At 68.1% G+C, this 53,144-nt stretch carries 70 protein-coding genes and 1 tRNA gene (1 of these 71 running past the window's edge); 47 read left to right on the forward strand and 24 right to left on the reverse strand.

What is annotated here, in order from left to right:
* The first annotated feature begins 105 nt into the window (after positions 1-105).
* From ACFWW9_RS07845 to ACFWW9_RS07855, 3 genes are read left to right on the forward strand one after another with little or no spacing between them, the layout of a single operon-like run.
* Positions 106-1,920, forward strand: coding sequence for a dynamin family protein (locus tag ACFWW9_RS07845; protein ID WP_390372982.1), 1,815 nt, complete (start codon positions 106-108; stop codon positions 1,918-1,920).
* Positions 1,917-3,308, forward strand: a complete 1,392-nt coding sequence (locus tag ACFWW9_RS07850; RefSeq protein WP_390372985.1) for a GTPase domain-containing protein — start codon at positions 1,917-1,919, stop codon at positions 3,306-3,308. The genes ACFWW9_RS07845 and ACFWW9_RS07850 overlap by 4 nt, the downstream gene beginning before the upstream one ends.
* Positions 3,309-3,331: 23 nt before the next feature.
* On the forward strand, positions 3,332-3,847 hold the full coding sequence (locus ACFWW9_RS07855; RefSeq protein WP_390372988.1) for a GNAT family N-acetyltransferase: 516 nt from the start codon (positions 3,332-3,334) through the stop codon (positions 3,845-3,847).
* Here ACFWW9_RS07855 and ACFWW9_RS07860 read toward each other — a convergent pair.
* On the reverse strand, positions 3,832-4,656 hold the full coding sequence (locus ACFWW9_RS07860) for a LysR family transcriptional regulator (RefSeq protein ID WP_390372990.1): 825 nt from the start codon (positions 4,654-4,656) through the stop codon (positions 3,832-3,834). The genes ACFWW9_RS07855 and ACFWW9_RS07860 overlap by 16 nt on opposite strands.
* 74 nt (positions 4,657-4,730) lie before the next feature.
* Here ACFWW9_RS07860 and ACFWW9_RS07865 point away from each other — a divergent pair, with 74 nt between their 5' ends.
* Both ACFWW9_RS07865 and ACFWW9_RS07870 read left to right on the forward strand, forming a co-directional pair.
* Entirely contained in the window at positions 4,731-5,549 is an 819-nt protein-coding gene (locus ACFWW9_RS07865) for a PhzF family phenazine biosynthesis protein (protein WP_390372992.1), read from the forward strand.
* Between the two features lie 205 nt (positions 5,550-5,754).
* The gene (locus ACFWW9_RS07870; protein WP_390372994.1) at positions 5,755-6,744 is read left to right on the forward strand and encodes a LysR family transcriptional regulator; all 990 of its coding nucleotides are present in this window, start codon (positions 5,755-5,757) and stop codon (positions 6,742-6,744) included.
* Here the strand turns inward: ACFWW9_RS07870 and ACFWW9_RS07875 are convergent.
* Positions 6,731-7,162, reverse strand: a complete 432-nt coding sequence (locus ACFWW9_RS07875; protein ID WP_390372998.1) for a hypothetical protein — start codon at positions 7,160-7,162, stop codon at positions 6,731-6,733. The genes ACFWW9_RS07870 and ACFWW9_RS07875 overlap by 14 nt on opposite strands.
* 140 nt (positions 7,163-7,302) lie before the next feature.
* Here ACFWW9_RS07875 and ACFWW9_RS07880 point away from each other — a divergent pair, with 140 nt between their 5' ends.
* A complete protein-coding gene (locus tag ACFWW9_RS07880; protein ID WP_390373001.1) occupies positions 7,303-7,788 on the forward strand; it encodes a hypothetical protein in 486 nt (161 codons plus the stop codon).
* A gap of 45 nt (positions 7,789-7,833) precedes the next feature.
* Here ACFWW9_RS07880 and ACFWW9_RS07885 read toward each other — a convergent pair whose 3' ends face one another.
* From ACFWW9_RS07885 to ACFWW9_RS07905, 5 genes are read right to left on the reverse strand one after another with little or no spacing between them, the layout of a single operon-like run.
* Positions 7,834-8,238 carry a hypothetical protein gene (locus ACFWW9_RS07885; protein ID WP_390373004.1) on the reverse strand — a complete coding sequence of 135 codons (405 nt, stop codon included), beginning with the start codon at positions 8,236-8,238 and terminating at the stop codon, positions 7,834-7,836.
* Positions 8,235-8,846 (reverse strand): hypothetical protein, encoded by a 612-nt coding sequence (locus ACFWW9_RS07890; protein ID WP_390373007.1) that lies wholly within the window; start codon positions 8,844-8,846, stop codon positions 8,235-8,237. Before ACFWW9_RS07890 ends, ACFWW9_RS07885 begins: the two co-directional genes overlap by 4 nt.
* Positions 8,843-8,983 (reverse strand): hypothetical protein, encoded by a 141-nt coding sequence (locus tag ACFWW9_RS07895; RefSeq protein WP_390373010.1) that lies wholly within the window; start codon positions 8,981-8,983, stop codon positions 8,843-8,845. The genes ACFWW9_RS07890 and ACFWW9_RS07895 overlap by 4 nt, the downstream gene beginning before the upstream one ends.
* Entirely contained in the window at positions 8,980-9,195 is a 216-nt protein-coding gene (locus ACFWW9_RS07900) for a hypothetical protein (protein WP_390373013.1), read from the reverse strand. The genes ACFWW9_RS07895 and ACFWW9_RS07900 overlap by 4 nt, the downstream gene beginning before the upstream one ends.
* Positions 9,195-9,713, reverse strand: coding sequence for a hypothetical protein (locus ACFWW9_RS07905; protein WP_390373016.1), 519 nt, complete (start codon positions 9,711-9,713; stop codon positions 9,195-9,197). Before ACFWW9_RS07905 ends, ACFWW9_RS07900 begins: the two co-directional genes overlap by 1 nt.
* 618 nt (positions 9,714-10,331) lie before the next feature.
* Between ACFWW9_RS07905 and ACFWW9_RS07910 the strand changes: the two genes are divergently transcribed.
* The 20 genes from ACFWW9_RS07910 to ACFWW9_RS08005 all read left to right on the forward strand — a co-directional run bounded on the left by ACFWW9_RS07910 (position 10,332) and on the right by ACFWW9_RS08005 (position 20,531).
* A complete protein-coding gene (locus ACFWW9_RS07910; protein WP_390373018.1) occupies positions 10,332-10,502 on the forward strand; it encodes a hypothetical protein in 171 nt (56 codons plus the stop codon).
* A gap of 71 nt (positions 10,503-10,573) precedes the next feature.
* Positions 10,574-10,924, forward strand: a complete 351-nt coding sequence (locus ACFWW9_RS07915) for a hypothetical protein (RefSeq protein ID WP_390373021.1) — start codon at positions 10,574-10,576, stop codon at positions 10,922-10,924.
* Positions 10,925-11,030: 106 nt separating this feature from the next.
* Positions 11,031-11,450, forward strand: coding sequence for a hypothetical protein (locus tag ACFWW9_RS07920; protein WP_390373023.1), 420 nt, complete (start codon positions 11,031-11,033; stop codon positions 11,448-11,450).
* Complete coding sequence (locus tag ACFWW9_RS07925; RefSeq protein WP_390373026.1) at positions 11,447-12,256, forward strand: PD-(D/E)XK nuclease family protein; 810 nt, start codon at positions 11,447-11,449, stop codon at positions 12,254-12,256. Before ACFWW9_RS07920 ends, ACFWW9_RS07925 begins: the two co-directional genes overlap by 4 nt.
* A 15-nt stretch (positions 12,257-12,271) precedes the next feature.
* Positions 12,272-12,760, forward strand: coding sequence for a hypothetical protein (locus tag ACFWW9_RS07930; RefSeq protein WP_390373029.1), 489 nt, complete (start codon positions 12,272-12,274; stop codon positions 12,758-12,760).
* Positions 12,761-12,765: 5 nt separating this feature from the next.
* Complete coding sequence (locus ACFWW9_RS07935) at positions 12,766-13,569, forward strand: AAA family ATPase (protein ID WP_390373032.1); 804 nt, start codon at positions 12,766-12,768, stop codon at positions 13,567-13,569.
* Positions 13,566-13,712 carry a hypothetical protein gene (locus ACFWW9_RS07940; protein WP_390373035.1) on the forward strand — a complete coding sequence of 49 codons (147 nt, stop codon included), beginning with the start codon at positions 13,566-13,568 and terminating at the stop codon, positions 13,710-13,712. Before ACFWW9_RS07935 ends, ACFWW9_RS07940 begins: the two co-directional genes overlap by 4 nt.
* Positions 13,712-14,677, forward strand: coding sequence for a GH25 family lysozyme (locus ACFWW9_RS07945; RefSeq protein WP_390373037.1), 966 nt, complete (start codon positions 13,712-13,714; stop codon positions 14,675-14,677). The genes ACFWW9_RS07940 and ACFWW9_RS07945 overlap by 1 nt, the downstream gene beginning before the upstream one ends.
* A gap of 109 nt (positions 14,678-14,786) precedes the next feature.
* Entirely contained in the window at positions 14,787-15,125 is a 339-nt protein-coding gene (locus tag ACFWW9_RS07950) for an endonuclease VII domain-containing protein (protein WP_390373040.1), read from the forward strand.
* Positions 15,122-15,487: a CHC2 zinc finger domain-containing protein gene (locus ACFWW9_RS07955; RefSeq protein ID WP_390373042.1), complete on the forward strand. Its 366-nt coding sequence runs from the start codon at positions 15,122-15,124 to the stop codon at positions 15,485-15,487. Before ACFWW9_RS07950 ends, ACFWW9_RS07955 begins: the two co-directional genes overlap by 4 nt.
* A 28-nt stretch (positions 15,488-15,515) precedes the next feature.
* Complete coding sequence (locus ACFWW9_RS07960; RefSeq protein ID WP_390373045.1) at positions 15,516-16,025, forward strand: toprim domain-containing protein; 510 nt, start codon at positions 15,516-15,518, stop codon at positions 16,023-16,025.
* Positions 16,022-16,306, forward strand: coding sequence for a hypothetical protein (locus tag ACFWW9_RS07965; protein ID WP_390373047.1), 285 nt, complete (start codon positions 16,022-16,024; stop codon positions 16,304-16,306). Before ACFWW9_RS07960 ends, ACFWW9_RS07965 begins: the two co-directional genes overlap by 4 nt.
* Positions 16,303-16,506, forward strand: a complete 204-nt coding sequence (locus tag ACFWW9_RS07970; protein WP_390373049.1) for a hypothetical protein — start codon at positions 16,303-16,305, stop codon at positions 16,504-16,506. The genes ACFWW9_RS07965 and ACFWW9_RS07970 overlap by 4 nt, the downstream gene beginning before the upstream one ends.
* Positions 16,507-16,519: 13 nt before the next feature.
* The gene (locus ACFWW9_RS07975) at positions 16,520-16,891 is read left to right on the forward strand and encodes a hypothetical protein (protein ID WP_390373051.1); all 372 of its coding nucleotides are present in this window, start codon (positions 16,520-16,522) and stop codon (positions 16,889-16,891) included.
* Positions 16,879-17,190: a hypothetical protein gene (locus ACFWW9_RS07980; RefSeq protein ID WP_390373053.1), complete on the forward strand. Its 312-nt coding sequence runs from the start codon at positions 16,879-16,881 to the stop codon at positions 17,188-17,190. Before ACFWW9_RS07975 ends, ACFWW9_RS07980 begins: the two co-directional genes overlap by 13 nt.
* Positions 17,187-17,927, forward strand: a complete 741-nt coding sequence (locus tag ACFWW9_RS07985; protein WP_390373055.1) for a hypothetical protein — start codon at positions 17,187-17,189, stop codon at positions 17,925-17,927. Before ACFWW9_RS07980 ends, ACFWW9_RS07985 begins: the two co-directional genes overlap by 4 nt.
* 13 nt (positions 17,928-17,940) lie before the next feature.
* Positions 17,941-18,162, forward strand: a complete 222-nt coding sequence (locus tag ACFWW9_RS07990) for a hypothetical protein (RefSeq protein ID WP_390373057.1) — start codon at positions 17,941-17,943, stop codon at positions 18,160-18,162.
* A gap of 1 nt (position 18,163) precedes the next feature.
* Positions 18,164-18,487, forward strand: coding sequence for a hypothetical protein (locus ACFWW9_RS07995; RefSeq protein ID WP_390373059.1), 324 nt, complete (start codon positions 18,164-18,166; stop codon positions 18,485-18,487).
* A 1,025-nt stretch (positions 18,488-19,512) separates the two neighbouring features.
* Positions 19,513-20,361 (forward strand): helix-turn-helix domain-containing protein, encoded by an 849-nt coding sequence (locus ACFWW9_RS08000; protein ID WP_390373061.1) that lies wholly within the window; start codon positions 19,513-19,515, stop codon positions 20,359-20,361.
* Positions 20,358-20,531, forward strand: a complete 174-nt coding sequence (locus tag ACFWW9_RS08005) for a DUF397 domain-containing protein (RefSeq protein WP_390373064.1) — start codon at positions 20,358-20,360, stop codon at positions 20,529-20,531. The genes ACFWW9_RS08000 and ACFWW9_RS08005 overlap by 4 nt, the downstream gene beginning before the upstream one ends.
* A gap of 104 nt (positions 20,532-20,635) precedes the next feature.
* Here ACFWW9_RS08005 and ACFWW9_RS08010 read toward each other — a convergent pair whose 3' ends face one another.
* From ACFWW9_RS08010 to ACFWW9_RS08070, 13 genes are all read right to left on the reverse strand, one after another.
* Complete coding sequence (locus ACFWW9_RS08010; protein WP_390373066.1) at positions 20,636-20,977, reverse strand: hypothetical protein; 342 nt, start codon at positions 20,975-20,977, stop codon at positions 20,636-20,638.
* A gap of 60 nt (positions 20,978-21,037) precedes the next feature.
* Positions 21,038-21,208 (reverse strand): hypothetical protein, encoded by a 171-nt coding sequence (locus ACFWW9_RS08015; RefSeq protein WP_390373069.1) that lies wholly within the window; start codon positions 21,206-21,208, stop codon positions 21,038-21,040.
* Positions 21,196-21,465, reverse strand: coding sequence for a hypothetical protein (locus tag ACFWW9_RS08020; protein ID WP_390373071.1), 270 nt, complete (start codon positions 21,463-21,465; stop codon positions 21,196-21,198). Before ACFWW9_RS08020 ends, ACFWW9_RS08015 begins: the two co-directional genes overlap by 13 nt.
* An 88-nt stretch (positions 21,466-21,553) precedes the next feature.
* A complete protein-coding gene (locus ACFWW9_RS08025; RefSeq protein WP_390373074.1) occupies positions 21,554-21,769 on the reverse strand; it encodes a hypothetical protein in 216 nt (71 codons plus the stop codon).
* The gene (locus tag ACFWW9_RS08030; protein ID WP_390373077.1) at positions 21,766-22,545 is read right to left on the reverse strand and encodes a hypothetical protein; all 780 of its coding nucleotides are present in this window, start codon (positions 22,543-22,545) and stop codon (positions 21,766-21,768) included. Before ACFWW9_RS08030 ends, ACFWW9_RS08025 begins: the two co-directional genes overlap by 4 nt.
* The gene (locus ACFWW9_RS08035) at positions 22,542-23,285 is read right to left on the reverse strand and encodes a hypothetical protein (RefSeq protein WP_390373080.1); all 744 of its coding nucleotides are present in this window, start codon (positions 23,283-23,285) and stop codon (positions 22,542-22,544) included. The genes ACFWW9_RS08030 and ACFWW9_RS08035 overlap by 4 nt, the downstream gene beginning before the upstream one ends.
* Positions 23,286-23,469: 184 nt before the next feature.
* A complete protein-coding gene (locus ACFWW9_RS08040) occupies positions 23,470-23,715 on the reverse strand; it encodes a hypothetical protein (RefSeq protein ID WP_390373083.1) in 246 nt (81 codons plus the stop codon).
* A complete protein-coding gene (locus ACFWW9_RS08045) occupies positions 23,715-24,020 on the reverse strand; it encodes a hypothetical protein (RefSeq protein ID WP_390373085.1) in 306 nt (101 codons plus the stop codon). Before ACFWW9_RS08045 ends, ACFWW9_RS08040 begins: the two co-directional genes overlap by 1 nt.
* Before the next feature lie 73 nt (positions 24,021-24,093).
* On the reverse strand, positions 24,094-24,378 hold the full coding sequence (locus ACFWW9_RS08050; RefSeq protein WP_390373088.1) for a hypothetical protein: 285 nt from the start codon (positions 24,376-24,378) through the stop codon (positions 24,094-24,096).
* Between the two features lie 5 nt (positions 24,379-24,383).
* Positions 24,384-24,587, reverse strand: a complete 204-nt coding sequence (locus ACFWW9_RS08055; RefSeq protein ID WP_390373091.1) for a hypothetical protein — start codon at positions 24,585-24,587, stop codon at positions 24,384-24,386.
* Between the two features lie 83 nt (positions 24,588-24,670).
* Entirely contained in the window at positions 24,671-25,312 is a 642-nt protein-coding gene (locus ACFWW9_RS08060; protein WP_390373094.1) for a hypothetical protein, read from the reverse strand.
* Positions 25,313-25,408: 96 nt separating this feature from the next.
* Positions 25,409-25,954, reverse strand: a complete 546-nt coding sequence (locus ACFWW9_RS08065; RefSeq protein ID WP_390373097.1) for a hypothetical protein — start codon at positions 25,952-25,954, stop codon at positions 25,409-25,411.
* Between the two features lie 96 nt (positions 25,955-26,050).
* A complete protein-coding gene (locus ACFWW9_RS08070) occupies positions 26,051-26,248 on the reverse strand; it encodes a hypothetical protein (RefSeq protein WP_390373100.1) in 198 nt (65 codons plus the stop codon).
* Between the two features lie 1,056 nt (positions 26,249-27,304).
* On the opposite strand from ACFWW9_RS08070, the gene ACFWW9_RS08075 reads away from it, so the two are divergent.
* The 19 genes from ACFWW9_RS08075 (at position 27,305) to ACFWW9_RS08165 (ending at position 48,719) form a co-directional block, all read left to right on the forward strand.
* Positions 27,305-27,508, forward strand: a complete 204-nt coding sequence (locus ACFWW9_RS08075) for a hypothetical protein (protein WP_390373103.1) — start codon at positions 27,305-27,307, stop codon at positions 27,506-27,508.
* Between the two features lie 454 nt (positions 27,509-27,962).
* Positions 27,963-29,825, forward strand: coding sequence for a hypothetical protein (locus ACFWW9_RS08080; protein WP_390373106.1), 1,863 nt, complete (start codon positions 27,963-27,965; stop codon positions 29,823-29,825).
* The gene (locus tag ACFWW9_RS08085; RefSeq protein WP_390373109.1) at positions 29,815-31,635 is read left to right on the forward strand and encodes a hypothetical protein; all 1,821 of its coding nucleotides are present in this window, start codon (positions 29,815-29,817) and stop codon (positions 31,633-31,635) included. The genes ACFWW9_RS08080 and ACFWW9_RS08085 overlap by 11 nt, the downstream gene beginning before the upstream one ends.
* Before the next feature lie 3 nt (positions 31,636-31,638).
* On the forward strand, positions 31,639-31,821 hold the full coding sequence (locus tag ACFWW9_RS08090) for a hypothetical protein (protein WP_390373111.1): 183 nt from the start codon (positions 31,639-31,641) through the stop codon (positions 31,819-31,821).
* Positions 31,818-32,246, forward strand: a complete 429-nt coding sequence (locus ACFWW9_RS08095; protein ID WP_390373114.1) for a hypothetical protein — start codon at positions 31,818-31,820, stop codon at positions 32,244-32,246. Before ACFWW9_RS08090 ends, ACFWW9_RS08095 begins: the two co-directional genes overlap by 4 nt.
* 3 nt (positions 32,247-32,249) lie before the next feature.
* Entirely contained in the window at positions 32,250-38,117 is a 5,868-nt protein-coding gene (locus ACFWW9_RS08100) for a hypothetical protein (protein WP_390373117.1), read from the forward strand.
* Entirely contained in the window at positions 38,117-39,733 is a 1,617-nt protein-coding gene (locus tag ACFWW9_RS08105) for a hypothetical protein (protein ID WP_390373120.1), read from the forward strand. The genes ACFWW9_RS08100 and ACFWW9_RS08105 overlap by 1 nt, the downstream gene beginning before the upstream one ends.
* Entirely contained in the window at positions 39,730-40,635 is a 906-nt protein-coding gene (locus ACFWW9_RS08110) for a hypothetical protein (protein WP_390373123.1), read from the forward strand. The genes ACFWW9_RS08105 and ACFWW9_RS08110 overlap by 4 nt, the downstream gene beginning before the upstream one ends.
* Positions 40,636-40,639: 4 nt before the next feature.
* Entirely contained in the window at positions 40,640-41,470 is an 831-nt protein-coding gene (locus tag ACFWW9_RS08115; protein WP_390373125.1) for a hypothetical protein, read from the forward strand.
* 51 nt (positions 41,471-41,521) lie between these two features.
* Positions 41,522-41,595: transfer RNA gene (locus ACFWW9_RS08120), tRNA-Trp, on the forward strand.
* Positions 41,596-41,710: 115 nt separating this feature from the next.
* A complete protein-coding gene (locus ACFWW9_RS08125; protein ID WP_390373128.1) occupies positions 41,711-42,199 on the forward strand; it encodes a hypothetical protein in 489 nt (162 codons plus the stop codon).
* A 38-nt stretch (positions 42,200-42,237) separates the two neighbouring features.
* Positions 42,238-43,188 carry a N4-gp56 family major capsid protein gene (locus tag ACFWW9_RS08130; protein WP_390373131.1) on the forward strand — a complete coding sequence of 317 codons (951 nt, stop codon included), beginning with the start codon at positions 42,238-42,240 and terminating at the stop codon, positions 43,186-43,188.
* A gap of 71 nt (positions 43,189-43,259) precedes the next feature.
* Entirely contained in the window at positions 43,260-43,514 is a 255-nt protein-coding gene (locus ACFWW9_RS08135) for a hypothetical protein (protein ID WP_390373134.1), read from the forward strand.
* Positions 43,511-43,732: a hypothetical protein gene (locus tag ACFWW9_RS08140; protein ID WP_390373137.1), complete on the forward strand. Its 222-nt coding sequence runs from the start codon at positions 43,511-43,513 to the stop codon at positions 43,730-43,732. Before ACFWW9_RS08135 ends, ACFWW9_RS08140 begins: the two co-directional genes overlap by 4 nt.
* A 14-nt stretch (positions 43,733-43,746) precedes the next feature.
* Complete coding sequence (locus ACFWW9_RS08145; protein ID WP_390373139.1) at positions 43,747-44,637, forward strand: hypothetical protein; 891 nt, start codon at positions 43,747-43,749, stop codon at positions 44,635-44,637.
* A gap of 7 nt (positions 44,638-44,644) precedes the next feature.
* Entirely contained in the window at positions 44,645-46,315 is a 1,671-nt protein-coding gene (locus tag ACFWW9_RS08150; protein WP_390373142.1) for a hypothetical protein, read from the forward strand.
* Positions 46,315-48,204: a hypothetical protein gene (locus tag ACFWW9_RS08155; protein WP_390373145.1), complete on the forward strand. Its 1,890-nt coding sequence runs from the start codon at positions 46,315-46,317 to the stop codon at positions 48,202-48,204. The genes ACFWW9_RS08150 and ACFWW9_RS08155 overlap by 1 nt, the downstream gene beginning before the upstream one ends.
* A 3-nt stretch (positions 48,205-48,207) precedes the next feature.
* Positions 48,208-48,480: a hypothetical protein gene (locus ACFWW9_RS08160; protein WP_390373148.1), complete on the forward strand. Its 273-nt coding sequence runs from the start codon at positions 48,208-48,210 to the stop codon at positions 48,478-48,480.
* A gap of 11 nt (positions 48,481-48,491) precedes the next feature.
* Positions 48,492-48,719: a hypothetical protein gene (locus ACFWW9_RS08165; protein WP_390373151.1), complete on the forward strand. Its 228-nt coding sequence runs from the start codon at positions 48,492-48,494 to the stop codon at positions 48,717-48,719.
* A 59-nt stretch (positions 48,720-48,778) separates the two neighbouring features.
* On the opposite strand, the gene ACFWW9_RS08170 is transcribed toward ACFWW9_RS08165, so the two are convergent.
* From ACFWW9_RS08170 to ACFWW9_RS08180, 3 genes are read right to left on the reverse strand one after another with little or no spacing between them, the layout of a single operon-like run.
* A complete protein-coding gene (locus ACFWW9_RS08170; RefSeq protein ID WP_390373153.1) occupies positions 48,779-48,994 on the reverse strand; it encodes a hypothetical protein in 216 nt (71 codons plus the stop codon).
* Positions 48,984-50,021 carry a tyrosine-type recombinase/integrase gene (locus ACFWW9_RS08175; RefSeq protein WP_390373156.1) on the reverse strand — a complete coding sequence of 346 codons (1,038 nt, stop codon included), beginning with the start codon at positions 50,019-50,021 and terminating at the stop codon, positions 48,984-48,986. Before ACFWW9_RS08175 ends, ACFWW9_RS08170 begins: the two co-directional genes overlap by 11 nt.
* 51 nt (positions 50,022-50,072) lie before the next feature.
* A complete protein-coding gene (locus ACFWW9_RS08180) occupies positions 50,073-50,504 on the reverse strand; it encodes an NmrA family NAD(P)-binding protein (RefSeq protein ID WP_390373159.1) in 432 nt (143 codons plus the stop codon).
* An 84-nt stretch (positions 50,505-50,588) separates the two neighbouring features.
* Between ACFWW9_RS08180 and ACFWW9_RS08185 the strand changes: the two genes are divergently transcribed.
* The gene (locus tag ACFWW9_RS08185) at positions 50,589-50,963 is read left to right on the forward strand and encodes a winged helix-turn-helix transcriptional regulator (RefSeq protein ID WP_390373162.1); all 375 of its coding nucleotides are present in this window, start codon (positions 50,589-50,591) and stop codon (positions 50,961-50,963) included.
* A 10-nt stretch (positions 50,964-50,973) separates the two neighbouring features.
* On the opposite strand, the gene ACFWW9_RS08190 is transcribed toward ACFWW9_RS08185, so the two are convergent.
* On the reverse strand, positions 50,974-52,035 hold the full coding sequence (locus ACFWW9_RS08190) for a glycoside hydrolase family 88 protein (RefSeq protein WP_390373164.1): 1,062 nt from the start codon (positions 52,033-52,035) through the stop codon (positions 50,974-50,976).
* Between the two features lie 143 nt (positions 52,036-52,178).
* Between ACFWW9_RS08190 and ACFWW9_RS08195 the strand changes: the two genes are divergently transcribed.
* On the forward strand, positions 52,179-53,144 hold the 5' portion of the coding sequence (locus tag ACFWW9_RS08195) for a gamma-glutamylcyclotransferase (protein ID WP_390373167.1). Its footprint extends 87 nt past the window's final position; only the first 966 of its 1,053 coding nucleotides appear in the window; its start codon is at positions 52,179-52,181; its stop codon lies off the right edge, out of view.

The following is a 53,144-nucleotide window of genomic DNA, read 5'->3' on the forward strand; positions in this document are numbered from 1 at the left end:
GTTTTTCTCTTCGGGAGCGCGGGGGGGTGGCGGGCGCTCCCACCCCCCCCCCCCCACCCTCTCCCTTTCACCCAGGAGGGTGAACACGGCACACTCTGTCGGGTGATGGCCGCCCCCTGGCTCGACGTGCTCGACGAAACGATCGGGGCTTGCACGACGCACAACCGCCCCGACCTGGCGGAACGGTTGCGCGAGAAGCGGGCCCGACAACTGGATCCGAAGCTCAGAGTCCTGGTGATCGGCGAGGCGAAGCAGGGCAAGAGCCAACTGGTCAACGCCCTGGTGAACGCCCCCGTCTGCGCGGTGGGCGACGACATCACGACCACCGTCCCCACCTTCGTGCAGCACGCCGAGACACCGTCGGCGGCGCTCGTGCGCAGCTCGGCGGCCCGGCGCGCGGTCCACGAGAACCCGACCGAGCGCGTGCCCGTGGCGATCGACCAGGTCGCCAAGGAGGTCAGCTCCGGCAACTCCGGCGAGGTCGTCCGGGCCGAGGTCGGCATCCCGCGCGCGCTGCTCACGTCCGGGCTCGTGCTGATCGACACCCCCGGCGTCGGCGACCTGCGGTCCGCGCACACCGCGAGCACGTTCGCCGCCCTGATGCAGGCCGACGCCGTGCTGCTGGTGTCCGACGCGACCAGCGAGCTGACCGCCACCGAGCTGGACCTGCTCAAGCAGGTCATGACGAACTGCCCCAACGTGACCGTGGTGCTCACCAAGACCGACATCTGCCCGCAGTGGCGGCGGGTGCTGGAGACCAACCAGGCGCAGCTCGCCCGCGCGGGCGTGAGCGCGAAGGTGTTCGCGGTGTCGTCCGCGCTGCGGCTGCGGGCCGCGCAGACCGGCGACCAGGTCCTCAACGCCGAGTCCGGCTTCCCCGACCTGCTCGCGTGCGTGCAGCGCGACATCGTGTCCGCCGCCGACCAGCTCGCCCGCCGGGTGGTGGCCGTGTCGTCGGCGTCGGCGATCCAGCAGCTCGTCGCGCCGCTGCGGCAGGAGCTGACCGTGCAGAACACCAAGCGCACCGAGGACACCATCGGGGCCCTGCACGAGGCCCAGCGGCGGGTGGACGAGCTGCGGCGGCGCTCGGCGCGCTGGCAGACCGTGCTGGCCGACGAGATGGCGGACCTGGTGTCCGACATCGAGTTCGACCTGCGCGACCGGACCCGCAAGATCCTCCGCGAGGTCGACAAGACGTTCGACGAGGCCGACCCGGCCAAGGGCTGGGACTCGTTCGAGCAGTGGCTGGAGGACAACCTCACCGAGGCGGGCGCGAAGAACTTCGCCTGGCTGCTCGACCGGTCGGAGTGGGTCGCGGAGAAGGTCGCCAAGAGCTTCCCCGTCTACCGCGAGGACCTGCTGCCCGGCTCGATCTTCCCGGAGGACGTGCTGGAGCGGATCACCGCGATCGAGCGGCCGAACATCGAGAAGTTCACCATCAGCCAGAAGCTGTTCACCGGTCTGCGCGGCTCCTACGGCGGCGTGCTGATGTTCGGCCTCGTCACCAGCCTCGCCGGGATGCCGCTGATCAACGTGGTGTCGCTCGGCGCGGGCGCGCTGTTCGGCGGCAAGAGCATCAAGGACGAGGGCGACGCCCGGCTCAAGCGCCGCCAGGCCGCCGCGAAGAACGCCGCCCAGCGGCACGTGGACGACTTCTTCATCAAGTTCAGCAAGGACTGCCGGGACGCCGCGCGGCACGTGCAGCGCAGCCTGCGCAACCACTTCAGCACGCTGGCCGAGGAGTTGCAGGAGACGCTGCTGGAGTCGGCGCGCAGCGCGCGGCGGGCCGTGCAGGACGACGCGAGCAAGCGCGAGCGCCGGGCCGTCGAGGTGCGGCAGGACCTGGACAAGCTGGTGGAGCTGTACAAGCGGGTCCAGGTGCTCGGCGGGTCCCAGGTGGCGCTGGGGATCTCGGCGTGACCCTCCACGCCAAGGTCGTCGCGCTGCTCACCGAGGCCCTGATCGTCTACCGGGACAGCCCGCGCGCCACGGGGTGGCTGCGCAACCAGCTGGCCCGGATGGAGGAGCCGGTGCGGATCGCCGTCGCGGGGTCGCCGCGGATCGGCAAGTCCACCGTGGTCAACGCGCTCATCGGCGAGGAGTTCACGCCCGCGACCGGCTTCACCTGGTACCGCGACGGCGTGCGGGCGCGGGCGACCGCGTTCACGCCCAGCGGCCCGCAGGAGGTGCCGGTGGTGACGCGCGACGGCAAGGCGCACGTCGAGATCGGCATGTGGGACCAGGTCGACCGGCTGATCGTGGACTGGCCGACCCGGTCGCTGCGCGACGCGACGATCATCGACACGCCCGCCACCGCCACCAGCGACCAGGTGTACCGCGAGGCGGACGCGGTGCTGTACCTGATGCGGCACCTCCAGGACGTGGACCTCAAGTACCTCCAGGCCGCGCACGACAACCCGATCTCCCGGTCGTCGCCGATCAACACCGTGGTGGTGCTGGCGAAGGCCGACGAGATCGGCGCGGGCCGGATCGACGCGCTGTCGTCGACCAAGCAGATCGCCCGCCGCTACCGGCGCGAGGCGCGGGTGGGGCCGCTGTGCCAGAACGTGGTGGCGGTCGCGGGCCTGATCGCGGTGGCGGCCCGCACGATGCGGCCGGAGGAGTTCACCGCGCTCGCCGCGCTGGCGGCGTTGCCGCGCGCCGAACTGGAGGACCACCTGCTGTCGGCGGACCGGTTCGTCGGCGGCGACTTCCCGGTCGCGCTGGACCCGTCGGTGCGGCAGGCGCTGCTGGAGCGGTACGGCATCTTCGGCGTGCGGCTGAGCGCCACGCTGGTCCGGCAGGGCTTCGACACGCAGGTCAAGCTGGTCACGCAGCTGGTGCAGCGCAGCGGGCTCGGCGAGCTGCGCGACTCGATCAGCCAGTACTTCACCGAGCGCCGCGAGGTGCTCAAGGCCCGGTCCGCGCTGCTGGCGCTGGACGTGGTGCTGCGCGCGGAGCCGAAACCCGCCGCCCGCAAGATCGTGATGGACCTGGAGCGGATCGTCGCGAGCGCGCACGACGTGCGCGAGCTGCGGCTGCTGGCCGCGTTGCAGGGCGGCCGCACGCGGCTGCCCGGCGCGCTGGAGCCCGAGGCGTCGCGGATCGTCGGCGGGCTCGGCACGGCCGTGCAGGCGCGGCTGGGGCTGGAGGAGGAGGTCGACGAGACCGAGCAGCGCTACCTGATCGCCGACCTGCTGGCGAAGTGGCGCGAGCAGGCCGCCAACCCGGTGCTCGACCAGGACCAGCGGCGGGCCGCGACCGTGGTCGTGCGCTCGTGCGAGGGCATGCTGGCGGGCCTGGGCTGACCTTCCGGGGGATCATGTCCGGCATGGACACCCCTCTCACGACGGCGCGGTTGTCGCTGGTCCGCTGGCGCGAGGAGCACCTGGTCGAACTGCTGGTGCTGGCGAGCGACGAGCGGGTCGTCCGGCACATCGTCGACGGGAAGCCGTGGAACCGGGAGTACGCCACCGACCGGCACCGCTCGGTGCTCGCCCACTGGCGGCGCTACGGGTACGGCTGGCGGGCGGCGCTCGACGGCGGGACCGGGGAGTTCCTCGGGATCGCGTCGATGACGCACCGGACCATCGAGTCGATCGAGATCGGCTACTGGGTGGCGCCCGCGGCGTGGGGGCGCGGGCTCGCGACCGAGATGGCGGGCGCGGTGCGGCGGGAGTCGTTCGAGCAGCACGGGGTGCGCCGGGTCGTGGCGCAGTTCCAGGACGGCAACGACGCCTCGGGCCGGGTGATGGCGAAGATCGGGCTGGTGCACGACCACAGCGAGGTCGACCCGACCCAGGCCGGGCGGCTCGTGCACGTCTACGTCGGCTACCCCGACGCCTGACGCAGGGCCTCGCGGACGACGCGCACCGCGGCGCTCTCCGTGCGGCGGGGGTCGGTGACCAGGAACAGGGTCGACGCCGGGAGTTCGGCGACGCTGCGCAGCGCGCCCGCGGCCAACTGGTCGGCCACCGAGATCCGGGGCAGCACGGACAGCCCGAGGCCCGCCACCACGCAGGAGCGGGCGGCCTCGATGCTGCCGAACCGGGTCGGGTGGACGTCGGGCAGGTCGCGGGCGAAGCGGTCCGTGTACGAGCAGCCCTCCTCGAGGAGGAAGTACCGGCCGGTGTCCGGGTGGCCCGGCGCGGCGACGAGGTCGATGCGCTCGGTGCCCACGGGGACCGCGGTGAGGGTGGTCGCGGGCGGGTCGTCCTCCAGCACGAGTGCGAGGTCGACCACGCCGTCGTGGACGGCGTCGAGGGCTTGGCGGGTGCCGACCGGCGTGAGGTGCACCGTCACGCCAGGTCGGCGGTCGGCCAGGTCGGCGATGATCGTGGGCAGGCGGTAGGCGCACATGGACTCCGGCGCGCCGAGGCGGACGTCGCCGGAGACCTCCAGCACGCCCTTGGCGGTGTCAAGCAGCCGCTGCTCGGCCGCCAGGACGTCCAGGGCCGCGGCCAGCGCCCGCTCCCCCGCCTCCGTCAGCTTCGCCCCGGTCGGGAGCCGGTCGAACAGCCGCGCGCCGAGCTGGCGTTCGAGGGTCTTGACGTGGGTGGTGACGGTCGACTGCACCAGGTGCAGCTCGGCCGCCGTCGCGGTGAAGCTGCCCGTCCTGGCCAGCACCAGCAGGGTCCGGAGGAGCCGGGTCTCCATGCATCGACGGTAGCGATGGGGCGCATCGGTTGTCATCGTTGGACTCGATCCCCGCTGGTGGAGATGCTGGTCCCATGACGGAGATCCTGAGGTACACGGCGTTCAGCGTCGATCCCGACGGCGGCAACCGGGCCGGGGTCGTGCTGGACGCGAGCGGGTTGGACGACGCCGCGATGCTCGCCATCGCGGCCGAGGTCGGGTATTCGGAGACGGCCTTCGTGCTGCCCGGCGCGGAGCCGAGGACGTTCACGGCGCGCTACTTCAGCCCGCTGGTGGAGGTGCCGTTCTGCGGCCACGCGACCATCGCCACGGCGGTCGCGCTCGGCGAGCGGATCGGCGCGGGACCGCTGGTGTTCGACACGCCCGCGGGCCGGATCGAGCTGACCACCGGCGCGGGCACCGCGAGCCTCACCAGCGTGCCGACCTCCTCCCAGCCCGCCTCCCCCGACCTGGTGGACCGCGCGCTGCGGGCGTTGCGCTGGGACGCCTCGGACCTGGCGTGGCCGGTGCACGTGGCCCGCGGCGGCGCGGGGCACCTCGTGGTCGGGGTCGGCAGCCGGGAGCGGCTGGCGAAGCTGGACTACGACTTCGACGCGCTCGCGGACGTGCTGCGGTCGGCAGGGCTGATCACCGCGCACCTGTTCCACCAGCGGGCCGAGGACGTGTTCGACGTGCGCGAGCCGTTCCCGGTGGGCGGAGTAGTGGAGGACGCCGCCACGGGGGCCGCCGCGGCCGCGTTCGGCGGCTACCTGCGGGAACTGGGGCTGGTGACCGCGCCGCGGGCGCTGGTGCTGCACCAGGGCGTGGACATGGGACGGCCGAGCGAACTCCTCGTCGACGTCCGGCCGGACGACCCGCGGGTGGTCGTCACCGGGGCCGCCGTCCCCCTCTGAGTCCGCGGGCCGGCCGGTGCCGGTCCGCACTCGGCACCGACCGGCCCCCGGTCGGGGGTGGGCCCGGCAGCGCAGGCGTAGCGCCGCACACCCCCGTGGCTCGGTGGCGCAGGGGGGTCACCCCGCGTCCACCTCTTCGGTCTACCCCGAACTATGACCCGTTCGACGGGTGGCGGCTCATAGCAAAGGGGGATACAAGAGCGTTATGCCCGACTTGGAGTTACGCCACCTGCGAGCGGTCTGCGCGATCGCCGAAGAAGGCAGTGTCACGAAGGCCGCGACCCGGCTCGGACTGACCCAACCCGCGATGAGCGCGCAACTGCGGACCGTGGAGCGCATCATCGGCGGCCAGTTGTTCGAGCGCACGTCCGGCGGCAGCGTGCCGACGGACCTCGGACGGCAGGTGGTCGGCACCGCGCGGCTGGTGCTGGACGAGGTGGGCCAGCTGCTCAGCTCCGCGCGCGAACGCACCCGCGACCCGGCGCGCGGACCGTTGATCGTCGGCGGGGTGCCGCTGCTGTTCTTCGGGACGTTCGTGGAGGAGCTGCGCAAGGTCATACCGTGCTCGGAGGTGCGCTCGGAGATCACGTCCGGGTCCTCGGAGCTGCTGGAGCTGCTGGCCGCGGGCCAGGTGCAGCTCGCGGTATTCGACCGGTTCGAGGGGATGGAGCAGCGGGAGCTGCGCGGGATCGAGGTGCGCACGCTCGTGACCGAGCCGCAGTTCGTGGCGCTGCCGGACTGGGACCCGTTGGGGGAGCAGGAGGAGGTCGACCTCGCGCAGCTCGCCGACCGCGACTGGGTGGCGCCGCCCGCCGAGCAGATCGGCCAGCGCGTGCAGATCTTCCAGGCCTGCGCGGACGCCGGGTTCACGCCCCGGCTGGCGCACCACGTCAACGAGGCGGGCACGGCCCGCACGCTGGTGGCGGGCGGGGCGGTGTCGTTCGCGGCGGCCCCGTCGCGCAGCGGCGACGGCATCGTGATCCGGCCGCTGCGGGGCGCTCCGCTGAAGACCGACCTGCTGGTGGCGACCCGGCGGGAGGGCCCGGCCGCTGGGCGCGCGCACGACGTGTTCGCGTGCGCGGCCCGCGCCTACCGGTCGATCCTGCCGCGCAACCCCGGTTACGCGCGCTGGTGGGAGGAGCACCCCGAGGCGCACGCGGACCTGGACGCGGCGCTGGTGGTCAGCTCGCGCTGACGGCGTCCGCGACGGGCGTCGCCGGGCGGCCGATCAGCTTCTCCAGGTCCGGCCGGACCTCGGCGAGCACGCCCGTGCGGATGCCCGCGTGGATGTCGGCGAAGATCTCCGCGACGAACGCCGGGAACCCCGCGGCGGTCAGCCCGGCGACGTACTCCTCGTCGCTGACGTTCCGGTACGCCAGGGGTTTCCCGGTCTTCCGGCTCGCGAGGTCGGCCAGCTCGGCGAACGTCCACGCGCTCGGCCCGGTCAGCTCGTAGGCGGTGTTCTCGTGGCCGTCGGTGGTCAGCACGACGGCGGCGGCGAGCGCCAGGTCGTCGCGGGACGCGGAGGCGTTGCGGCCGTCGCCCGCGGAGCCGACCAGCACGCCGCGCTCGAGCGCGCCGGGCAGCTGGAGCGTGTAGTTCTCGTGGTACATCGTTGCTCTACCCAACCTGGGGCGATGTGACCACAACTTAGCTCCCCTCACCCCTGATCTGCAAACACAACGCCTGTTCGATTGCTGTTCGACCCAACATCGTGTGTACCATGGGTCCACACCACGACGAGGGAGAGAGCATGGAAGGCCAGGCAACCGGTGCCCGGCGCGGCCGGGCAGGCGGGCGCCAGAGCGTGTTACCCAGCGGCGAAGACATTGAGGCCATGCTGGCGACCGGCATGACCCAGGCTCGCATCGCCGAGATGTGTGGCACCACCTCGCAGGCGGTCTCGGCGAAGTTGCAGCGACATCGCAAGGGCACGAAAACTGACGCAGGCTGGAAACGGTACTGGCCCGAGAACTGGTTTCTTCAGCGGTCAGGCGGCAACGGGATTCGCGCCGACCACGCATCCACCTACGTCTACAAGCGACTGCTTGAGTACACCCAGCGTCGTCAAGGCGTCGAGCTGGACGCCAACGCCACACAGAAGCTCGACCAGTTCCTCGACAAGCTTCGTAGCCTCGACATGAAGTTGTACTACGACTACACCGACCCGAACGGCTTCCGTCTGCGTGCCGCACGTGCTGGCGACGACGAGAACGTGATTTGGGTAGCCGGGCCCTGAATACAGCAAAGCCCCCGCGGGGCCGCGGGGGCTTTGAAGTGCCGGTCAGTCGACCAGCGCAAGTTCTGGCGCAAGCTCGGGTACCGAAACAAAGAAGCGCAACGGCATCTCCAGGCCTACCGCCAGTGCCTCTGCTCGGAACATGCCTACCCACTTCTGGAGAGTGGCGGGGTCCATCCGCTCGGTTGCGGGATGACTCTTGATCGGGTCACCAGAGCGCAGCAAGAGACGAACTACTTCGATTTTCTCCAGCCGAGCTGGCCTCCTCCCAGCATCGCGTCCCCGCAGAATGCGCTCTACCACCACCCAGTCATAGCGGGTGGACGACAAGCGTGGTTGTCCCCGCTTTTTGATGGTGGCGCATGGATCGCACCGTCCCATCCGCACGCGCGGCTTCTCGCGGCAATCAAGGCATACGCCATCCAGGGTCCACCTGGCCTTGGTGGTCATCCGCAGCACACCGGGCAGTCGATACGGCATTCGCCGGTCGTCCGGTTGCCGGTCGCGCAGCTCATGCAGCCCATCGCATTGCAGTTCCAGCAGTCAGGGGATGCGACCTTTTCCAGGTGGCCACGGGACCGCCGCACAGCACGCAGGTCAGTGAACTGCGACCCGCACATCATCCAGCCTGCTTCACCTGCACCTTGCACGGAAGGTCGCCAGAACTCCACGCCGTTGTCCACCTCGCGGTAGATCACGCCGTCGAACGCTGCACGCCACGCTTGCGACATCTCCCTGCCGGACCCGTCCGGATTGGCCGTTTCCCGCTTCCCCAGCATTTCCAGGAAGCGACGAGTCTTCTTCCTCCCCCACCTCTCTTCGAGCCCGCGGTACAGCAGGTCGTAGGCCCGGTTGCGGTCCTCCAGTGCCGCGGTCAGCAGGGGCACGATCCGCTGCTGCACCCGCAGATCCCAGGCACCCTGCGCCAGCAGCTCGGCGCGTCGGCGCGCGATGCGCTCCCACGTCTCCGACTTGCGGATGAACTGAGCGGCAATGGCGGTCGTCTTGCGGTACGCCACGCGGCACTCTTCGTGTCCGTCGCCCTTGAAGGGGATCACCTGAACTTCACCTCCCATCGGATGTCGTTGGCGCTGGTGCGCCGCCGCGTGAGTTCCAGGCCGAGCTGGGCGCACCGGTACTTCCTGAGCGCCCGAGCCGCCTCCTGCGTGAGGTAGTGCATCGTCGAGACCGTCACCTGGACCCAGCCTCCTTCTCCGCTGCCTGCCCCTTCGCGCGAATGCCCTGGCACACCTCGCGGGAGCGGTCCGCGGACATCTCCACAGCGGCTACCTCGCCGGTCAGCTGGCGGATCGAGAGCTTGACCGTGCCGTCCAGCGTCACGGACACCTGCACAGTGCCGTCGTCGCACGCGAACGTGCGCGGCGCGTACCGGGTAAGGCGGTCCATCAGCGGTTCACCTCGGGGTGCTCGTTCGTGACGTCGACCAGCTGGCAACCGGGGTTCTCGGAGCGGATCTGCGCCAGCGTCCAGTTGATCGCGGCGTCACCGTCGCCGCGCGCTTCCGCCTGCGCCTCAGCCCAGGTCGTCTGGTAGGTGAACAGGTCCGGCTTCGCCTCGAACCAGCGCCATTCGGTGCGGAAACCACTGATGTCCTTGAGCACCCGCCGCGGGCGGCCGTCGCCGAAGCGGGCGATCAGCACGTCGCGCAGCTGGCGAAGCGCTGCGTCGTCGAACAGCCCGCTGCCGACGCCTTCGTGGTCACCCTCGTCCATCTCCAGTTCGAGTAGCACGCGCCCGCTGGTGGTCGCGTCCTCGCGGACGGCCAGCACACTGGTTCCCGCCACCGAGCGGATCACCACCAGGTCGACCACGTCGTGCTCCATCTCCTGCACGCTCAGCCCCTCGGGCAGCTGGCCGGGTGGCGTGAAGCTCGTCCCGCGGACTGCATACGTCGTTCGCTTCACGACACCTCCAAAGTTGGGTTCATCAACATCATCAACCCAACTTAGATGACCTACGCCAATCGGGTCAAGCCACCACGCAGCGTGTCCGCCACGCGTACCGAACTGGCCTCGCGCGCTCGCGCGCAGTGAGTGCACTACTTCCTCGGCTCCTGAGAGGAGTGCGCACCCTGGCTCCTGATACATGGATTCGCAGACTTCTTTAATCTACTACCCAGTAGGTTAACCACTACCACAGCTAATCGTCTGTTATAGGGGGCCTTCAGCCCTTAACTAAACAGCGGTTAGTAAGCATGGACAAGTATCAGGTTGCCGTCTCGCTGCGCTCGAAGCGTAGCGACAGGGTGCAGTCACTGCGCGCATGAGTCGACCTCACTTGACGCACTCGCAGCGGCATGTCAGGCTGCGGCTTGCCGCAATCCTGCGGCGATCGACTGACGTCACCACAGGTCAAGCGATTAAACGATGGCCAAACTGAGACTTACGTCACATACTCCAAGTGACGACGAATCTCACGTACAGTGACGCTGAGTAGTCCGATCGGGTGACGAAGTAACGCCCCCTGAAACGGCGTCGATCGATTAGATAGGCGAATATCGCGCAACACGCAATGGGGGTTCTATGTGCGAGCAACGTGATGCCAACACGTTCCAGTTGACGTTCACCCTGTCGGGCGACGTCCTGGATGTCGCACTTCCCGCAGGGGCGGGAGAGCGCGAGCTGGCCGTGTTGGACCAGCTCGTTCCGACCATCAAGACCGTGATCAGGAAGGCGAGAGGTGTCCCCGCGTAGCGGGGCTCCACGTGTGCTAAGTTGGGGCGAACATGTTGCTTTATCCAACATCAACACGAGAGGGGGAGGGCATGATCACCCTGCACCTGCGCGCCGGGTCACCCGTCGCGAAGCTCGTTGACGAAACAGCCGAGCGCGCAGAGCTGTACGCCGAGGGGGACCCGTGGTCCGTGGTGACCAAGAAGCTGGTTGCCCTCAGCAAGGAGATCCCGCCGCTCGCGGCGATGGTCTTGCAGGCCGGGCGCGGCGCACCGAAGGTGGCCGTCGAACGCTGGGCGGCGCGGCACAGCGCCATGCTGGTCTGCCTGCCGGAAGCCGCGGACTACGTGCACGGCCGGGTCGCGCGGGCGCTGGACAGCGGCGCGGACTTGGTGCTGCTGGACGCCGGACTGATGAACCTGGACCTGGTGGCGGGCCGATGAACCACCTGACGACCGCGCAGTTTCAGACGCTGCTGCTGGTGCTGGGCTGCGCCGTGCTGACCGGCTTCGCGCTCTGGTTGGCGCTGCGGGAACCCCGGAGGCCTGCGTGAACCACACCTGCCGCGGGTGCTCGACCATCTGGACGGGCTCGGTCATGTGCCACTGCTCGGCGCGGGACTGCCACCGCACGTTCAGCAGCCCCAAGACGTTCGACCGGCACCGCCGGGGCGGTCAGTGCCAGGACCCCGCCACGCTCACGCAGGGCAAGGATGGGAAACCGGCAATGCGCCAGAACGACCGGGGTGTGTGGGTCGGGGCGAACGAGAAGCCCTTGGACCTCCTCATGGAGGAAGACCTGTCCGGCTGCGCGTACTGGCTGTTCGTCAACGGCAAGGGCCCACGGGCCAGCTGCTCGAACGGCTGCTGGCAAGAACCCGCGTGCATCACCGACGAGCCGATCGACGGCTGGCCCAGTCAGCGCAAGTTGTCCACCCCGGTGAACGAGGGCGGCCCCTCCACCGGTTGAGTACCATCACTAGGCGCTGGTCGCACAGCGCGTACGAGGACTACGCCTCGTGTGGCGAGAAGTACCGCCTGAAGCGCGTAGAGAAGGTGCCGGACCAGCCGGGCGTGGCACGGGTCGGCGGCAAGGCCTTTCACTCCTGGACCGAACCCTTCGATCTCGCCGAGCACCAGTCCGAACGGGACGCCCTCATCGGCCAGTGGCCGGACTTCCTCGAAGCAGCCATCGCCGAGGAAGAGGAGAAGTACGGCGTCGCCCGCGACAAGTTCACCACCTCGGGCCGGGCCACCAAGGAGAAGCCGAACAAGGAGGACATCCCGTACTGGCGGGACGTTCTCGGACCCGAGCTGATCGAGAAGTACGCGAAGTGGGCGGGCAGCAATGACTGGGTCATCGCCCAAGACCTCCCACAGGACGCCAACGGCAACACTGTGGGCGTCGAGTACGAGGTGACGTACCGGGTCGGCCAAGTCCAGGAGAAGGGCTATCTGGACCGGGTGTACTACGACATCAACGGCAACCTTGGTGTGGTCGACATCAAGACGTGGTCGCGCAAGCGGGTCACGATCCAGCTGCCCGGCTACCTGGTGGCGCTCCAGAAGCGTGGCGTCAACGCCACGTGGGGCTCCTACTACCACGCCCGCCAGGGCAAAGCCGATCTCCCAGTCTTCTACGGCTGGGACGAACACAAGCTGGCCTTCGCCTACGAGCAGGCCGCCGTCATGGAAGCCCAGGGCTTCTACCTCCCTCGTGTGTCCGACGACTGCAACTGGTGCAGCGTCAAGGCGCACTGCCGCTTTGCCCTCTGAGGAAAAGGAAGTGAAGTGCTGAAGTTCAGCGCCCGTATCCCCACCGTGGAGTACGGGTACTTCGAGGTCGAGTCCGACAACTACGACGAGTTCGTGCAGGGCGTGGTGCAGGCCACGGACGCCGTCGGCCAGCTCGCCGGACCGCCTCCCGCTCCCCCGCAGCAGTACCAGCAGCAGCCCGGTCAGCTGCCGCAGGTGAACGGCCAGGCCGCCCCGCAGTGGGCGGCCCCCGACCAGCAGGCGCAGCAGCAGTTCATCCCGCCGGGCCAGCAGCAGACCCCACAGGGCTGGCCGCAGGTTCCCCCGCCCGGCCACCAGGCCCCACAGCAGCAGGGCTGGCAGCCGTCCGCGCCGCAGCAGGGAGCCCCGTCGGGTGCGCCGATGTGCGCGCACGGCGAGCGGAAGCACGTCACCGGCACCGGGGCCAAGGGGCCGTGGGCTGCCTGGTTCTGCCCGCTCCCGAAGAACGCGAACGGCAAGTGCGAACCCGAGTGGATCAAGTGAGCTGAGTGCTCTCAGCCACACAGGTAGTCCGCAAGCGGACTGACGCAGGCCAAGCCCTGCCGACCGTGTGGGACAGCTTCGCCAAGAAGAAGATCGTCTTCCGCCGAGGACAACTCCACCTGACCGCCGCCGCGCCCGGCACCGGGAAGTCGGTGCTGGCGCTGGCGCTGGCCGTGCACATGCAGGTGCCCACCCTGTACGTCTCGCTGGACGGGGACGAGCTGACCGTGGGAACCCGGCTGGTGCAGATGGCCACCGCGTGCGACACGGCAACCGCCGAGCAAGCCGTGCTCGGCAAGACCGATCTTGCGCTCCAGGCGGCCAGGGCTGTGCCGTGGCTGACGTTCACCTACCCGTCTGCTGCGTCCACAGAGGACATCGCACAGCACGTGTGGGCGTACGCCGAAGCCCACGGCGACTGGCCGCACCTGGTGGTGGTGGACAACCTGTCCGACGTGGCAGACGAAGACTCGGCGGCCGAACTGTCCCGAGCAATGGACGACCTGACCATCCTCGGTCGGCAGACCGGCGCGGCGGTGCACGTGCTGCACCACGTGGGCGGCGACTACGAGGACGGGGACCGCGTGGTCCCCCTCTCGGGCCTCCGCTACAAGGTCGGCAAGAAACCGAGCCTGGCACTCACGATCAGCCGCGGCGGGCAGGAAGGCCAGGCGTTCGTGTCGGTCGTGAAAAACCGGTTCGGCCCGGTCGACCCGAGCGGGCTCGCTGTCCGCGCCGAGCTGCGCATGGACTTCTCGACCATGCAGGTAACCAATCCCACCTGGGCCCCCGAATGGAGGCATTCATGAAGACCGGCTTCGACGAGACCGAGGGCGATACCGCCGCACTCGGCAACCTGCTCTACGAGGCGGGCATGTCCCCCGAGCGCGCCGAGCGCGTGGCTCGGTTCCTCGTCACCACCACGGACCGCGAGTTCGGAGAAGAGGACTGATGCCCGGCGTCAAGATCATGGACATCTCGAACCACCAGTCGACGATGGACGTCGAGCGGGTGGTGCGGGAGAACGGCATCGGTGCCGTGTTCATCCTGACCAACGACGGCACGTTCGTGAACGCGTTCTTCCACGCCCAGGCGGACGCGGCCGAGCGGGCCGGGGCGATCGTCGTCCCGTACTTCTACCTGCGGCCCAACTGGGCGCAGACGGTGGACGTCCACATCGGGGTGGTGGGCGACCGCTACGACTCGTCCATTGTGGACGTGGAAGAGGGCTCGGGCGGCTGGGCTGAGACTTGGGCCGCGCACAACAGGCTGTGGGACGCGGGCAGGTACACACCGCTCGTGTACTTCCCGAACTTCTACTGGCAGAAGGTGGGTTCACCCGACCTGACGCCGTTGAAGGTCAAGGTCCGCGGGCACTGGAAGTCCTGGTACGCCGATCGTGACTGGCGGGAGTTCCAGGACGCGCTGGACCGGGTGCCCGGCTACGTCTGGGACGACAACCGCGGCGGCATCCTCGTCGAGATCGTCCAGTTCACGGGCACGGGCCGTGTGTCCGGCTACGGCGCGCACGTGGACCTCAACTTCTACCGCGGATCGATCGAAGAACTGGCTGCCCTGCTGGGCAAGGAAGAGGACGACATGAAGCTGACCGACCGCATCACGAACGCCTGGGACGGCACGCCGACGCTGGAGGAGGTGTTCCGCTACATCGACCTGCGCTCGGCGGAAGCGGCCGAGCACTCGGCGAACGCGGCGACCGACGCGGCCGAGGCGCTGGCCATCGTGAAGGACATCAAGGAAGCGGTGGGCAAGCTGGTCACCGCCCCCGGCGGTGGCGTCTCCCCGGCCCCCGGCGGGCTGACGAAGGCCGAGCTGATCGAGGTGCTGAACACCGTCGGCATCAAGCCGCCCACCTCCTGGGCGAAGCTCACCGTCAACCCGAGTGTCCAGCTCTGACCTGAAGGGGCAGGGGCTGGGCGTCTGCAAGGACTGCATCCGTGACGGTGTGGCCACGCGACGCCCAGCCCCGCATCCAGGGCCGAGGTGCGCCACCCACAACCGTGCCGTGAAGCTGCTGCGCCGCTCGGCGGCGAAGGAGCGGCGCGTGGTGGCCACCTACGGCCTTGCCCCTGGCGACTGGGAGAAGCTGTTCGTTGCGCAGGGCGGCAAGTGCTGGATCTGCCGCCGGTACAAGGCGAAGGCCGTCGATCACGATCACTCGTGCTGCTCGGGCAAGACCTCGTGCGGGCGCTGTGTCCGCGGACTGCTGTGCGGCACCTGCAACGGGATCCTGGGCAGGTGGCGTGACGCGGTGGAGGTGCTGCTGCGCGCGGTCGAGTACCTGCGTGACCCACCTGCCCGCCGGATACTCGGCCTACCCCCACTGGAGAACGGCGCGCTATGACACGACAGGGGAAGCGGGGACAGCGGGAAACGCCGGTCTTCGACATCGTCCCCATCCTGGAGGAGTTCGGTGCGGAGATCCCTCACCGCGGCTCGGGCACGTGGCTGAAGATGAAGTGTCCGTTCCACGAGGACTCGGCACCGAGCGCCACCGTCTCCTTCCAGGCCAACCGGTTTCACTGCTGGGTCGGGTGCACCGATCGGGCCGAAGACGCGATCGGACTGTTGATGCTCTATGGGGACCAGTCAGACTTTCAGTCTGCCCTCGCCGAAGCGGAAAGAATCACTGGCACAAGCGGCATCCCGGTACGCGGCGAGCGTAAGCGCAGCAGCGGAGTATTTGGACGGTCGTGGAATTTCTGAGGCGGTCGCCCGCGCATGCGGGTTGGGCGTGGTGCTCGACCCGTTGCCAGGCCACGAGCGTCAGCAAGGGTGGCTGTGCATCCCGTACCTGTCGCCCGGCGGGGTGCTCGACTTGAAGTTCCGGTGCATGGCCGACCACGACCATCAGGCTGAAGGGCACCCGAAGTACATCGGTGAGACCGGCAGCACGGCGAAGCTGTTCGGGGTGGACGCGTTCAGCGAGGACTCCCCGCGGCTCGGCATCACCGAAGGCGAGCTTGACCGGCATGTGGCTACTCACGTGGTCGGGCTGCCGAGCATCGGCATCTCCGGGGCCAACAAGTGGTGCTCGTGGTGGTCGCACTGCTTCGAGGGCTACGAAGAAGTCATCGTTCTGCAAGACGGTGACGAAGCAGGCGAGAAGCTGTCCAAAACGGCGGTAGCCAATCTCTACAATTGCAACGTCCGCATCGTTCCAATGTGGACAGGCGAAGATGTCAGTTCCTCTGTGCTCACAAGGGGTGTAGAGGCAGTGCGTGAGAGGATCGGTCTCGCATGAGCGAGTTCCAGCACTACGGCGTGCACGCGATCATTCGTCCTGACGGCGATCTGTTCGTCAACGCCACCGCCGTGGGCCTCGGCGAAGCCGAAGGCCGGGAGCTGATGGCCTTCCTCATGACCGAGTACGGGGAGCGCGACGCGCTGGCCGCGGTCGCCGAGCAGGACCAGGCGGACGCCGACGCGCTCAACGACGACGCGTACGAGGAGGGGGAAGCCCTCGTCATCGAGCCGGAACCCGAAGTTGGGGAGAACTCCGTTGCCACTGCCGTTAAGTCGTGACCGTGGCGAACAACAGCTACCCGCTGGCGGGGACCGTGGCGCACTACTCCACGGGGCAGAGCGCCAGCCAGGCCATCCGCCGGGCAACCGTGGTGATGGAGCAGCTTCAGGCCGAGGGCAAGCACATCGTCGGCGGCTACCTGTACACGTCGAGCCTGGAGGACGAGCCGCACGGCTTCGTCTTCGTGGTCCAGGACTGAAGGGGCAGAGGGAATGCAGACTGACCTGTCCACCAGAAGCGGCAGGATCGTGTCCGACTCCAACCCGCTGCCTGCGAGCAGCGGTACGGACGTGGTCACCGCTCTGGCCGCGGTCGCGGTTACGTCGACCAGCATCACCATCGACCTGGGCACTGCCCGGTCCAACCACACCATGCAGACCGTGGTGACCGGCGGTCCGACCGTGTCCGCCACGCTCCAGGGTTCCTTGGACGGCACGAACTGGGTCACCCTGGCCACCACCACCTCCGCCACCGGGGACATGCAGCACGCGGTGGACAAGCCGGTCCGGTACCTGCGGGTCGTGCTCGGAACGTTCACCGGGGGCACGGCCCCGACGTTCACCGCGCGGGTGTGCTCGCAGTGACCGACGAGTACGAGTACCGCCCGGTCAAACGGGCCAGGGTGGACGGTGCGGAGTGGAAGCAGGTCCACACCTACCGTGGCGGTGGCCGGGCGTACCGCACGATCGGCGGGGCACGCGGTGTGCTCCGCCGGGAGATGCGGGAAGACGGCTACCGGATCGAGCAGGCGAAGCGGATGCTGGACCGCCCCGGCATCCCTGCGGACGACTCGCGGCGCGAGTACTGGACGAAGCTGGCCGACCTCGGCTTCGAGTACAAGATCCAGCGCCGTCCGTTCGGACAGTGGGAGGACGTGCCGTGAAGTCGATCGTGATCCTGCCGGATGTGCAGGTCCCGTTCGAGGACGTCGAGCTGATGAAGAAGTTCGTCGGGTTCCTCGCCGAGTACAAGCCGGACAAGGTCGCCAGCGTCGGCGACTTCGTGGACTGCACGGCTCTCGGTCGCTGGGTGTCCGGCTCGGTCGGCGAGTACAGCGGCGGGTTGCAGGACGAGTTCGACCGGGCCTCGGCGTGGCTGACCAAGATCCGGGCTGCGATCGGCGATGCAGAGTTCATCATGCAACGCAGCAACCACGCCGACCGCCTGTCGAAGTGGCTGCGCACCAAGGGTGCTGCCGTGCACGGGCTGCGGGACCTCACCATCGAGCGGCAGCTGAACCTGGACGAGCACGGCGTGCGGTACTGCTACGGCGATACCGCGGTTGCGCCGGGCTGGCTGATCAAGCACGGCGACGAAGGCGGCCAGTCCCAGATCGGCGGGCAGACGGCCGCGCTGCTGGCCACCCGGCACGGGAAGTCCGTGGTGTGCGGACACACCCACCGGGGCGGCATCGTCCCTGTGCGCCAGGGCTGGATCTCCACCACGTACGGGATGGAGGTCGGGTGCTTCATGGACCCGGCCAAGGCCTCGTACCTCACGGCCCCCTCGGGATGGACGAACGGGTTCGGCCTGCTCCACATCGGCAAGGACAACAAGACCTTCGCCGAGTACGTGCACGTTCATCACCGCGGCTTCGTTGTCGACGGCACACGGTACTGAAGGGACAGCGGGAATGGCCAAGGAAGGGGCGGGTGCGCAGCCCGTCGAAGCGAAGAAGTACCGCATGCGGACCGAGGTGTCCGGCTTGATGCCCGTCACCGACGGGGTGGTGCCCGCCGTCGACCTCCAGGACTTCGTGAAGGACGCCATCAAGGCCGGGGCCGCCACGATCTCGTTCAACCACGACGAGGCCGACCGCCTGGTGGGCATCGCGTTCTCCGTGGAGGTGGTCTGAGGTGGCGGACATCCTGACGGTGCAGGACCCGTTTGATCGGGTGGTGGAGGAGATCATCGGTCTCAACCGCCGGAAGCGGGCGGACTACACCGGCAACCAGGACCCGTGGGAGAACTTCAAGGACTCCTCCCGCCAGGTGGGCCAGGCCCCCGGCCTGTCGGTGGAGGTGCTGATCGGGACGAAGCAGTCCCGCTTGCGCCAGCTGCTCCAGCCGGGGCGGGAGCCGAACTACGAGTCCATTCGGGACACATTCCTGGATCGGGCGGTGTACGCGATCATCGCCTTGGCCATGTACGACGAAGGTCTATACCAGCTCGACGCCTGACCCTGCACAGCGGGAAGCCCCCGGCGCACACCCACGCCCGCCGGGGGCTTCCGTGTCCCTGCTCTTACGGCGGGACACCGGGCGGTTACTCAAGCCGCCCTCGTTTGTGTGCGGAGCAGAACCCTCTGGGTGTGAACGGGACCAGAGGGCCCTGCTCCGCGGTTCCCGCTGCCGTGCCTCAGCGTGGGAACCCGCAGAGCCCCTTGCAGGGGGCTCAAGATCCGTTGTGTACCGGGCACTTTGGGTCAGGGGTGCGCAAGGGTTCGAGGTCCCCGCCGAACGTGCGCCCCCTGGTGCAGGTGCAGACCGGTGGCTTGCGCGGCGGCTCGGTGGCGTTCACTTCTTCCCCTCGTGGACAGGGCAGTTCAGGTTCGGCGACCGTCTGGACGGGAGGTCACCCCACACTGGCTTGTACCGGCAGATGCAGCCCTCCGGCTTCTCGACCGGGGCTGTCGCCATCGGGTTCCAATAGCTGAGCGGGTTCATCGGTCGCCGAACGTGCCGCTGGTGGGCGGCACGGCGTCTTCGATGTACTGCCCGCACTTCGTGCAGAACGGCATGATTGGACTGGTCAGCAGCTCACGGCGGACGACGGTCCCGCAGAGCGTACGTAGGGGCGCTCCCGTGTCGCTGTCGATGAGCGCGGGGTCGAATGCGTGGGTGGTCGTCTGGCTGTCGTGCCTCCAGGCGATCCCGCCGACAGGCAGGCGGGGTCCACTCGGGTTACCTTCCGCGCCCCCGATGACTGATCGAGGATCACCCGCCGTCGATCCGCCGCCGTCGGGCTGCTGTGCTTCCCCACCCTCGTCGGCCTGGTCTCGCGGCCGACGAGGAAACCCACCATGAAGACCGACACCACGCACACCGTGCCAACGATCCCGATCACTGCCCATACGCCCCACATGACGCTCTCCGTCCGTTGCCATGGGGATACCGTAAGGGAGTCATGACAGGTTTACCAGCACCCGGACGGGTGTTTTACAGGAGTCATTACCCCTCGGACCAGGAAGTCTACGATCATGCCCATGCCTGCCGTCGTCACCCCTGCGAAGCGTGCCCTCGGGACACTGCTTGTCGAGCTGCGGCAGCGGGCGGGACTCTTCGGAGTCGACGTCGCACGCACTCTCAGCTACACGCCGACCACGATCAGCAGGTACGAGACCGGCAAGGCGGTGCCGTCGGATCTCGATCTGGAGACGATGCTCAACCTGTTCGCCGCCACCGCGGGCGACCGAGCCAGGGTGCTGGAAGCCGCGGCGAAGGCACGCGGCGGGACCAAGCGCATCCGCTCCGCTGGCGTCGTGCCTCACATGCGCAGCTTCCTGCGCGCCGAGGCTGACGCTGACACGGTGCGCACGCTCAGCACCTCCGCCGTCCCAGGCCTGGCGCAGACCGAGGCGTACGCGACGCTGATTCACAGCGCGCCGCACCGCATCGGAGACCCGACGGTGCCCGCCAGCGAAGCGGTGGCCTCCCGCATGAAGCGGCAGCGCCGCTTGTTCGCCGACTCCAACCCGCTGCAACTGCACGCGATCTTGGATGAAGCCGTGATCCGCCGAGTGGTGGCCCTCGGAGACGTGGGCGAGGGGCAGCTGGCCCACCTGGTCGACCTCGCGGCACGGCCGAACGTGGAGATCCAGGTCATGCCGTTTCGAGCTGGGATCTACGGCACGATGGCAGGGCCGATGACGCGATTCGGGTACCCCGGCAAGGGCGACGGCCCGGCGGTCTACCTGGAGCATCCAGGAGGTGGCGTGTGGGTGCGAGGTGAAGACGACGTACGACAGTACGATCTGCTGTTTGACGAGGCCGTACGCCGCGCACTCTCACCTGACGACACTCTGGCACTGATCAACACAGCGAGGCGAACATGAGCAACTGGCGCAAGAGCAGCTACAGCGCGAACCAGAACGACTGCGTGGAGGTCCGCGGCACGCTCGACGCCGTGCGGGACAGCAAGAACCCTGCCGGTCCGGCGTTGCGGGTCAGCCGCGCCAAGCTCGGGGCGTTCCTGACTGCGGTCAAGGACGACCGGCTCAAGTAGACGGACACGAAACAGCCCCCGGTGCGGGTAGGTTCCGGGGGCTGTTCCATGCAGGCGCTGAAGCGGGCGAGGACCGCAGCGCCGAGGTCTACCGGCGGGGCAGGCTACCGCCCAGCCTCGCCATCAGGCCGACCGCCGACCAGGTCAGCGACCAGAGCGGGCGCAGCACCGATGCCGATGTGTCCCGCTTCGGCGGGGTCGGCCGTGTCGGACGTGCTTCCGTGGGAGTTTTCACCGACGGCTTCCTCCTGCATCTCGCGTAGTCGACGGGCCAGGTGTCGAAACACCCGGCCGATGGTGAGCGCGTCGAGATCGTGCGACTGGGCGGGTTGCTCCTTCGCCAGCTTCTCCCAGGCGCTCGCGGCTGCTGCCGCTTCCCGCGCGAGCTGGCCGCACGCGTGAGCTTGGGCCAGGGCCCATTTCCTGGCCGACGTCTCCTCATCCATGCGAGCAGGGTAGACCGAACACCTCGCCCTTGGGGAGTCATCACACCCATTCGGTTCGGGTCATGTCCCCGCTGCTGCGTAGCTCGTGGCGATCCGGACGTCGTTCGCTGCCTGCGTCAGGAGGCTGACCACGGGCAGGGTGAGTGTGCTCCCGCTACGGTCGAGCACCCCGTGGATGAGCACCTGCACCCGGTCCAGGTCGGCCTGGTCCTGCTCGCTCAGCACGAGCAAGCCTTGATCGTCTCGACCCAGATCCGGGCGGCGTCCGCCCAGTAGTAGAACTCCTCCCAGCTGTGGTCGAAGGCCTCCACGTCCGGCGAGGCCGCCAAGTCGTCGAGCACGCAGCTCAACCCGTCGTCCTCCGGCTCGTACCAGTCGGCCGCCTTGATCCGCTTCACGATCTCGTCCCGCCGCTGCTCGAACGGCGCGTTCTCGTCGTGGAACACGTCGCCCAGCTCCAGCGTGCCCAGCCACACGTTGACCGGCATCCCGCACCTGCCCTTTCCTGCTGTCCCATGCTTGTCGTGCGCTGGCCCGGCTCGAACGGGCAAGAGGCCTACCTCCAGCGCTCCCGATCTACTCGCAGTAACCCGCCACCTGGGCACCGATGCGCCCGGCGGTCAGGATGCAGACCTGGTCACCGTGGCCCCAGTCGAAGGCCTGCGTGGTGACGCTCGCACCCAACCGCATCGCCTCCGGCAGGGAGAGGGTGCGGGTCGCCGCCTCCAGCTGCTCGGGCGTGATGGTCTCGGCCAGCTTGCGGACCGGGTCCGCGGTGATGGTGTCGCTCACTTCGTCATCTCACTTTCGTCAGGCATCTTGAATCGCAGGTCAATCCCGTTAGCTGCCGCGTATTCCTCCAACCAGTCGGCGGTATTCGGGTCCCCCGGCTGCGCTTCGGGCGCAGCACGAGCCCACCTGTGGTGGTCGTTGAGGTGGATGATCACCTGCGCCAGCGGCACACCGACGTGCTGGCACGGCACGCAGTGGAAGGCGTAGCCGTGAAGTCGGTCGCATGGCGGGCACGCTGGGCACGTGGCCTTGGCGGAGGTCAACGCGGGCACGGCCCTACTCAGCACTGCACGGGTGTCCCTCCAGTCCTTGCCCTTACCCTTACTCAGCAATGGGGGCTGCGACTGCTGCACGTACAGGCTTTCGATCAGGCCGGGGTTGACGTGGGCAACGCCAGCGATGTCCCCCACCGTTTCGCCGAAGTCGAACCCGAGCGTGGCTTTCGGGATGGGCTCGGCCAGGTCCCCGAACGTGGTCCGGAACGCGCTGTGCAGCAACAGCGTCGCCTCGCCCAGCGGGATGTGAGCGGGCACCATCACGTGCACCTGCCTGCCCCGCATCCTGATCAGCAGATCGAACAGGTCGGACTGCGCGATGTAGTGCCGCACCACGCTCAGCTGCTCGTACACCGGGGAGCTGAGGTCTTGCAGCGGATCGGCCAGCGGCACGTACGCGTACATGTGCGGCAACACGCCCTCGAACACCCTGCTGGGTTCGGTCACGGGTGCGCACAACACGTGCTGGAACAGCCTGTCGAGCGCCCGATGCGCGATCATGACAGCGCCGCCCGCCCGGCGACCACGCAAGCAGCGATGTCCAGCGCCCGCCCCCACGGGATGCCCTCGTCCTGTTCCTTCTGCGCGGTGTTGAGGAACAGCACAGCAGCAGCATCGGAGTCCACCAGGGCAGGGACCACGTCCTTCGCGTTCTCGTGCTCGTACCCGTCGAACGCGTCGAGCGGTACGCCGTGGCGGTGCAGCACGTGAGCCACCAAGCACGACGGTGCGTCGTCCACCACGTAGAAGCAGGACAGCACAGGCCGGTCCTCGCAGTCGAAGTCTCCGTTCGGCTGCTTCACGTACACGTAGTCCGCCCCGTGCTCGGCCACCACCTCGCGCGCCAGCTGCTGCGCCCGCTCGTAGGACAGCGGCTCGACGGCGCTCACGCCGGAACCCCCTGCGCCCAGCGGAATCCCCTGCGCACAGCGGGCCTTGATGATGCGACGCCACTCGTCGGTGAGGCGGTCGTACTCGTACACGTCGCCCCGGTAGATCGAGCACTCGAACCCGTGGGCCTGCGCAGTGGGGGAACCGGTACGCGGGGCAGCACCCGGCCCGACTAGGTCCGTCCGCACCTCGTAGTAGTCCGCGCCCTCGAACAGCTGGCCGAACAGGTCGTCGTCGTCCGACCCCTGCTCCAGCCTGTCCGTGTCGATCCGCTTGTGCCAGCCCGGCACCTTCACGTCGAGCAGCGCAGCCCCCTTGGCCACGCGCACGGCCAACGACAGCTCACCCATCCAACTCCACCCGCTCCCGCTGTCCCACTGGTTCTCAGAGCGCACGTCGTGCGCTCTGCCTTGCGTCCCTGTCAGATCAGGCCGAGCTTCAAGGCCACGCCGAACACGACGTACACCGCCACCGCAGCGGTGACCGCCACTGCCAGCACCACCCCGGCGTACCAGCCGGGCACGTCCGGCCCGGTCACAGCCCGACGCCCCACCCGTTGACGTGACCCGGCCACGGGTTACAGATCCTGTTGCCGTGCAACGTGCAGTCCCAGTCCGGGTCGTCCTCTGCTGGGGTCGGGCGTGCCCCGTTGCGGGGCGGGTCGACCAGCCGGACAGCCGAGTCCACAGTGGACGTCGACTCCACGCCGCCGTCCCCCTCACACCCGGACAGCAGCCCGGTGCCGAGCACGGCAACGGCGATGATCAGCAGCTTGCGCATCACTTCCCCAATCCCAAGAGCTTGATCACGTGGCGGTAGGTCCGCGCCATACCCCGCTGCACCGCGCCGTTCTGCGGGTGCGCCAGGGCAGCGGCGATACCGTCCGCCTGCTCCGCTGCCTCGTTCAGCCGGGCCCGAAGCGGCTGCGCCCACACGTCCGGCAGGTTGCCGCCCTCACGCAACACCCTGTCCAGCTCGGCGAACCGCTGCGCCATCCCTTCGGCGATCTCCGGTGCCTTGTCCGAGTCCCGCTCCATCAGCCACTGCCTGCTCAACCGCAGCAGTTCAACCAACGTCTTGTCCACGTCGCACCTCCGAGTCATGTGGATTGGGCGTCGGTTCGTTGCAGCGCAACGAACCCCACCCGAACCGAACGGCTCAGCTCTGCTGCTCCCCGAACGTCAGCGTCGTGGCCCGACCGCCGGGCGCGTGGAACATGTCCGCCACCGCCAGCCGAGAGCGGTGCCCCATCCCCGTGCCACCCCGCTTGCCGATCTCCTTCCGGATGACCCGCCGCGACCGGTCACGCAGCCGGGTCAACTCCTCGGCCAGCTTCTCCGGGGTGTAGCCCCCTTCCGGGAGTCGCACCGTCGCGTGCCACACCCCGGCGTCGTCGGTCCACGCCTCGAACGTCTCGCCCTTGACTGCCTTGCCCTGCGCCATGCCGATCAGCCCTCGGCCACGAGGTTGGCGAAGAACTCCTGTGCGGACTCCTCATCCGGGAACTCGAACAGGTCGGCGGGCAGGTCGCTGTTCGCGTCCGTCACCACCACGTACATGTCGTGGCTCGTCTCCCGCTCGTGGATCGAGACGACCCGCCCGTCGTCCAACTTGGCCGAGTCGACGCGCCGCAGCAACGTGCTCTCACCCATGACGTACTCCTCACCCGTCCGAACCGTTCGGACAGAGCGCGCGTCCGTCCACTACAGACGGACGCCACCCTGAACCGAAGGGGTCAGACGTCCCAGCCGAACACGGTCCGCGCGGCGTAGCTCACGGCTTCCTCGTGACGGGTGTTGACCACCGACGTGGCCGTCTCGCACACCCACTCGTTACCGCTGTACGCGTAGTAGGCCTCGCGGAACTCGGTTTCAACGTCGCCACCGCCAGCCGGGGTAGCGTCTTCCCAGTCCTCGTACGTGGAGTCGAGCAACTGCAACTCACCACGCACCTCGTACTTCAACCACTCCTCCCACGCTGCGTCAGCAAGTTCGTCCACGTACTTGCTCTGCTGCGCCTCCGACAGGAGCGGGTAGTCCTCAAGCCTGGACAGCTCTGCCGCCAGCACGCGCAGCTTGTCCAGCGCGTCCGAGTTGTCCAGCGCCGCCGCGAACGGGGACACACCCCGGTCGTTCAAGATCAGGAGCGACCGCTCACCGTGCCCACGCTCCGAGGTGTAGAACACCTCGCCGTGCCGCGCGATCAGCTCCCGGTAGTTCGCCGCGTCCGAGTCGGTGCCGTGGTAGTCCCCGTATGACACCAGCTGCAACGCCTTGTGCGACCCGTGGTCGTCGGTGGCGTACGTCCGCACTCGCACGAACGGCAACCCCTTGATCGTGTTCAGGCACTCGTCTGCCGTAGCAGTCTTGAACTCCACTGCGATACCTCACCCTTGCGTTGTGCTGCTCACCCAGTGATTCGTCAGTTCACGGACAGGCACGGCTACGCCGTGCCCTACCGTCAGCGGGACGAATCAGGCGTGGTCCGTCACCCACTTCTGAACGGAGCTGATCAGGTGGTGCGGCACGGCGTCTTCCGTGCGGAACAGGACAAGCCAGTCATCCACCACTCGGAACGTCACGACACGGGCAGGGTTCTCCACGTGGTGCGCGGTACCCGTTCCCTTCGCACCGAAGTACGTCACGCGCCAGCGTGACCAGGTCGTGAACGTGCGGTAGCCGGACCCGTACGTGACGCGGTTCAGCACCGACACCCATTCGCGTTCGGTGAATCCGGTCGCGTTGTGCGCCGTCACCGCTTCGGTCTTCCCCGTGTAGTGCCCATGCGACCCGTGCACCTGGGTGCCGTCTGCCAGCGACAGCCACGTCTGTCCGCCGAACCGGGGAGACTCGCTAGGCGACGTCAACCCCTTGATGTCCAGCCACTCCGCCACTTCGGACAGGTGGGTAAACACCTCGGTACCCTCCGAGCTGTCCAACACCTCCGGTTCGTCCCGACCCTCCGGCCAATCGCCGTAGACCGTGGTGTACGTGTCAAGCACGTACTTCTTTACCGTCATTTGGATACACCTCACCCGTGCATTGAATTGCAATTACTAATCAGTCATTTGGTGAATAGGTGCGGAATTCATCCGCACCCAAACATCACGCGACGATTAGAGTTGGGAAGCCGGTTCCCAACCGAACTCACGCGCCCACTTGCCCGCCGAATCCGAAGCGAACTGCCGCACACCCCCGGTGTACATTCGCTCCACTGCCCGCAGTACCGCGAGTTCGGATGCGCTTTCCTGTAGCGCGTGGTCCCAGTCGACCCGCTTCAGCCACTGACGCATTTCCTTGATCAGCTCACCCACGTTGCACCTCTCACCCGTTCGGCTATTCCTGGCGCAGGCACGGACAAGCCGTGCCCCACCAGCAACAGACCGATCAGTAGCCGTCCTCGCACAGACCGCAGAGGTATTCGCCACCCGACGCACTACCCACCCGGTTGCCGTGGCGACAGCGACCCGGCTCCGGGTCCAGGTCCACGGCTGGCCACACCTCCGTCAGGTCCGACAGCTCCAGTGCGTGGCTAACCACGTGGCACCACCAACTCGAACGTTCCTTCGATGTGGGCGTTGCAGGACTCCACGAACCGCTGCGCCTCACCCACGTTTTCCGTGTGGATCGAGAACGTCGCACGCTCCCCATCCGGCCACACCCGCCTGACCCGGTGGTGCTCCACCCTGCCTCCCTCGCTCGCTGGCTCAACCTGACAGCGACAACATTGCTCTCCCCAACATTGAAGTTCAATACTCCAAACGAGTGAACGTTGGGGTGAACCATGTTGTCCCCCGACTGGAGAGGAACCGCGCTCGCGCGACTACCCGATGAGCGAGCAAGAGGCAACAGGTTGGGTGACTACCTATCCGTCCGGCTAAGCGGACGCAGCTCCGCTTGACACGGGCCGAACATCCTGTCATCCCATGTATGAGTCCATATGTACTACTGGACATGGGGTAGGTAGGGGTGATGGGGGTTGGGGGTGGGGGGAGGATGATCGTTGACAAGCTATAAAAGAACAGGTCAGCACGATTCAGAGCCGCGCGCGGGCCCGGCCGGGCAGGGGCGGGGCAGACCCCGGTGATTGTTATGTAGAGAGTGATATATATGTAACTCTGCGTACACAAATGTCCAGCACCCCCGGTGGATGAGGGGTCCCTGAGGTGGTGGGTAGATGGGGTGGGGGGTCCCGCTATGGGGTGGGGGGTTTTCGTGGGGTGGGTGGTGTGAGGTACCCCCGGCTTGGAGCAGCCTGCCCACGGCACGGTGGGGAACCCGGAGTCGCCTGTCACGGCGACGTTGTCCAACTCGCTCGACCCAACGTTCCGCAGCCTCGAACCGAGCACCGCGAGTAGACTGAATGGGTGATGCCTAAGTTGAACCCGGCCGACGGCCGCCCGCCCGCCCAGCAGATCGCCGACGTGATCGCCGCGTCGCTCCCGGACTACCCGCACGGCAGCCTTTCCCCGACGAGGCTCCAGCTGGCCATGCACTTCGAGGTCGATCCGGAGGTGATCGACGCAGCGCTTCACCAGCACCAGGCAAACATCCGTCGGCAGGTCACGGATTAGCAACGGTCTCGGGAGTGGGGGCGGCCCTTCGGGGCCTCCGTACACTTCCTCATGGGGGGTAGGGGGGCCTCTCCGAGCGAAGCGAGGCCCCCACTCACTGCCAGACAGCGGGGCCGCAGGCCCCCACTGAACTGCCTGCCAGGTTTAAGCAGAAATATGTTTTCAATTATGGGCCCTGCGGGGCCCATTTGTCGTATCAGGCCTGATACCGGATCAGCGCAGGCCGCTCGTCGCTCCACGAAGGCCGCTCCTCGTAACTGGTGACGGCCAATTTTCCGACCTGGACCCGCCCCTTCGGCGGGTTTCTACAATTGATCCTGTGCGCGAGTGAGCAATGCTCCTCTGCGGCGCAAGCCGGATGAGACCGGCACTCCCTAGCTCGGGGTTTCGAGCACTGAGGACCCCGGCGGCTTCGTAAACCGCCGGGGTCCCACTTCTAAGTGGGGGCAGCAGCGTGGCCAAGCTGATCGACATCGCTGACGCGAAGGCCATCGTCCTGGACCAGCTCGCTGGCGGGGCGAAGGTCCGCGAAGCCATGCTCAAGGTCAACCGCTCGGAGGAGACGTACCGCAGCTGGCGCAAGGAAGACCCGGAGTTCAAGGCCGCGGTGGACCGGGTGCGCGCCGCGGCGTCGGAGGGGAAGCGGGTCAAGCAGACCTGCCCGCCGTTCCCGGAGTTCTGCGCGAAGTACCTGAAGCGCCCGCTGCCGCACCACCACATGCGGGCGTGGGACGTCCTGGAGGGTCGGCCCCCACGGGACCTGCGCGACGGCATGATCTACCAGCGCGGGTCGGGTGACGCTGACGACGACTGCCGTTCGATGATCATCAATTTCCCGCCCGACCACGCCAAGAGCACGGTGTGGACGGTCCAGTACGTGCTGTGGTCGATCGTCCAGAACCCGGACATTCGAATCGCGATCATCTCGAAGTCGCAGAGCATGGCAAAGAAATTCTTGAGCCAGATTAAGTTCTACCTCAGCAACCCGAGCTTGTTCCCCGAGCTGCACGCGGCGTTCGCGCCCGAAGGCGGCTGGAAGTCCGAGGACAAGTCGGACGGCTTGGCGTGGCGGGAGAACCTGATCTACATCCGCGGCCGAGAGCAAGCGGAGAAGGACCCGACGATCGAAGCGCTGGGCGTCGGCGGCCACATCTACGGGGCCCGCTTCGACAAGATCCTCCTGGACGACATCGAAGACATCTCGACGGCCAACCAGTACGAGGCACACGCCGACTGGATCGGCCAGGACGTGTACTCGCGCCTGGACAAGGCGCACGGTGAGCTGCTGGTGCTCGGGACGCGCGTCGGCACGATGGACATCTACCGGTGGCTGCGCGACACCGCGCAGGACGAAGAGGGCCAACCGTTCTACACGTACTTCAGCCAGCCCGCGATCCTGGAGAACGAGACCGCGCACTCTTCGGAGTGGGTGGTCCTGTGGCCCGAGCGGCTGCCGCCGCGCGCCATCGCCAAGGCCAAGGCCGCCATGACGGACCCGAGGCGGTTCACGTTCGTCTACCAGCAGCGCGACGTCTCGGAGCACGCAGTGTTCCCGGTGGAGGCGGTCAGCGCCGCGGTGAACACCAGGCGGTTCTCCTGCCCGATGCAGCCCGGCGTGCCGGGCCACCGCGACCGCGGCATGGACGGGCTGTACGTGATCGGCTCGTGGGACCCCGCCAGCTCGGCGGGCCGCAACGCCATGATCGTCTACGCCGTCGACAAGCTAACCCGTCGCCGCTTCGTGCTGGACGTCTACAACAAGAAGGGCGTGACGTCCCGCCACACGATCCCGCAGCTGAAGGCCTGGCAGACGAAGTACCACGTCAACGAATGGCGGATCGAGAAGAACGCCGTCCAGCAGTTCATCTCGCAGCTTCCGGAGATCCGGGACTTCGTGAACGCGCACGGCGGGAAGGTCGTCGAGCACGAGACCCGCGGCAACAAGTGGGACCCAAACATGGGCGTGGAGGGGACCTTGGTCCCCCTCTTTCTGTCCTGTGTGGACGACATCAACGGGAAGTTGGCACCGAAGCCGAACGGCAAGGGCCTGATCGACCTGCCGAGCAAGACGCAAAACCGCCACGTGCACGAGCTGTGCGAGCAGCTGACCGCGTGGGAGCCGAACGCGAAGAAGCTCGTGCAGGACTTGGTGATGGCCTTGTGGTTCGCCGAGCTGGGAGCCCGGAACTACCTGCGCGGCGGACAGTCCGAGGTGACGCACCTGCCTTCGCGCTGGACCACTCGCGGTGCCGTGAAGGGCCGCCAAACCGTGCCGTGGGAAGAACTACACCGAGCGGGGCTAGTCCATGCTGTCTGAAATCCAGGCGATCGACCAGCGCGTGCGCGAGATGCGGTACGCGCCGGAGGTCATCGACCGCGACTCGAACATCGCGAACGTGCGCCGCGTGCGCGCGGGCCACATCAACGAGCTGTTCCCGGACGGCTTCGTGGACGACCTCCAGCACTCCACCGTGGCCAACCTGGTGGAGACCGCGGCGCGGGACACCGCAGAGATGTGCGCGGGCCTGCCGTCGCTGGCGTGCGCCAGCGGCAACATGACGACGCTGGCCGACGAGTCTCGCGCGGGGAAGAAGAACAAGATCGGCTCGTCGTACTGGACGACGAGCCGACTGGCGCAGCAGATGGTGGACCTCGCCGACAGCTGGAACTCGTACAGCTTCGGCGTGCTCATGGTGGAACCCGACTTCGAGGCGGGCGGCCCGAAGATCCGGGTGGAGTCGCCGTTCGGCGTGTACTACGAGCTGGACCGGTGGAAGCGAGTCCAGCAGTTCGCGAAGGTCACCCGCGCCCGCGCGGGCGCGCTGGCCGCGCGGTACCCCGAGCTGCGCCAGCAGATCATGTGCCCGCACGGCGGTGTCGCCGAGCGACCCCACAACGACCTGATCGAGATGGTCCGCTACTCGGACCGCCACCGCACGGTGATCTACCTGCCCGAGTGCAACTACGCGGTGCTGGTGAACGTGCCGAACCGGCTGTCCCGCGTGCCGATCATCATCGCCGAGCGGCCGAGCCTGGAGGAGCGGCCCCGCGGCCAGTACGACGACGTGGTGTGGGTGCAGCTGGCCCGCGCGATCATGGCCACCTACATGATGTCGGCCGCCGAGCAGGCGGTTAACGCGCCGTGGACGATGCCGGACGACGTCCAGAATGTGTCGCTCGGCGCGCACGCCGTGATGCGCAGCCAGAACCCGGAGAAGATCGGGCGCGTTCGACTGCCGATCGACCGTGAGGTCTTCCTGATCCAGTCCGCTCTGGACGAGGAAATGAAGACCGGGGCCCGCTACCCGGACTCCCGGACCGGCGGGGTGCAGGGCAACATCGTCACCGGCAAGGGCGTGCAGGCCTTGCAGGGCACGCTGGAAACGCAGATCAGCACGGCGCAGCTGGTGTTCACCGCAGCGCTGGAGGACGCCACCAGCTTGTGCTTCGAAACGGACGTGGTGTTCTGGCCGAACACGCCGAAGAAGATCGACGGCCACCTGTCCGGCCGCCCCTTCGAGATCACGTACATTCCCGGCCGCGACATCGGGGATTCGTGGAGCTGCAAGGTTTCCTACGGGTTCGCAGCTGGCATGACCCCGGCCCAAGCGATGGTCGGTATGCTTCAACTTCGAGGCGACGCAGTGATCTCGCGGGACACTTTCCGCAGGCAGCTCCCCTTTGAAGTTGACGCAGAGGAAGAACAGCGTGTAGTCGACCGCGAACAGCTTGAGGACTCGCTCAAAGAGGGGTTCAAGACCCTCTTGCAGTCCCTCGGTGCGATGACCATGCAGGGCCAGGACCCGCTGCCGATCGTGCTCGGCGCGGCCAAGGCGATCGAGCTGCGGCGCAAGGGCAAGGGTCTGGCCGAGGCCATCGAGACCGCGTTGACCCCGCCCAAGCCCGACCCGGCCGCCGCACCGCCCGCGCCGCAGGGCCCTCCCGGCGGCGAACTGCCGCCCGGCGTGGACGAGTCGGGTCGACTCCAGGGTGTTCCTCCCGGCCAGGCCGGGATGCCGCCCGGCGGGATGCCCGCCATTTCCGCCTTGATGGCCGAGCTGCGTGGCCAGGGCGACCCGCGGATGTCCGCGGCCGTACTCCGGAAGCGTGCGATCGGACAGGGGTAAGCCGTGAAGATCGAAGTGATTGCCAACGGACGCGGCAGCGTCACGATCAAGAGCGACGGCGAGTACACGAAGGCCGAGCTGCTGGCGCTCGCGCGCGGCGCGGAAGCTCTCACCGAGAAGTTGGTGGCGGCCGTCGCACCGCGGCCTAGGCTCGGCTTCGGGATGCCTGAGGGTGGTGCCGAGTGAGTTCCCCCGCGCAGGTCTCGGGTCCGGGCGCGCTGTCGCGCCGCACCGACACGGGCGGCCAGCCGATCCGCGCGCTGCCTGACCCGCAGTACGGCGAGGCCACCGCGTACGAGCAGCAGCAGAAAGGGGCGCCGCTCGCGGAGCAGCGGCCGACCCCCAACCCGCGGATGCCTGAGCCGTCCGCGGGGCCGTCGCCGCTGGCGCAGCCGTCCGAGCCCCCCGTGGGTCTGTTCGCTGCCAGCCAGCGGCCGGACGAGCCGATCACCGCGGGAGCCCCATCGGGCGCGGGGCCCAACACGCTGGCTGGCGGGCCGCTCGCGCCGCGCGCGTACGCGACGTCGGACCAGCTGCGCGAGTACGCCGGTAGCGACCCGTCGGGGTCGGTCGCCTGGTTGGCCAACCTCCTTTCGAGCCAAGGACTCTGAGACGTGGCAGCGAAGTACTGGTGGCAGAAAGTCTCGAACCCGGACCAGCTCGTGCAGGCTGCGCAAGCGCCGGTCACCGATCAGCGCATCCGCACGGCGACCGCGATCCGGTACGCCGGAGCGTTCCCGGATGAACCCGAGATCGCTCAGGCTCTGGTGAACTCGGCCATGCCGAGCGCTCTGGCGCTGCGCGCGTTCCAGGGCTACTCGGCAAGCAAGCAGGTGGCCATAAAGGACATCGCGGCCGGGGCCGGGTACGGCACCAAGTCGCTGACCCCCGAGCTGGCGAAGGCCGACGAGGTCAAGACCGCGATCACCACGCCCGAGCCGAAGCCGGAAGAGGACTCCGGGGTGTGGGCGATGCTCGGCCGCGGGGTGAAGCAGGTGGCCAGCGCTACGGCGGCCGGGGTATCGGCCGTCGGCTCGGGCATCAAGACCGCTGGCGAAAGCCTGCTGGAGGGGCTGAACAAGATCGCCAGCCCGCTGACCGCTACCGCCCAGGCGGGCTACGCCACAGACAACGGGCTCGACAAGTTCTTGGACCGCACCGCGATGATGAACCGCGGTAACCCGCTCATGGCGGGTATCGGCGCGATCTCGGGCGTGGTCAACACCTTCGAGGGTGCCGGGAAGATCGCCGGGGTTTCCTCGGTCTCCTCACAGCAGCAGACCGACATGCGGTCGGCCGGGTACAACCCGGACAGCTTCACGAGCCGGTACGCCTACTACTTCCAGTCGATGGGCAACAAGCGCAGCCCGGTGTCCGACAACGCCGTCGAGAAGCTGAAGGCCGACACACGGTTCCGCCCTGTCGACGTGGACGCGGCCCGCGAGATCGTGTCGTCCGGCGCGCTGAACGACCTCGCCCGAGCGGGCGACTCGCTGTCCGCGCCCGCGCGAGACCTGCTCTCCCGCGCGGAGAAGGACCCGAACGCTGGCCTGCTGCTGCGCGCGATGGCCGACCACAGCCAGCTGACGTTCGGCGGCAACCTCGTCGAGATGTCCGTGCCCGAGAAGCGGGCGGGCGACTGGTTCGGCCAGGGCTCGACCTCGCGCACGATCGCCGCCGCGCTCGGCGACCTCGTCGGCTACTGGTACGTGGACCCGCTCGTGGTGGCTGGTGCTGGCGTCAAGGCGGTGCGCACGGCCAACGTGGTCACCGAGGCTGGCGCTGGCAACGCGCTCACCCGCCGCTGGGCGTACGGCGTGAACGCCCAGTCCATCGACGACGTCACCACCGCGATCAGGGCGACCGACGACGAGTTCCGGCCGGTCGGCGCTGTCGCCAACCGGTTCGACCAGGCTATGGAGAAGGCCGACCAGATCGTCCGCCTGAACCAGTCCGGCAAGGCTGAGGACGCGATCACCGCAGGCGCGGAGTACGCCGCCTGGACGAAGCAGTACCCGTCCATGCGGCCAGCGTTCGACACGCTGATCGGGATGCGCTCGGGCGCGATCGGCAAGCTGGCCATCCGGGAAGGCGACCGCGCGGCCGACGAGGCTGCCCGCGCCACCAAGGACGGCCGCAACATCTCCCCGTGGGTGATCGACGCGCCCGCCGACGGCAAGCCGCTGTGGACCCTCACCGACGACGCAGGCGAGACCCTGACGGGTGAGGCTCGTGCGCAGCAGCGCGCCAAGGTCGCCGACGAGATGTCGGCGTTCATCCTCGCCGAGGCGTACTCGTCCGGCCGGGAGCTGACCCACGGCCGCCTGCTCATGCCTGGCCAGCTGTCCCTGAACGGCGCGCTGCGCAACAAGCTCGGCAAGTTCGGTGTGGATCTGCTGATGCGTCGGGACAAGTCGGCGATGCGCCAGCTCGAAGAGACCAACTGGACCGTCGGCATTGACGACGGCGTGGGGGCCGACCTGCACGGCCGGTACGACCAGCTGCTGTCGCCTGCGGGGGCGGACTGGATGCGGCAGAACTACACCACGGGCATCTCCCACCTGTTCGCCCGCGGGTGGCGCGCGTTCGAGCGCACGTTCTCCGACAAGGTCATCAACCCGGTGGACCCGAACTCGTCCGTCGTGTTCGGACAGTTGGTGAGCCAGTTCATGCCGAAGCGCCAGGCGCAGATGGTGACGAGCCAGTTCGCCGCCGCGAACCCCGGCGAGCGGTACGCGATGCTGCGCAACACCGTCTCGGGCTTCCTGAACACGATGAACCTGCGCAACACCCCCGAAGCGCAGGAGCTGGTGGAGCAGCTGACCAAGGGCCTGATCCCCACCGACCGCGCGATCAACGGCTACAAGACCGGCGGCCACGAGTGGTACACCACCCCGGACAACAACAACATCCGGGTGGGTGAGTTCCGGCTGGCCGCGGGCGTGCACCCGTGGCAGATGTCCGAGGGCCTGAAGCTCCCGAACTGGCGAGAGGTCCGGTCGCTCGTTGACCGCGGCAAGGTGCTCAACGCCGTCACGGGGACGATCGGCCCGTGGGGCAACGCGCTGAACCAGGCATGGAAGGCCACCAAAACCACGAGCTGGGCGAACGCCGCCCGGCAGGGGATCGAGGGCTTCGCCTTCGCCGCCGTCCGCAACCCGGAGGCGGTGAAGGGCTACCGCGAGGCGCGGGCCGCGGTGAAGGCGGACATCCTGACTCGACGCGTCAACGACAACGACCTTGCCCGGCTGGCCAACAGCGCGAAGAACTTCAACGCCACGGACTTGGAGGTCTTGGAGCAGGCCCGCCGGTCGAACCCGGAGAAGTACGCGGCCACCATGCGGATCCTGCTCGGGCAGAACGGCTTCGACCGCACGCAGGCCGACGTGCTGACCCGGCTCTCCGAAGGCGTCGACCTGAACGGGCTGGCGTCGTCCAACACGTTCGGAGTGGCCCGCTTGGCGATGGCCGGGCCGATCGACTACGTCCGCAAGATCCGCGCCGAGCGCGCCCAGCGCAAGGGCGGCGACGTCACCGACTCCCCCATGTCTCGCTACCTGGATGAGGAAACCGCGGTGGCGTTCACGGAGAACGCCTTCAAGCAGCTTGGCTCGGCGGCCGACAACTACGTGACCTCCTCGGAGCGCATCGACCGGGCTGCTCGGCAGGAGGTGTTCTCGGCCGCGGGCCGCGGCTACACGCTGCGCCCGGCGAAGCTGGTCAACGCCTACAAGTGGCTGGGAGACAAGGGGAAGGTCAACCACCAGATTTGGTCGGCCGAGTTGGACAAGCGGTTCGGCGACACCACGAACAACTTGGCCATGAGGCTGATCGCCCAGCGGGCGCTGGACGAGTGGACCGAGGCTGCCCGGCCGAAGATGGTCGGCGAGTTCGCGTCCAACCTGGACGTCGTCACCTCGGAGAAGCTGGCCCGCGTGCTGTTCCACGAGCGGGTGGCCCCGCAGCTGGCCGAGCACCAGGAGATCCTGGACGCCGCTGCCGACGTGGCGAAGCTGATCGCCCAGCGAGACGCGCTGCACGGTCCGGGGCGCGCGAAGGTCACGGCCCAGCTGCGCAAGTACCGGGTCAAGGAGACCGACGAGACCACCGGCAAGGTGACGGTCCGGTTCGGCCCGAAGCAGGACGAGCTGGACCAGGCGCAGGCCGAGGTGACGCGCATCGCCGACGAGGCCTCGGTGGACCCGCTGCTCCAGGCCTCCCGGTACCGCACCGTGGACGGCTTGGTTCAGTACCTGTACGGCCAGCACGAGCTTGGCGCGACGATGCGCACCAGCTCGGCGCGGATGCAGTACCTCCCGAACGGCAAGCTGGCCAGCTCGGAGGCGGAACGCACGATGGCCGCTGGCCGGGCGGCGCAAACGGCGGTGGACGACCTCGTGCACCACATGGGCGGCACCCTGACCCGCGACGACGGCCGGACCATCGTGCGCTTCTCGGAGGAGTCCCGTCCGCTGCTGGAGAAGCTGGCCCGCGGCGAGAAGCCGACCCCGGACGACCTCGCCCGGCTCCCGCACGAGGTGTACCCGGAGGGCCTGGTGCACACCATGCAGGTACCGACCCTCGCGGGCTCGGGCTCGGCAGCGCAGAAGTTGGCCAACGCCTCCAGCCGCGCGTACGGCGCGATCGTGGCTAAGCCGCTGGCTCACATGGTCCTTCAGCCGCTGTACCTCGCGGAGCGCCGGGTGGCGTACGGCGAGGTGGAACCGCTGCTGGAGAAGCTGGTGGACCGCGGGCTCTCGCAGGGCCAGGCCGCGTACCTGCTGGAGTCGATGGCCAGCAACCGCGCCATCGCACGCACGTTCCTCTCCACGGACAACCCCGGCGAGAAGTCGGTGTTCTCCGAGCTGGGCGACAAGTTCCTGATGTTCCAGCGTGCGCAGGAGGACTTCGTGCGCCGGTTCATCGGCGCTGCCCAGGCCAACCCTGGCGCGCTCGGCCGCGCCAACCTGATGATGACCACCGCCCAGCACACGGGCGTGCTGCACAACGAGCCGATGCAGGACGAGCAGGGGAACACCGAGTACCGGCTGACGTTCACCTACCCCGGCTCGGCGCTCGCGCAGCGGGTGCTGATGGACGGCATGGTCGCGCTCGGCCTGGCCCCCGAAGAGGCTCTGCGTATCCCGCAGTTCGACGGGCTCAAGAGCCAGGTCCGGTTCATCAACCCCGGCGTGGCGAACCCGCTCCAGTTCTCGGCAAACCCGGTGTTCGGCTGGGCGATCGACGGCGCGGAAAAGGTGTGGCCCGCGGCGCAGATCGAGCTGGAGCGGTTGAAGCGCGGTATGAACGGCGGCGAGGACTTCGGCGGTGGGCAGTCGACGCTTCAGCTGCTGATGCCGTCCATGTTCCAGCGGTTCGTCCCGCTGATGCAGAAGGACGACGCTGACGGGCAGTTCGCTTCCGCGTTCCGGACGGCGACGATCTACGCAGAGGCCGCGGGCCAGCTGCCCGGCCCGGACGCCAGCCCGGAAGAGAAGGCTCGCGCGCTGGACGCCGTGAAGGCCACGGCGACGAACATCCTGATCATGCGGGCGTTCACCGGTACGTTCCTCCCGGCCAGCCCACAGAACGCCGACCCGAGCATCGGGGAGATGGACGTGCTCGGCCGCCTCCAGGAGCTACCGAACATCCGGGCCGAGTGGTTCCAGATCAAGGCCGAGATGGCGAAGAAGTACCCGGACAACTACAGCAGGGCCTTCGCCGAGGCTGGGGTGGAGTTCGCCCGCCGGTACCCCGGCGAGCTGCTGGTGAACCCCGGCGCGTTCGCCGTCGGCACGGTCGAACTGCTGGGCACCGGGGACAGCGGCGAAGCCGTCGGCGGGGTGCCGTACACCCTGGGCGGGACGCGCTGGCTGCTGGAAAACCTCGACTTCGTCAAGAACAACCCGACCATCGCCCTGGCGATGATGCCCCGCGACACCGCGACCGGCGACTTCAACAACGAGGCCTACAAGCTCCAACTGAAGGCCGAGCTGCGCAAGCACAAGGACTTGGAGTCGTTCTACCGGGACGTCACCCTGTCCGACGACGTCACCGAATACCGGATGACGACTCAGCGCTACTCGGAGGCAGCGAAGGCAAGCCCAGCGGCGGCCAAGTCCATCTACTCTAAAATGGAGGCTTGGCAGGACGGCTGGCGACGCACGCATCCGCTGGCGTCCGCAGAGCTGGACCGCCGCGCCGAACCGAACTTCGTGCACGCGGAGATGGCACCCGCGATCGAGCGTCTGGCCACCGGCCAAGCGAAGCTGCCCGAGTCCCTGGAGCCGTACCGCGCTGCGGTCTCGCAGATGTACCAGGACTGGGCGACCTACAGGAACCGTTACCTCGCGGTCGACTTCTTCAACAACGGTGAGCGGGCCAGCCTCAACAAGGCTTACCGCACCGCGGGCAAGCAAAAATGGCTGGGCACTCCACTGGAATCCCTGTGGAAGCTCATGGACGTCTACGAGGTGAGCTGATGGGCTTCACGTACGGTCCGGACGGCGTGATCATCACGTCCGGCGGCGGTGTCGGGACCGGGCTCTACGGTCACGTGCAGGGCGCGCTGGGCGCGGCCAACGACGCGGCCACGATCGCCGCACAGGTCGCCCAGATGAACACCACGGCGAAGCAGCTTCAGGCGCAGGGGGCTCCGAACCTGGGCCAGCAGGCCCAGCCGTCCACCTGGCAGGCCCCGGCCCCGTCGTTCACGCAGCAGCCCACCACCGTGCCGGGCCTGTGGGCACCGACGAAGTCCAGCGACACCAACGGGCTGGGCCTGCCGTACACCCCGAACGTTCCCACCCTGGGATCGGACTACCCGACCGGCGGGCTACCGCCCGGCATGGGCAAGAGCGGGTTGCCCACCATCACGGTGACGCGCGAAACCCAGGCGCAGAAGGAAGCCAACGACAAGGCCGAGCGGGACAACGCGTCGCAACAGGTCCAGTCGGTGATGGCCGCCCGCAAGGCGGACGACCTCTACAACACGACCATCAAGGGAATGTTGGACGAGATCCGCCGGGACCCGGCGAAGAACCCGGAGCTGGAAGCCGCGGCGCAGGCGCTGGCGCAGGAGTTCAAGACCTCGGTGTGGGGACGGACCTGGAGCCTGGACGAGGTCAACAACAACCCGCTGGTGCGGGAAATCAACAACATCTCGATCTGGTCCACCTACCGGCGCAAGGTCAGCGAGTGGCAGGCGGGGAAGAACAAGCTCGGCACCGAGACCTCGGATGCCGGAGACGGCTCGTTCGCCACGATGGTCACCGGCTCGTTCAGCCAGAAGACCGGCACCGGCAACGTCCCCGGTTTCATGGTGGCCCGCGACGAAAACGGGCTGCTGTACATCACCGACGTGGACACGTGGATCAACGGCCGGATGGCCGACATGAAGGCCGATCCGCAGCTGGCGGCAAGCACCATCACGGCTCTGGCGTCGATCCAGGCGTACGGCGGCGACTCCGCGGCGAACTCGGCCGCGGGCAGCCGGGTTGTCACCGACGAGAACGGCGACCCCGTCAAGGCGTTCATCAGCAACGAGGACTACACCGCCTTGAAAAACGTGGCCTTGCTGGCGATCAACTCCCAGGCGGCCGGGAACATGGAGACGCTGGAAGACTTCTTCGGCTCGCTGACCCAGCAGTCCCAGGAGATTTACAACGACCCGAACTGGGAGCCGCCGTCCAGCGGCTCCAGCGGAGGCAGCTACTACCGCGGGGGCGGGGGGTACGGCGGTGGCTACGGTGGTGGGGGTGGCGGCGGTACCGGCGCGGTCCGCTACGCCGACTCGGAAATGCTGGGCGCACAGGTAGACGCCATCTCGCGGCAGCGCATGGGCCGCGTCCTCTCCCCCGAGGAGAAGGCCGAGTTCGTGGCGTACTACCACATGCTGGAGGAGAACATGACCGCCGCGTACTACGCGGGGGCCTCCACAACCCAGCTCGACCCCGAGGGCCAGGCCGTGGCGTGGATGGAGTCCCGCTTCGCGCAGGAGCGCGGCGCGCACGCGTACGGCACGCTGGCCGCCCAGTTCATGAAGATGGTCGGCCAAGGTGGTTTCGCCGGGGCCCTGTCGGTGGGGAGTAACGCGTGACCGTTCCGGTTCAGGTGCGCACGGAGCCTCCGGACCCGGAGGACGTACGCGCCACATACGGCTTCGTGGCCCTGCTGGCCGAGGAGGTCCCCGAGATCGGGGACCTGATGCAGCAGGCCGTTGACGAGAACTGGACGGCCGACCGGTTCAGCATGGCGTTGGCCGCCACCGACTGGTGGCAGTCCACTCCGGATGGTCAGCGGCAGTGGCTGGTGAAGACGATCGCCGACCCGGCCACAGCCGAGCAGGCAATGCAGAACGGCGCACAGCAGGTGTACGCCTGGGCCAGCGCTACCGGCGTGCCCGTGCCGTCCGTCAAGCAGGCTCGGAAGCTGTGGCTGGAAACCCAGGTGAAGGGCATGGACGCCGCGATGGCGTCCGCGCACGTGGCTCGCTCGCTGCTGGCGGACAAGAACGTTCCGTTGGACGGGGTCGGCGGACAGCTCGGCAAGGCCATCAACGACATGTACGACATGTCGTTCCGGTACGGCTACATCCCGCCGGACCTCAATGACCAGATCCAGGCGCTGGCCCGGAACATCGTGGGCAACGGCTCGGTGGGCAACATCGAAGGCTGGCGCTCGAAGCTCACCGAGTACGCCGCCGCGAAGTACACGGCGTTCGCCGACCGCATCCGCGGGGGCGAGACCGTCATGGACGTCGCCCGGCCGTACATGGAGTCGTACGCACGCACGCTGGAGCTGAACCCCGCAGACCTCCAGCTGAACGACCGGCTGATCCAGGAGGCGCTGCAAGGCAACACGCAGGGGGCAGCCAAGTCGGTCTGGCAGTTCGAGCAGGACTTGCGCAAAGACGACCGTTGGGGCTTCACGGACAACGCCAAGGACTCGGCGGGCAAAACGCTGACGTCCATCGGCAAGGCCTTCGGGATGATCGGGTGACGACGTGACAACGCCAGCAGGGTTCGACAACGCCTGGACGATGATGCAGGCGGTGCTTCAGCAGTGGGGACTGGAGTCCTTGGGCTCCGTGGTCCGGGACATGCTGACCGCGGGCGACTCCGCGGACGTCGTGCCGCTGAAGTTGCGGCAGACCCAGCAGTACAAGGACCGCTTCTCGGGCAACCTGAAGCGTCTTGCCGCGGGCCTGCCCGCGCTGTCCGAGTCGGAGTACCTGGACACCGAGGCCACGTACAAGTCCATCGTGCGGCAGTACGTGGGAGCGGGGACCTACGACGGCAAGGACGAGTTGGACAAGTTTTTCGCTGCCAACGTCTCCCCGGCCGAGCTGAACGGCCGGATGCAGGAGCACGCGGAGTTCTACCAGGCGAAGCCACAGCGCGTGAAAGACGCGTGGGCCGCTGCCGGGTTCACCCCGGCCGACGCCATCAGGGTCACCCTGGACCCGACGATCACGGAGACCGACCTGAAGCGGCGCATGAGCGCCTTCTCCATCTCGGCCGAGGCGTTCAACGCGTACGGCAGCTACGACCTGGACCAGTCCCGCCTGCTCGATCTCGCGGACCGCGGGGTGGACGAGTCGGCCGCGCGCAAGGCCTTCACCGACGTTGCCTCCCGAGAAGAGGAGGACCGCCGCATCGGCGCACGCGCGGGGATCGAGCTGGACCGGACGACCCTGGAGAACGACGCGTTGGGCACGGACGCCGCGGCTACTCGCGCACGTCAGCAGGCCTACACCGAGGAAGAGGGGCGGTTCAAGACGAACTACCTCGGAACCCAGGCGGGGGCTCTTTCTCGCGATCAGGGGCGGTACTAAACGGCCTCTCTACAATAGTCAACACAAGCAGGGTTAACGGCCCTGCGCCCCGTGGGTGTAGCTCAGTCCGGTAGAGCATCGGTCTCCAAAACCGTGTGCCGCAGGTTCAAATCCTGTCACCCATGCTCCAGCGCCACGTGTCCGAGGTGGTTGCTGCGTAATCGAATCGGGCGTTTGCCAATCCCGTGCACCCACCCCTCGGTGTTACGGCGGGCTGTTCTGAGGGTGAGAAGGAACATCATGGGCGAGTTCGACGGCAACTCCAGCGAAGCCAACAAGAACGAGGGTAGCGACGGCTCCAGCCTCCGCGCCTTCGCCGAGGCTCAGGCCAAGGAGAACGCCGAGCTGAAGGCCAGGCTTGCGACCGCAGAAGCGACGATCGCCGCGCAGAGCTTCAGGTCCATCTGGGACGGTCTCGACGTGACCGTGCCGGAGAAGGTCAGGAAGTTCTACACGGGCGACCCCGACGCCGACGCCGTGAAGAAGTGGGTCGAGGAGAACCAGGACGCCTTCCGGTTCGAGCCGAAGACCCCGACCGACGGCGACAGCGCAGGAGACCAGTCGGCCAACGCGGACGCGGCAGCGCAGCAGGCAGCGGTGAACGCCGCGACCAGCCTCGGTAGCGCTGCCGGAAACGGCGGCTACGCCGCGCAGCTCGCCCAGATGAAGAACGCCCGTCCCACCTCGCAGGCGGAGCTGAACGCAGCCCTGGCTTTCTTGCCGGACTGATCTGACGTTCCCTGCCTGCTCGTCACAGAGAGCTGGCAATGGCAGACACCAACACCACCACCTGGACCGACCTGGTGGAGACCGCACTGGACCTCTCGTGCGAGACCTACCTGAAGAACCAGGTCATGTTCAGGGCGCTTGTGGACAAGCGCCCCGCGAAGCAGGCGCACCCCGGCGACGTCGTCACCCTCACCATCCAGAAGCAGCTGGCCGCGGCCAGCACGCCGCTGGACGAGGCGACCGACGTGACCGCGGTCGCGATGCCCGCGCCGCGGCGCGTGACCGTCACCCTCGCCGAGTACGGCAACACGGTGCGGTACACCAACAAGTTGAACAAGCTCGCGTTCACGAAGTCCGTCGCGACGGATATCGCCCAAGAAGTTGGCGAGAACATGAACGAGAGCCTGGACGTCATCTACCGCACGGTGCTCGACGCGGGCGCGAACAAGCTGTGGCAGCACACCAACGGCAGCTTCGCCACCACGGACCAGACCACGAACACCGGTGTGCTGAAGGCGACCAGCGTCGCCGCGTCCGTCTCGCTGCTCAAGCGGCGCAGGGCGGCGAAGAAGGTCGGGGCCTACTACCTGGCCCACATCCACCCGGACGTCTCCTATGACCTCCGCTTGGAGACCGGCACCACGGCGTGGATGAACCCCCACAACTACGTCGACACCGCGGAAATCTACGCGGGCGAGATCGGCGCGTTCCACGGCGCTCGGTTCGTGGAGAACGACCGCTGCTCTCAGGTCACGTCGGGTGTCGTCCAGTACAACACCTACGTGCTGGGAATGCAGGCCATCGCCGAGGCGGTGGCCGAGGAGCCGCACACGGTGGTCGGCCCGCAGACCGACTCCCTGAAGAGGTTCCAGCCGGTCGGCTGGTACGCGCTGCTCGGTACCTCGCTGTACCGACAGAACGCTCTCCAGATCATCCGCTCCAGCGCTTCGCTGTCGGGTGTCGGCGGGGCTCCGGACTACTCGGCCTGATCTAGGCGGTGATCCACATCTCGATGTCGCCCCCGCCCTTCGGGGTGGGGGCTTCGTCGTAGGAGGCCCTGATGCCCACGTGGCGTTTGATCCCGCCGTCCACCACCTACCGCTACCCGGTCCGCGGCTCGCTCGTGCAAGAGCTGGTGGTGGAGCAGCACGTGGCCGGGAACGACGTCGAGCTGTCGACGTACCCCGACGGGACAGAGATCCCCGAGGCCGCCACCCATGTGTGGCTCGGTGGCCACATCAACACCACCACCGACCCCGCTGTCCGGGATCTGTGGATCGCCAACGGTTTCGACGCACAGGAGCTGTCACCATGAGCTGCCGATCCGGCTGCCCCACCCAGGACCACGAGTCGTGGGGCGCGTGCCTGCGCGCGGCGGCGCTCCAGCTGGCCCCGGCCATCATGGAGATTCCCGGCCGCAGGCACTGGGATGCCGAGCTGCGCGAGTACGGCGAGGCTCGACGGCAGGGCATCCAGCCGAGGGGCACGCGCATGGCGCAGGTCCGCGCGGCGGTGCAGGCGGCTGGCGCGTGACCACCCTGGACCAAATGGTGGAGCGCGTGCGCTCCAACCTCAACCAGAACACCACGACCTTCCCGCAGGTCGGGACGTTCAAGGGGTGGGTGCTGAACGGCTCGAACAAGGTGGGCGTGCAGCTGGCGGACATCGACGTCGCCGACAAGCTCAACCACGTGATCGTGGAGCTGGGCCACGAGTTGGTGTACGTCACCAGCTACGACCCGACGACCGGCGCGGCCACCTGTCCGCCGTGGTTCCGGCAGCGCATGGGGTCCCCGGCGAACGACGCCTTCCCGCCGGACAGCATGGTCACGATCGATCCGCGGTGGACGTGGTGGTCGGTCGCGCAGGCGGTGGTGGCTGGGATCTCGGCCTGCCAGCCGGACTTGTTCGCGGTGAAGACGACCACGCTGACCACCGACGTCACGGTGCGCCGCTACCTGCTGCCCGCGGACGTCGAGAACATCTTGTCCCTGAAGGTCCGGCTGCCGGGCTCGGAGGATCGGGAGCTGCCGGTCAAGCGGTACAGCCTGGACACGAAGGCGGCCGACGGCAACCGGTACCTGCACATGGCTCCGGTAGGCATGTCGGGCCTGCCCGTGTACGTGACCTACCGCGCGGACCCCGCACCGCTGTCCCCGTCGAACCCTGCGGGCACGTGGGCGTCGACCGGGCTCCCGGCCACCGCTGAGGACATCCCGGTCCTATGGGCGACGGCCACCCTGCTGCCCGCGGCTGAGGCTGCGCGCACCCAGACGGCGTCGATCGAGCAGTCCGACCGGGCGAGGTTCATCCAGACCGGTTCGGCCACCTCGGTTGCCCGCGTGTGGACGCAGCAGTTCCAGGCCCGCCTGGCCCAGGAGCGCCACGCACTGCTGGACACCTTCAGTGCTCGGCCGCACTTCGAGATGAACGGGTGAGGACCCGATGACGCAGTACTTCTACTCGAACACGTCGTCTGTGGCACAGACCTCGGGCGGCATCAACTCGTCTGCCCCCGGCGTCACCCTCTCGAACTTCTCGGGCTTCCCGACCTCGTACCCGTTCTGGGCCATCCTGGACCGTGGCACGGTCAAGGCGGAGATCGTCATCGTGACCTCGGTGGCGGGCTCGGTGGCCACCATCACCCGCGGCCAGGACGGCACGCTGGCCAGCGACCACAACGCGGGTGCGACTTTCGAGCACATCATTCCGGCCAGCCTGGCGAACCGGGCTGAGGCGCACATGGAGGCCACGACCGGCGTGCACGGCGTGTCCGGCTCGATCGTCGGCACCACGGGCGCACAGACCATCACGGGCAAGTCGTACCGCGGGGGCTACCGGCACCTGTACTCCGAGGACGTGTCCGCGTTGGCGGCCGGGTTCGAGGTGGAGGCGACGTCCGCTCTGGCGCGCGACGGCTTCAAGCACACCAACACGGGCGGCGACGACGCACGACGCGGCTTCCTGCTGACCCAGTCAGGCACAGACCGCTTCGAGGCGTTCAACGACGGGTCCCTAAGGGTCACCCCGAACTCGGGCAGCACGCGGCCGGGTGTGGAGTCTCGGGCCGCTGCGGCGAAGTCAGCTCTGCGGGTCGGCAACGCCGATGCTGCCAACGCCAACGTGTTTAACGTCAACGGCAACGGCAACACCACCGTGGGTGGCACGCTCGGTGTGACCGGCGCACTGGCTGCTTCAGCGGCGGCCACGGTCGGCGGGACGTTGGGCGTGACCGGAGCAACCACTCTGGCCGGGCTGACTGCGGGGGCGACCTCGGTCGGCACGCTCGACGCCAGCGGCGCAGCGAACCTGGCGTCCACCCTCGGGGTCACCGGCACCTCCAGCATGGCCGGGGACGTGACGCTGCCGCTGCCTGGCGCGGGCACATCCACCCGCCTGACGGTGAACGCGCGGACCGGCGGCGCGGTGCTCCGCGGCAACAACCAGGCTGGCACGCAGACGACGCTGATCAAGGAGACCGGCGAAGCTGCTTTTGCCGCAACAGTCTTCGGCTACAACTCGACCAGCCCCCTGGTCCCGACCGTCCCGAACACCGCGGCCGTGACCTCCCCGGTTGCGGGAATGCTGATCTTCGACCAGTCGGACAAGCTGTTCAAGCAGTGGAACACGCTCACGTGGATCACGGTCGGCGGACTGAACAACGCCACCTCGGGCCAGGTCGAGTACGTCCGAACCACCACGCAGTCCATCCCCAATGCGGCGATGACGAAGCTCCAGTTCGCTACGTCGGCGCAGACGGACACGAGCATCGTCACGGTGTCCGGCACGGGCAACACGGACTTCACGTTGGTGCGCGGTGGGGTCTACGCGATCTCGGTCAACGCACCGTGGGCGTCGAGCGACGGCACGGGCACGCGGTGGCTGGTCATTGGCAAGGCCTCGGACGACACGGTCCGGTACCGCACCACCAACCTGTCCGGCGAGGGCGGCGGGGCGAAGCACCTTGAGGCCAATCTGGGCGCGGGCCGCCGCTTCGCCGCGGGCGACGTCATCTCGGCGTACGTGTTCCAGGACAAGACCTCGGGCGCGCTGAACATGGCACCGTCCACGTCCACCGGGCCCATGACGATCGAGATTCGTTGGTTGGGGCCGTGATGCTGAACTCCAACGTCCTGCCCGGCGGTGTCCCGCCGATCGTCCTTTCCGGACAGATCACCGCGCTGGTGGAGTCCGGCTTGGCCCACGACTTCCTGATCGACGGTGTGCCGTTCCGGCTGTGGCCGGATGGCGACAACCCGTACCTGCGGGACATCAAGGCCGACCAGAAAGAGCAGTTCGACACGAGCCCCGAGGCGGGAGAGCAGTCGTTCGGCAACTGGTGGTTGCGCTCGCAGGGCTCGATGCACGGCGGTGCCGGGCAGAAGTACCTGGACTCGGGCGAACCGCAGGTGGCTCGCATCCGGTTCGAGTCGAGCCGGTACGTCTACCCGTGGGAGCCGGGCGAACTCACCCTGGCGGGCACGCTGTCGCTGTCCAATCTCGGCCGACGTCGGGCCGAGCAGGTCACCTGGTCCGGCGTGCAGAAGCTGGCGTTGGCCAGCTCGACCAACCACCAGGTGCAGATCGTGAACCTGCCCGGCATGGGTGGCTCGGTGACGGTGTCGTGCGGGTCCACGGGCGTGGTGCAGGACATCGCCACCGACGGGGCCAGCATCTTCGTCGCGGTCAACGACCGCGTGTACAAGATCGATCCGACCGGCACGGCAACCCAGATCGCCACGCTGACGTTCTCAGGCACGGTGTCGCTCGGGTACGCGAAGCAGCGGCTGATCGTGTCCAGCGGGCCGAAGCTGTACGACGTCGACCCGAACGGGCTCACGCCGTCGCCCGCGGTGAAGTACACCCACCCGAACGCCAGCTGGAACTACACGTCGATCGCCGAGGGCCCGAACGCCATTTACTTGGTTGGCCGGGCCGGGCCGTTCTCGGATGTGTCGTCCATGACCATCACCGACTCGGGCTCGGGCATCACGCTGGGCACGCCGATCGTCCAGCTTCAGGCCCCGCGCGGTGAGCTGTTCAACTCGATCATGTTCTACCTGAACGACCGCTTCGTGCTGGCCACCAGCCAGGGCATCCGGGCCGGGCTGTTCACCCCGTACGGCCAGCCGCAGTACGGGGCGCTGATGGCCTCGGGCAACCCCACCTACTCCATCGGCGCGTCCGGCTCCCTGGTCTACGTGGGCGGGAAGAACAGCGTGTGGTGGGTGGACCTGGCCACCCAGATCGACAACGCGGGCAGGTACGCCTACGCGCTGTACGCAGACGGGCTGAACGGCGTCGACCCCACTGACACGGTCACGGACATCACGGTCTACCCGGACAGCACGAGCGGCCATGACCTGCTGTTCGGCGCGATGGCCTCGGGCCAGGTGATCACCCAGACCAGCTTCACCCCGAGCACCGCGGGCACGCTCACCACCAGCTGGTTCCGCTTCGGCACCGTCGAGCCGAAGCAGCCCGCCTACCTGCGGATCGAAGGCACGTTCCCCGTCATCGCCGGGGTGACCAACCCGCTGACCATCTCGGTGGAGTCCGACGACGGCACGAGCGTGACGTTCCCGATCGAAGGCGGGTCGCCGAGCTACGAGTTCGGCCTGTTCGGGCTGGCGGCCAGCCAGGCGTTCCGGCTCACGGTGACGCTGCGGGACGACGCGGTGGGTCATGGCGTGCAGCTGCGCAGTTGGCAGATGAAGGCGCTCCCAACACCGCGCCAGTACCGAGAGCTGATCTTGCCCTTCATGTGCTTCGACTCGGAGACCGACTACCGCGGCAAGGCCCAGGGCTACAAGGGCTTCTGCTGGGACCGGCTCCGGGAGCTGGAGACCGCGGCCGAGGAGAACCGCGTGGTGACCGTGAAGGACAAGCTGACCAGCACCAGCTTCCAGGCCGTCATCCGGCGGTGCCAGTTCTCGCAGACCTCGAACCCGACCGTGAAGGACGTCGTCGGCGGCCGGGTCAACCTGATCCTAAGGCTGGTGTGAGCCATGTCCGACCCGGTGGTGATCGGTATCCGCGAGGTCTACGACGAGGTGGTGAAGCTCCGCGGCCGGTTCGACGAGTCGACCACCAAGGACGCGGTCAGGGCCGCCCTGCTGGAGGCGCGGGTGGACCGCATGGAGCGTGAGCGCGCGGACGAACGCGCGGAACGCGAGAAGGAACGGGCGGCCGAAGTCGCCCGCCGCTGGGCCGTGTACGTGGCCCTCATTGGCGCGCTCGTGGCGGTCGTCATGGGCGTCTTGCAGATCGTGACGAAGTGAAGGAGTTCGACATGTCCGACGTGTCCAAGCGGTGGGCCGACCTCGGCGAGCGTGCCGGGTGGACCCTGCTCCAGGCCGGGTTCGGCGTGGAGGTCGTGGCGCTGCTCGACCTGCCCGCGTGGGCGGCCGTGCCGCTGGCGGGCGCGCTGGCGGGCGTGAAGGCGGCGCTCGCGCAGCGGTTCGGCAACGGCACCGGGGCCACCCTCCCGGCCAGCGTGGAGCCCGTCTTCCTCGGCTGATTCTCGCTGCCCCAGGAATGCACAGAGCCCCCGGCTTCGGCCGGGGGCTCTGTGTCTGTTCACGTGTCGATCAGGTATTCCAGGGAATCGATCCCCTGCACTGTTCCGCCAGGTCCGACGGTGCCCGGAGCGAAGAACTTCCGGGCCTCCTCTCGGCAGCTGTCGCACAAAAGGATCTCGGTCGTCGTGACGAAGTCCACGAACTTCGCAGGCTTAGCGCCTTCGTTGCCGTCGCCACGGTCGCATAGCACCTTTTGAACGTACTCAACCGGCATGTTCAGCGACCACCTTCAGCTCCACCACGTCAGCCTTCTGCGGCCACAGTCTACGCCCGGCCATCGCGTTGTCCCGCCGAACGCGGTCGGGGGTTTCACCCCAGTACTTGTACGACGTTTGCACGTTGGCGTGGCCGTACTGGGCCATCACGATGTAGTCGGCCTCCGGTATGCCCGCATCCCGCAGCGCCTCCCTCAGGTCTCGCCCGCCGGAACGGCGCAAGGTGTGGCAGCCCACGCCATGCAGCCCTTCGTCGGTCAAGTCGGGAAGCAGAGCCTTCACCCGCCTTTTGACGACGGGCCCCAGCAACGCGCGCTTGTCCACGGGGGAATAGGACCACCGGTCCACCACCAACGATCTGCCCCGCGGCACGGCCATGCGACGAGGAATGAGGTACCAGTTGTTCTGGAGCGGCCCGCACAACCGCTCGTACTCTGGCAGCCACCGGTCCAGCTCGTCAGCGAATTCACCGAGGATCGGAATGCGGTCGATCTTCTCCTCAGGCGTCGCCCGCTTCCCCTTGGTGCGGACGATCGTGATCTTGTTGGACTCCAGGTTCATGTTCGACAGCCGGATCTTCAGCAATTCCTGCTCGCGGCACAGCGTGTAGCGCAGGGCGGCCAAGCAGAAGCGGACGTAGGCGTCGGGTGCCTGCTCGAACAGGACGTCCATTTGCGTGCGGTCGAGGTAGAGCTTCGCCTTCGGCTCCCCCTGACGCTTGTCCATGTCGACCGCAGCGCTGGCCGACCAGAAGTCTCGTCCGGCCCCCCACTTCAGGAACGCACAGATGATCGACATGTACGAGTTCCAGGAGTTGGGCGCAAGCCGGTCGGCCAATCCCTCCGGCCCGATGAGGTAGTCCTCAACTTCCCAGGCCTTCAGCGTTCGGGGTGACTTGTGACTAGCGTCACGCCACCGCGCGAACTGGCCCAACACGGATTCCTGGTGCAACAACGTCCGCTTGGCGCGGATGACTCGCTGACGTTGCAGGTAGGCATCCACATGCCCTGACATGGTGGTCTTCACAACAACAACCCTACTTCCACGTGTTGTTGTTGGGTAGAGCTAAGTTGAAATTTACTTCTCGTGGTACATCCCGTTGCGCAGGAACGTGAACGGGATGCCGGAGGCCCGGACCAGCTCCTCGGTGGCGCGGTGCACCGCGGCGAGGCCGAGCGGGGACGTGGGGGCGTCGATGACGCTGCTGTAGACGAGGTGGCCCACACCCGCCTCCTGCGCGACGCGGACGGCGTTGGCCTGCTTGGTGATCCGGGCCTCGTCGGGGCCGTCGGTGGAGATGAGCAGCAGCCGGTCGACGCCGACGAAGTCGAGCGTCTCGGGGTGGTCGAAGTCGCCCCGGCGGACGTCGACGCCCCGCGCGGCGAGCGCCGCGGCCTTCGCGGGGTCCCGCACGGAGACGGCGAGGTCGCTCGCGGGCACGCGCCGGAGGAGGTGGTCGACGGTCAGCGCGCCGAGGTGGCCGGTGGCTCCGGTGATCAAGGTCGTCATGCGGACGACGCTAGGAGTCATCCTGCGGATTCGTAAGTACCCACTATTTACTCCGATACTGTCCTTTCGGTTAGCATCCAGCTCATGGCCCACATCGCGAACGTGTACGACCGGAACTGCCCGTCCCGCGAGGTCGTCGGCGTCGTCGCGAGCCACTGGGGCTCGCTGGTGCTCGGGGCGCTGCTCGACGGCACGCTGCGGTTCGGCGAACTGCGCCGCGCGGTGGGCGGGATCAGCGAGAAGATGCTCGCCCAGACCCTCCAGGCGCTGGAGCGCAACGGGCTCGTGCACCGCGAGGTGCGCCCGGTGATCCCGCCGCACGTCGACTACTCGCTCACGCCGCTGGGCGTCGTGGTGTCGCGGCAGGTCCGGGGGCTGTTCGCGCTGGTCTACGAGAACCTGCCGGACATCGCGACCGCCCAGCAGGCCTACGACACCGCGCGGGCGCAGGCCTGCTGAGCCTCGGGCGCTAGAGCTTCGCGACCTGCTCGGCCGCCAGCAGGAACGCGCCCACGCCGAACGACGTGGTGGCGTCCTTGCTCAACGGCTGGTGGTCCGACGGCTGCTGGCCCGCGCCCTGCACGTAGCCGAGCCTGCCGCTGGGTTGCAGCGCCACCCGCACGATGCCGTCCCAGCCCTTCTGCGCCACCGGCCGGTAGGTGGCCGCGTCCAGCACGCCCTTGTTGACGCCCCAGGCGATGCCGTAGGTGAAGAACGCGGTGCCGCTGGTCTCCGGGCCGGGGTAGTTCTGCGGGTCGCCCAGGTTCACGTTCCAGAACCCGTCCGAGCGCTGCACCGCCGCGAGCTGCGCGGCCAGCGCGCGGAAGTCGGCGAGGTACTCGGCGCGGTACGGGCTGGTGGTCGGCAGCACGTCCAGCACCTTGGCGAGCGCGGCGAGCGCCCACCCGTTGCCGCGCGACCAGTAGACGTTGCGCGGCACGTAGTTCTTGTCCCGCCACCACAGCCGCTTGGTCGGGTTCCACAGCCCGTTGCCGCTCTCGCGGGTCTTGGTCCACCGGTAGAGCTGGTGGCCGAAGTCGACGTACTTCGCGTTGCCGGTCTGGGCGCTCAGCCGGGCGTAGATCGGCATCGCCATGTGGAGCGCGTCGACCCACCACCAGTAGCTCGTCTTGCCGGTGGCGATGGTCGCGTCGATCTCGGCCAGCACGGCCGCGATCCGGCGCGGCTCGGGGTTGTCGGCGTACAGGTCGAGGTACGGCTGGCTCGCCGCCTGGTGGTCGGCGAAGTGCGGATTGCTCGAGGACGTGCCCAACTGGAACGTGAACTTCGTCGCCCACCGGAGGGTGAAATCGCGGTACGCGGTGGCGCCGGTCGCCCGGTAGAGCGCCATCACGCCGCTGTGCAGGGTGGCGTTCTCCCAGTTGTTGTTGCCGAGGTTCGACCCCGTCGTCCTGATCCAGTAATCGGCCGCCAGACGGGCCGGGACCAGCGCCGATGGCGCCGCGGACGCTTTCGGGGTGGGAAGCAGCAGAACCCCGGCCGCGCTCGCCAGGAAAGTGCGTCGCCTCACTACCAGACCTCCTACGTCGGATCGATCAAGGAGCAGCCGTGGCGACGACAACACCCATTCAACCGCGCCAGAGATCGGATGAGAAGACTCACTGCTCGGGCAACGTCAGGTGAATTCCAGGTGAGCTTTGTCAGAATGGGGGTATGACGCAGCCATTCACGGACGACCTGCATCCGGCTCTGCCGTATCCGGGCACGCGACCGGAGGCCTGCTTCGTGCACCTCGACGGCGAGGGCTGGCCGGTCACCCCGGACCCCGCGACCGACTCCGGCTGGCGCGTCGCACCCGACGGCCTCGACCTCGACGACTGGCTCGCCGAGCACGGCGAGCCACCGCTGGCGGCGCGGATGCCGGTGCTGGCGTACGGGTCGAACGCGAACCCGGCGAAGGTGACCTGGCTGCGCGAGGAGATGGGCCTGACCGGCCCCGCCGTAGTGCTGCGGGCCCGGTGCGAGGGCATCGCGGCGGTGTGGGCGGCGGGCCTGCGGGCCCGTGACGGCGAGCGCCCGGCGACGCTGGCCGCCGCGCCCGGCGTCGTGGAGGAGCACGCCGTGTGGATGGCCACGGCCGACCAGCTGCGCGTGCTGGACCGGTGCGAGGGACGTGGGCTGCGCTACCAGCTCGTGCGGCTGCACACCGGCGAGATCACCCTGTTCAACGGCGGCCGCGTGGACGCCGTGCTGGCCTACACCGGGGCCGGGATGCGCCGGATGCCGCTGCTCGTGCACGGCGTGCAGGTGCGGTGCTCCGAAGTCGGCCAGCGCCGGGCGCGCGGGCTCGGCGGCCGACCGGCCGACACCGACGGCCTCGACGTGACGCCCGTGCTCGGCGACCCGTCGCCGGACGACTGGCCGGACCGGCTGTTCGTCTACGGCACGCTCCAGCCCGGCGGCTCCCACTGGAGCCTGCTGGAGGACCACGTGGAGGGCCGCGCGGTCCCCGTGACGCTGCCCGGCACCCTGCACGACACCGGCCACGGCTACCCGGCGCTGCGGCCCGGCGACGGGCCCGGCGTGCCCGGCCACGTCGTGCGGCTCGGCGCGCCCGAGGAGGCGTTCCCGGTGCTCGACAAGTACGAGGGCGACGAGTACCGCCGCGGCCGGGTCGTG

This window comes from Umezawaea sp. NPDC059074, assembly GCF_042738955.1.
Classification (GTDB): domain Bacteria; phylum Actinomycetota; class Actinomycetes; order Mycobacteriales; family Pseudonocardiaceae; genus Umezawaea.

Excerpts from the sequence above, each read along its gene's own strand:
- ACFWW9_RS07845 (WP_390372982.1), top strand. The coding sequence starts at position 106 with ATGGCCGCCCCCTGGCTCGACGTGCTCGACGAAACGATCGGGGCTTGC.
- ACFWW9_RS07855 (WP_390372988.1), top strand. The coding sequence starts at position 3,332 with ATGGACACCCCTCTCACGACGGCGCGGTTGTCGCTGGTCCGCTGGCGC.
- ACFWW9_RS07860 (WP_390372990.1), bottom strand. The coding sequence starts at position 4,656 with ATGGAGACCCGGCTCCTCCGGACCCTGCTGGTGCTGGCCAGGACGGGC.
- ACFWW9_RS07865 (WP_390372992.1), top strand. The coding sequence starts at position 4,731 with ATGACGGAGATCCTGAGGTACACGGCGTTCAGCGTCGATCCCGACGGC.
- ACFWW9_RS07870 (WP_390372994.1), top strand. The coding sequence starts at position 5,755 with ATGCCCGACTTGGAGTTACGCCACCTGCGAGCGGTCTGCGCGATCGCC.
- ACFWW9_RS07875 (WP_390372998.1), bottom strand. The coding sequence starts at position 7,162 with ATGTACCACGAGAACTACACGCTCCAGCTGCCCGGCGCGCTCGAGCGC.
- ACFWW9_RS07880 (WP_390373001.1), top strand. The coding sequence starts at position 7,303 with ATGGAAGGCCAGGCAACCGGTGCCCGGCGCGGCCGGGCAGGCGGGCGC.
- ACFWW9_RS07885 (WP_390373004.1), bottom strand. The coding sequence starts at position 8,238 with ATGACCACCAAGGCCAGGTGGACCCTGGATGGCGTATGCCTTGATTGC.
- ACFWW9_RS07900 (WP_390373013.1), bottom strand. The coding sequence starts at position 9,195 with ATGGACCGCCTTACCCGGTACGCGCCGCGCACGTTCGCGTGCGACGAC.
- ACFWW9_RS07910 (WP_390373018.1), top strand. The coding sequence starts at position 10,332 with ATGTGCGAGCAACGTGATGCCAACACGTTCCAGTTGACGTTCACCCTG.
- ACFWW9_RS07915 (WP_390373021.1), top strand. The coding sequence starts at position 10,574 with ATGATCACCCTGCACCTGCGCGCCGGGTCACCCGTCGCGAAGCTCGTT.
- ACFWW9_RS07940 (WP_390373035.1), top strand. The coding sequence starts at position 13,566 with ATGAAGACCGGCTTCGACGAGACCGAGGGCGATACCGCCGCACTCGGC.
- ACFWW9_RS07945 (WP_390373037.1), top strand. The coding sequence starts at position 13,712 with ATGCCCGGCGTCAAGATCATGGACATCTCGAACCACCAGTCGACGATG.
- ACFWW9_RS07955 (WP_390373042.1), top strand. The coding sequence starts at position 15,122 with ATGACACGACAGGGGAAGCGGGGACAGCGGGAAACGCCGGTCTTCGAC.
- ACFWW9_RS07965 (WP_390373047.1), top strand. The coding sequence starts at position 16,022 with ATGAGCGAGTTCCAGCACTACGGCGTGCACGCGATCATTCGTCCTGAC.
- ACFWW9_RS07975 (WP_390373051.1), top strand. The coding sequence starts at position 16,520 with ATGCAGACTGACCTGTCCACCAGAAGCGGCAGGATCGTGTCCGACTCC.
- ACFWW9_RS07990 (WP_390373057.1), top strand. The coding sequence starts at position 17,941 with ATGGCCAAGGAAGGGGCGGGTGCGCAGCCCGTCGAAGCGAAGAAGTAC.
- ACFWW9_RS08000 (WP_390373061.1), top strand. The coding sequence starts at position 19,513 with ATGCCTGCCGTCGTCACCCCTGCGAAGCGTGCCCTCGGGACACTGCTT.
- ACFWW9_RS08005 (WP_390373064.1), top strand. The coding sequence starts at position 20,358 with ATGAGCAACTGGCGCAAGAGCAGCTACAGCGCGAACCAGAACGACTGC.
- ACFWW9_RS08010 (WP_390373066.1), bottom strand. The coding sequence starts at position 20,977 with ATGGATGAGGAGACGTCGGCCAGGAAATGGGCCCTGGCCCAAGCTCAC.
- ACFWW9_RS08020 (WP_390373071.1), bottom strand. The coding sequence starts at position 21,465 with ATGCCGGTCAACGTGTGGCTGGGCACGCTGGAGCTGGGCGACGTGTTC.
- ACFWW9_RS08030 (WP_390373077.1), bottom strand. The coding sequence starts at position 22,545 with ATGATCGCGCATCGGGCGCTCGACAGGCTGTTCCAGCACGTGTTGTGC.
- ACFWW9_RS08035 (WP_390373080.1), bottom strand. The coding sequence starts at position 23,285 with ATGGGTGAGCTGTCGTTGGCCGTGCGCGTGGCCAAGGGGGCTGCGCTG.
- ACFWW9_RS08040 (WP_390373083.1), bottom strand. The coding sequence starts at position 23,715 with ATGCGCAAGCTGCTGATCATCGCCGTTGCCGTGCTCGGCACCGGGCTG.
- ACFWW9_RS08050 (WP_390373088.1), bottom strand. The coding sequence starts at position 24,378 with ATGGCGCAGGGCAAGGCAGTCAAGGGCGAGACGTTCGAGGCGTGGACC.
- ACFWW9_RS08055 (WP_390373091.1), bottom strand. The coding sequence starts at position 24,587 with ATGGGTGAGAGCACGTTGCTGCGGCGCGTCGACTCGGCCAAGTTGGAC.
- ACFWW9_RS08065 (WP_390373097.1), bottom strand. The coding sequence starts at position 25,954 with ATGACGGTAAAGAAGTACGTGCTTGACACGTACACCACGGTCTACGGC.
- ACFWW9_RS08075 (WP_390373103.1), top strand. The coding sequence starts at position 27,305 with ATGCCTAAGTTGAACCCGGCCGACGGCCGCCCGCCCGCCCAGCAGATC.
- ACFWW9_RS08085 (WP_390373109.1), top strand. The coding sequence starts at position 29,815 with ATGCTGTCTGAAATCCAGGCGATCGACCAGCGCGTGCGCGAGATGCGG.
- ACFWW9_RS08105 (WP_390373120.1), top strand. The coding sequence starts at position 38,117 with ATGGGCTTCACGTACGGTCCGGACGGCGTGATCATCACGTCCGGCGGC.
- ACFWW9_RS08125 (WP_390373128.1), top strand. The coding sequence starts at position 41,711 with ATGGGCGAGTTCGACGGCAACTCCAGCGAAGCCAACAAGAACGAGGGT.
- ACFWW9_RS08130 (WP_390373131.1), top strand. The coding sequence starts at position 42,238 with ATGGCAGACACCAACACCACCACCTGGACCGACCTGGTGGAGACCGCA.
- ACFWW9_RS08135 (WP_390373134.1), top strand. The coding sequence starts at position 43,260 with ATGCCCACGTGGCGTTTGATCCCGCCGTCCACCACCTACCGCTACCCG.
- ACFWW9_RS08140 (WP_390373137.1), top strand. The coding sequence starts at position 43,511 with ATGAGCTGCCGATCCGGCTGCCCCACCCAGGACCACGAGTCGTGGGGC.
- ACFWW9_RS08145 (WP_390373139.1), top strand. The coding sequence starts at position 43,747 with ATGGTGGAGCGCGTGCGCTCCAACCTCAACCAGAACACCACGACCTTC.
- ACFWW9_RS08150 (WP_390373142.1), top strand. The coding sequence starts at position 44,645 with ATGACGCAGTACTTCTACTCGAACACGTCGTCTGTGGCACAGACCTCG.
- ACFWW9_RS08155 (WP_390373145.1), top strand. The coding sequence starts at position 46,315 with ATGCTGAACTCCAACGTCCTGCCCGGCGGTGTCCCGCCGATCGTCCTT.
- ACFWW9_RS08160 (WP_390373148.1), top strand. The coding sequence starts at position 48,208 with ATGTCCGACCCGGTGGTGATCGGTATCCGCGAGGTCTACGACGAGGTG.
- ACFWW9_RS08165 (WP_390373151.1), top strand. The coding sequence starts at position 48,492 with ATGTCCGACGTGTCCAAGCGGTGGGCCGACCTCGGCGAGCGTGCCGGG.
- ACFWW9_RS08170 (WP_390373153.1), bottom strand. The coding sequence starts at position 48,994 with ATGCCGGTTGAGTACGTTCAAAAGGTGCTATGCGACCGTGGCGACGGC.
- ACFWW9_RS08180 (WP_390373159.1), bottom strand. The coding sequence starts at position 50,504 with ATGACGACCTTGATCACCGGAGCCACCGGCCACCTCGGCGCGCTGACC.
- ACFWW9_RS08185 (WP_390373162.1), top strand. The coding sequence starts at position 50,589 with ATGGCCCACATCGCGAACGTGTACGACCGGAACTGCCCGTCCCGCGAG.